This window comes from Kluyvera sichuanensis (assembly GCF_014218705.1).
Lineage (GTDB): Bacteria > Pseudomonadota > Gammaproteobacteria > Enterobacterales > Enterobacteriaceae > Kluyvera > Kluyvera sichuanensis.
Map to the genome: position 1 here is coordinate 1 of NZ_JABBJF010000035.1, position 46,379 is coordinate 46,379.

The following is a 46,379-nucleotide window of genomic DNA, read 5'->3' on the forward strand; positions in this document are numbered from 1 at the left end:
TGGTCCCACCTGACCCCATGCCGAACTCAGAAGTGAAACGCCGTAGCGCCGATGGTAGTGTGGGGTCTCCCCATGCGAGAGTAGGGAACTGCCAGACATCAATTAAAGTAAAAAAGCCCATCCGTCAGGATGGGCTTTTTTACGTCTATACGAAAGTAAAAGTACGGTGAAAATCCCCGGGGTCACTGCGTTCGCCCGGGCTACAGACGGTGCTGGTAGCCCGGACGAGGCGTGTTACGCCGACTCCGGGATGGTGCACACTGCCGGATGGCGGCGTGAGCGCCTTATCCGACCTACAATAAATAGTATTCCTGTCTCATTGAAATATCCCTTTAGAAATAAACTCGGTGCTGAAAATAAGGTAGCGCTCGCTATCTCTTTATTATGATGAGGTATTTAGATTACTGACTGGAATTAAAAGATGGGGGCTAAGTTGGTTAGAAATAAAAGCTGCGCCTATGCCATTCTGACGCTGCCAATAAGTAAGGGAAAGGGCCAGAAAGCGGGCGCCTTCTGGCCGTTGTGTTATTTGGTCAGTGCAACGATACCCAGCGTCAGGCCCGCGAGGGCAGCTGCACCACCGGCGATAGCACCCGCGGTTTCCCAGTTGTCCTGCGTCGTTCCTTTCATGCAAGTGTTGGTGTGAACCAGACGGCCCTGATCGTCATAAACGGGTACACAAGGGGAGTCATGCGCACAGCCAGCAAGCAGCGTTGCCAGCAGTGTCACCAGAATAAATTTTTTCATGATGTTGCCTCTAAATAATCCGTTTCATTACGCCAGAAATATGTCGTATTACGGAATGGCTTATTTTATCACCTGCGCTATAGCCTATAGATAGGGGGATTTATCTCAATTTATGTGGTTCGTAAATATCGTGGAGAAGAGAGGCTGAAAACGGTGGAATTATGCAGAAATGATGCAGAGGAAAATAACGAAATGACGAGTCGCGTAGCGTAACTGATGGTCTGGTGGCCTAACGCATTGAGCCCGCTGAACTAATCTTCCTGACTCACCGGCAAAAAGAAAGGCGCCTACAGGCGCCTTTTATCATGAGTACTCGTATTACTCAGAGTGTTTGGTAAAGCGTCGTTTAACCACCACAAAGAACACTGGCACGAAGAAGATTGCCAGCAGCGTCGCGGTCAGCATCCCGCCCATCACGCCGGTACCGACGGCGTTCTGCGCACCGCTGCCCGCGCCGTGGCTGATAACCAGCGGCATAACGCCGAGAATAAAGGCCAGAGACGTCATTAGAATTGGACGCAGACGCATACGTGATGCCTCGAGGGTGGCCTCGATGATGCCTTTCCCCTCTTTATCCATCAGGTCTTTGGCAAACTCGACGATCAAGATGGCGTTCTTCGCCGATAGACCGATGGTGGTCAACAGACCCACCTGGAAGTAAACATCGTTATTCAGTCCGCGTAGTGAGGCTGCCAGCAGCGCACCGACAACGCCCAGTGGCACAACCAGCATAACGGAGAATGGAATCGACCAGCTCTCATAGAGCGCGGCCAGGCACAGGAAGACGACGATCAGCGAGATGGCATACAGCGCAGGGGCCTGGTTGCCCGACAGACGTTCTTGATAGGACATTCCCGTCCAGTCGAAGCCGATGCCAGAAGGCAGCTTGCTGGCCAGCTGTTCCATTAGCGTCATCGCCTCACCGGTACTTTTACCCGGTGCCGCTTCACCGAGGATCTCCATGGATGGCAGACCGTTATAGCGTTCCAGACGCGGAGAACCATACACCCAGCGTGAAGTGACAAAGGCAGAGAATGGCACCATCTCACCGTTTGAGCTACGGACGTACATGTTGTTGACGTCGCCTGGCAGCATGCGGAATTTTGCGTCTGCCTGAACGTAAACCTTCTTCACGCGACCGTGGTCAATAAAGTCGTTTACGTAGTAGCCGCCCAACGCCGCAGAAATAGTCTCGTTGATGTCAGACAGCGAAACGCCCAGCGCCTGTGCTTTTTCCTGGTCGACATCGAGTTTGAACTGCGCGGTATCTTCGAGGCCGTTTGGACGCACGCGAACCAGCTGATCCGGATGCTGTTGTACCATGCCAAGAAGCTGGTTACGCGCCTGAGTCAGTGCCGTATGACCAAGGTTGCCCTGGTCAATCAGCTCAAAGTCGAAGCCGGTCGCCGTGCCCAGCTCGATAATCGCTGGCATGTTGAACGGGAAGACCATCGCATCTTTAATCTGGCTGAAGGCCATGGTGGCACGCTTGATAACTGATTCCGCGCTGTTTTCATCGCCGCTACGCTCATCCCACGGCTTCAGGCTTACGAACGCCATACCGGAGTTCTGTCCCTGGCCGCTGAAACTGAAACCGTTAACCGTAAAGACGCTCTCAACGTTCGACTTTTCGTTATTGAGGTAGTAGTGGGTCACCGTATCCAGTACCTTCTGAGTACGCTCCTGCGTCGCACCAGCCGGTAGCTGTACCATGGTCAGGAATACGCCCTGATCTTCATCCGGCAGGAAGGAGGTGGGCAGGCGCATAAACAGTACCGCCATCCCCACAACGATCAGCAGGTAGATAAGCAGGTAGCGCCCGGTGGCGCGCAGAATGCCGCTGACGCTATTGGTATAGTGGTTAACGCTCTGATCAAACTTATTGTTAAACCAGCCGAAGAACCCTTTCTTCTCGTAGTGATCTGCAGAAGCTGGTTTCAGCAGCGTGGCGCACAGCGCCGGAGTAAGGATCAGAGCCACCAGTACCGACAGCGCCATGGCGGAAACGATGGTTATCGAGAACTGGCGGTAGATAGCCCCGGTTGAGCCGCCGAAGAAGGCCATCGGTACGAATACCGCCGACAGCACCATCGCGATCCCAACCAGCGCACCCTGGATCTGCTCCATCGACTTCTCGGTGGCCTCGACGGGCGATAGCTTCTCCTCGACCATCACACGCTCGACGTTTTCCACCACCACGATGGCATCGTCGACGAGCAGGCCTATCGCGAGCACCATCCCGAACATGGTGAGGGTGTTTATCGAGTAGCCGAACATCGACAGCACGGCAAAGGTTCCGAGAAGCACCACCGGTACCGCAATCGTCGGGATCAGGGTCGCACGAATGTTCTGCAAGAACAGGTACATGACGAGGAAGACGAGAATAATCGCCTCAAACAACGTCTTAATCACTTCGTGAATCGAGATGGTCACGAACGGCGTGGTGTCATACGGATAGACCACCTTCATCCCCTGCGGGAAGAACGGTTGCAGCTCCGCGAGCTTAGCTTTAATCGCATTGGCGGTATCCAGCGCATTCGCACCGGTAGCCAGCTTGATCCCGAGGCCTGATGCAGGCTTACCGTTAATACGTGCGACCACGTTGTAGTTTTCGCCGCCGAGCTCAATTCGCGCGACGTCACTCAGATGAACGACCGAACCATCCGCGTTCACGCGTAGGGTCACTTTACCGAACTCAACCGGGTCTTTCAGACGCGTCTGGGCAATAATCGAGGCGTTCAACTGCTGGCCTTTCACTGCCGGCGTACCGCCCAGTTGGCCTGCTGCGATCTGGTCGTTCTGCACCTTCAACTGGTTGATAACGTCCACCGGCGTCAGGCTGTATTTGTTCAGCAGGTTGCCGTCGAGCCAGATACGCATCGCATATTGCGCACCAAAGAGCTGCACGTCGCCCACACCGTTCAGGCGACTAATAGGGTCTTTAACGTTAGAAGCAATATAGTCTGAAATATCGTCCTGTACGGTCGTTGGGTTATCAGAGATAAACCCGGCCACCATCAGGAAACTGCTGCTCGACTTCTCTACGCTGATACCCTGCTGTTGTACTTCCTGCGGCAGTAGCGGCGTTGCCAGAGAGAGCTTGTTCTGTACCTGCACCTGGGCAATATCCGGATCGGTCCCTGATTTAAAGGTCAGGGTGATGGTCACGGAACCCGCAGAGTCACTGGTGGAGGACATGTACATCAGGTTATCGATACCGTTCATGTTCTGTTCGATAACCTGGGTGACGGTATCCTGTACGGTTTGCGCATCAGCGCCCGGATAGGTCGCGGAGATAGCCACCGCAGGCGGGGCGATCGTCGGGTACTGGGCGATAGGCAACTGCAGTATCGCCAGGCCGCCGGCAATCATCATGATGATGGCCAGAACCCAGGCAAACACCGGTCGATGGATAAAAAACTTAGACATTTAATCGGTACCTTATTGCGCAGCCGGAGCCGCGGTATCCTCTTCAGCCTTCACGGTGGCGCCAGGGCGAACCTTCTGCAGGCCGCTGACGATAACTTTGTCGCCGGCTTTCAGACCGCTGGTAATCAGCCACTGGTCGCCAACGGCCTGGGCCGCCACCACGCTGCGCGTTTCCACCTGGTTCTTATCGTTTACCAGCAGAACCGTTGCATCGCCGCGCGGTGTACGGGTGACACCCTGCTGCGGAACCAGCATAGCGTTTGGATTCACACCTTCATCAATACGAGCGCGAACGAACATCCCCGGCAGCAGTACGTGCTGTGGGTTCGGGAAAATCGCGCGCAGGGTGATGGAACCCGTGCTCTCATCGACGGTGACGTCAGAGAACTGCAGAGAACCTTTCAGCGCATAAGGCTGGCCATTTTCCATGAGCAGTTGAACGCTTTTTGCGTCGCCGCCCTGCTGCAAACTTTCTTGCTTGAGGCGCATAAAGTCGCTGCTGGACTGAGTCACATCGACATAGATAGGGTCAAGCTGCTGTACCGTGGCCATGGCATCAGACTGGCCGTTGGTGACTAGCGCACCTTCGGTAACGCTGGATTTGCCGATACGGCCGGTAATTGGCGAGGTGACTTTGGTGTAGGCCAGATTAATGCGTGCGCTCTCCACGGCTGCCTTTGCCGCCATCACATCCGCATCGGCCTGACGTGCGGTAGCGACCGCCTGGTCATAATCCTGCTGACTGATGTACTGGGTGCCCAGCAGAGGGACATAGCGCTTTACCGTCAGGTGAGCGATTACCGCAGCGGCTTCTGCTTTAGTTTGATCGCCTTTAGCGCTGTCATAGGCTGCCTGGTAGGTTGCTGGATCAATTTGATAGAGAGATTGCCCGGCCTCAACATCGCTACCTTCGACAAAGTTGCGTTTGAGAATAATCCCGCTGACCTGCGGGCGAACTTCAGCAACGCGAAACGCGGAGGTCCGGCCCGGTAATTCTGTGGTGATGGACAATGGCGCGTTGTTCACGGTGTGAACGGTAACCTGAGGTGTTGGCGCATGCGCTTGTTGGCTTCCAGAATTATCGCAGCCGCTAAGTAATGCCGCAGAGATAATTAAGCTGGATAAGAGTGTAACCCTGGCGTGACTCGTCATTGCTGTTCCTTATAGATTGATAGCCAGGTTTGACTAAAAATCTGTGAAAGAAAGGGTGAATAAAAAAAGCAGTTCGTTATCCTACAAATAAACATCGGTGGATGTAAGGGATAGTTATTTTTGGACAATCATCAAAGGCACGGAAACGCAAAAATAGCAGGATTAGAGAATTTACGCAGAGAGAAAAGGAAAAGAATGCATTCATTGTGTGAATGTTAATTAATGATTCATGCATTTAGTGGATTTATTTATTTTAAGTATTTATCAAACTTTTTGGTAAATATTACGGTTAGTCTCAATGGTAAATTGAATTAATTGATTTTCCATCCACCGTGAATGTTGCGGTAAGTGACGCAGGCTATGGCCAGAAAAACGAAAGAAGAGGCGCTCAAGACGCGCCAACTGCTGCTTGATTCGGCAATCGAGCAGTTTGCACTGCGGGGCGTAAGCAACACCACGCTGACCGATATTGCTGATGCCGCTGGGGTAACGCGCGGCGCAGTGTATTGGCATTTTGCCAGCAAAAGTGAATTATTTAATGCAATGTGGGAAGAACAATTGCCGCTGCGTGATTTAATTCATCATAAATTGATACAAATAGAAAGCACTAATCCGCTATTAAACTTAAGAAATAAATTTGTCGTTGGTTTGCAATATATCGCGGAGACACCACGCCAGCGCGCCTTAATGCAGATTCTGTATCATAAATGCGAATTTAGCTGCGATATGATGCCGGAGCATGAAATCAGAGGGAGGATAGGTTTTAGCTATGATGCTATGCGAAATATATTGCAGGCCTGCGTACGTAACAGAATATTACCCATTGATACAAACGTTGAGATTGTATTGATCGTATTACATAGCGCATTTAGCGGTATTATCAAAAACTGGCTAATGAGCCCTCAGTCGTTCGATCTCTACCAGCAGGCTCCGCTACTGGTCGACAATATTATGGCAACCATCTGCGCCCAAAGTCTGTGGGCTGCCCGGCCCGCGCTGGTCGTTAACCAGTAACCGCCCGTCCTCTCAGGCAGGGAAGCCTGAAGATAATTCATCTGGCCTCGCTTGTGCTGTTCTCAGCTTTCGGCTTCTGTCATCTTATTATTCTACTCATCATCCCCGTAACGAGGTGTTTATGAACGTGATTTCCCGTCAGATTGGCGATTTTCTGGTGACGCCGCTCAGCGACGGTAATATGGCCGCGAGTCTCGAACTCTTGTCTGGCATTAGTACCACAGAGGCCGGAGAGATCCAGCGGCAGGCGGGGATTGCTGAGCCCGGAAATCTGCATATCTACGGTTATCTTATCCGCGGACGCGGACGAACGATTCTGGTGGATTCAGGAACCGGTGGCGTCAATAACGTAGGTGGGCAGTTGAAAGCCAATTTGCAGGCCGCAGGCGTCCTGCCAGAAACGGTGGATACGGTGCTGTTGACCCACGCCCATCCTGACCATCTGGGGGGCTTGCTGGACGAGGAGGGCCTGATGGTTTATCCCAACGCCGAACTCTATCTACATCCGCTTGAGAAGGCATTCTGGCTGGACGATGCGCGATTTGCGCAGGCCAATGAACGTCAGCAGCGTAATTTTATTCGCGCGCGCCAGACGCTGGCCGCCTACGGTGAGCGTGTGCGCCTGCTGAGCGATGCGCCGATTGCTGAGGGGATTCACCCCGTTCCTCTGCCAGGGCATACACCGGGGCATACCGGGTTCAGAATTGATACTCCAGAGGACAGCTTGATTATCTGGGGTGACATCGTTCACTTCCCCTATATTCAGACCGCGCATCCTGGCGTGAGCATCGCTTTTGATATCGATAGAGAACAGGCGGAAGCGTCGCGTAAACGCATTCTGGCACAGGCGGCAGCGGAACAGTGGTTGGTGGCGGGGATGCACTTCGGTGGATCGGGCTTTGCGCGGGTGATTCCTGAGGCTAAAGGTTACCGAATCGTCTACGCTGAGGCGTAACACTGGCAATAAAACAGGCAATAAAAAAGGCGCTTCCCCATGCCGAGTAGCGCCTTCAAAATCAAGCAATTAACTGATTAGTATCAGTTCATGCCATATTTTTTCAGTTTCTTACGCAGAGTACCGCGGTTGATGCCCATCATCAGGGCTGCGCGGGTCTGGTTACCACGGGTGTATTGCATCACCATGTCCAACAGGGGCTGTTCTACTTCAGCCAGTACCAGCTCATACAGGTCATTAACGTCCTGACCGTTCAGTTGAGCAAAATAGTTCTTCAGTGCCTGTTTAACCGAGTCACGCAGGGGTTTTTGGGTTACCTGATCCTGAGAGTTAACGGTAGAAACGGTCAGTACGTCAGAATTTACGCGTTGTTCGAACATAGTTCTGTCAGCTCTTTATTTCATTACGCAAGATTTTCGAAGTATGCCTCCAACGCCTCCAGCTGTACGCTGGCATCCTCTATGGCGTTGAATGTGCGCCGAAACTGGTCATTTGGAGCGTGCTCCTGGAGATACCAGGATACGTGTTTACGCGCAATTCGGTACCCTTTTGCCTGACCATAAAAGTCATGCAGTTCCCGAACATGCGAACAAAGCAAGCGCTTAACCTCTGCCAGTGGCAGCGGAGCAAGCAGCTCTCCAGTGTCCAGATAATGCTGGATTTCCCGAAAGATCCAGGGTCTTCCCTGAGCGGCACGTCCTATCATCAGGGCATCAGCCCCCGTATAGTCGAGTACAGCTCTGGCTTTAAGCGGGTCAGTAATGTCACCATTCGCGATAATCGGAATGGAAACTTTCTGCTTAACTGCCCGAATGCTGTCGTATTCAGCTTCACCATTGAACAAACAGGCGCGGGTGCGTCCATGAATGGTCAGGGCCTGAATGCCACAGTCTTCGGCCAGTTGGGCAATCTCTACACAGTTACGGTGTTCCGGCGACCAACCCGTGCGAATCTTTAACGTAACAGGAACGTCCACTGCGCTGACAACCGCCGTCAGGATTGACTTCACCTGATCGGGGTATTGCAGAAGGGCTGAACCTGCAAGCTTGCGATTCACTTTTTTGGCCGGGCAACCCATATTGATATCAATAATCTGGGCGCCACTTTCCACGTTGATACGCGCGGCATCCGCCATCTCTTCAGGCACGCTTCCGGCAATTTGCACGGTGCGAATACCTGGCTCATCAATGTGCACCATCCGAAGGCGGGACTTATCGCTTTCCCAGACCTGTGGGTTAGACGACATCATCTCGGAAACGGTTAAACCTGCTCCCATCTCGTAGCACAACGTCCTGAACGGCCGGTCGGTAATACCTGCCATAGGCGCTGCGATCAGTCGATTTCTGAGCTGGTGTTGTCCGATACGCATGAGTTAAGAAATGACCATACTGTGACTGCAAGGCGGCGTATATTACGCATTTTTTGCACGAGATGAAAGGCCAAACTTTAACCAATCCTCTGAGGTGGATCAAAGAATCGTAGTAAGCGTAAACGGTAATTAGGAATTAGTTATATAAATCATTGCATTAGAAATATATGATTATTTTATCTACGCGCATATTTTTGCGTAACTTCTCATTTTTTCTTCATCAGCAGGAGATTTGGCAAGATAATCTGCTGATTAAATCAGCAGATTATTGTGACATAGTGTGACTATGCTCCCATATTCAGAATATGATCGTGATGCTTTTCAGGCTACTCAACGACCACACGGCCGTTAAGCGGCTGGGTCGGCCGGTTGTTGTCATGATGCATCGTCTGGGCGAATTTTTTCAGCTGCGCTTCGGAAAGGGTCATCGGCTGCTTCAGGACAATCCAGGTCACGCCTTCAGAGCATGGCGGTGTGGTCAGGGAACCGCTGAATCGCCAGTAATGCTTATCGGTAGGCAGAAGCGTATTGAGGTCTAACTGCGCAGGTATACTCACTTCCTGTTCTGTTTTCTCCGGCACTGCGGCCCACAGTGCCTTCAGCGCCGCATTTTCTGCTCCTACGTCAAACATCACCGCCACGACCGCGGTGTTACCCTTTGCATCTTTGTGCACCAGATGAGCCTCCATGGCGTAGTGTTTGCCGTGAACGGTGTTTTCGCTTGGCGCATGGAAGTGGACCTGCTGGAGGGTAAACGGCGTGCCGTCAATCGTGACGGTATCGCTGGTGGTGCTCTTCAGGCCAGCCTGGACGGTATGTCCGTTATTGATGAGCGTGACCGGGCCGTCGGTATAGCGGACGTCCAGCGGCGAGAGATGTGCCGCCAGCGCGGTATCGATGTTAATCGGGGATTGGTTCATGCCGGTCTGGCAGGTTTTGAACTCCTCGCTGAGTGCGCCCCAGTGCTCGGGGGAGCCTTCTCCTTCGTAGCTCCAGTGGGAAGCAAAAACTGAGATGGGCATGATGCTGAGGGCCAGGATCGCCGCCTTGCCAAACGTTGTTTTCATACAATTCGTCCAATGAATAGTTAATGTTAGTTTATGCTTTAACTTCAATGAGTTAAGTTTTTATTTTAACGCGTGGCGGTGGGCGATGGTGTACAAAAAGAGGGAAAAATGTGGCCTGCAAAGAGGCCACGGGAGGAGATTACTTCTTACGGCCGGTAATGCGGCACCACTCTTCTTTCTCAACGACAGCGTCGAGGTCAAAGAGATCGGCGTAGGCTTCACAGACGCTTTCCGCCTGGCTTGCCAGGATGCCAGAAAGCCCCAGTAGGCCGCCTGTAACCGGCAGCACGCTGATTAACGGTGCCAGTTCGCGTAATGGGCCTGCCAGGATGTTAGCGACCACCACGTCGGCTTTCATGGCCTCAGGCTGGTCCTGCGGCAGATACAGCTCCAGACGTTCGGAAACGCCGTTGCGCTGGGCGTTGTCGCGGCTGGCCTGAATCGCCTGCGGATCGATATCGATCCCGATCGCTTTGGCGGCGCCTAACTTCAGCGCGGCGATCGCGAGGATCCCGGAACCGCAGCCAAAGTCGATCACCGTCTTGCCGGTTAAATCCAGCCCGTCCAGCCACTGCAGGCACAGAGAGGTGGTTGGATGCGTGCCGGTACCGAAGGCCAGGCCCGGATCGAGCATCACGTTAACGGCGTTAATGTCCGGCACATCGCGCCAGCTTGGACAGATCCACAGACGCTCGCCGAAACGCATCGGGTGGAAGTTATCCATCCACTCGCGCTCCCAGTCTTTATCCTCCAACTGCTCAATCTTGTGGGCGAAGCCTTCACCCAGCAGCGGATGCTGTTCCAGGATGGCAACGACTTCTTTCATGTCGGTTTCTGCGTCGAACAGGCCGATAACGTCGGTATCACCCCACAGACGCGTTTCACCCGGCAGCGGCTCAAAGACCGGCGTGTCATGCGTATCCTGGAAGGTAATGGAGACCGAACCGGCCTCCATCAGTGCATCGCTAAGATCTTCGGCATTGGCGCCGGTTGTGTTCAGTTTCAGTTGGATCCACGGCATGGCAAAACTCTTTATTTATCAGAAGAAATGACGGCAGCCTGTACGACGGGTTGACCAAAACGGTTCCCGACGACAAACGCCAGCAAACTTAGCAGCAGCGAGGGCACAATCGGATGGAAGCCCAGGTACTGAATATTAAATGTGGCCAGCACGGCATACAGCACGCCGCCGACGATCATCGCGCTCAACGCCCCAGCAGCGTTCGCACGCTCCCAGTACAGGCCGAGCACCAATGGCCACAGGAATACTGCTTCCAGCCCGCCAAAGGCGAGCAGGTTCAGCCAGATAATCATCTCTGGCGGACGCCAGGCGGCGAGCATCATCAGAATACCGAGCACCAGCGTCGTCCAGGTGGAGATGCGCTTAATGCGGTGCTCATTACGAATTTTAGTCGGGCTCGCGCTGAGCCACAGATCTTTAATGATGGTCGCCGACGCTTGCAGTAAGTGGGCGTTCACGTTCGACATAATAGCGGCCATCGGCGCGGCAAGGAACAGGCCAGCCGCCCATGGTGGTAATACCTGCACCATCAGCGTTGGGATCACCAGATCCGGCACGGTCAGGTGCGGCAACACGGCACGGCCCAGCGCGCCTGCCAGATGCATCCCCAGCATCAGCACCGCCACAACGATAGTGCCGATGATAATTCCGCGATGCACCGCCTTACTGTCTTTATACGAGATACAGCGTACGGCGGTATGTGGCAGGCCAATCACCCCGAAGCAGACCAGCACCCAGAAAGAGGTCATAAAGGTCGGTGTCAGGATGTCATCTGCGCCGTGCGGCGAGACCAGCTGCGGGTTTATCTGCTCCAGCGTATCCACCGCGTTATGCAGCCCGCCTGCGGCATGCACCACACCAACCAGCAGCACGATGGTGCCAATCAGCATCACCATGCCCTGCATGGTGTCGTTGAGCACGCTGGCACGGAAGCCGCCGAAGGCAGTGTACAGGGCAATGGTAATGCCGAAGATCAGCAGGCCGTTTTCATACTTAATGCCTGCCGCCGTCTCCAGCAGGCGTGCGCCGCCGATAAACTGCACCGCAATCGCCCCGACGAAAGCCACCAACAGACTGATACTGGCAATCCACACCACCGCACGGTTTTGGTAGCGCGCCTGCAGCATGTCATTGAGGGTAATGGCGTTATAGCGTCGCGCCAGAATAGCGAACTTCTTACCGAGTACCCCCAGCGACAGCCAGATCGTCGGCACCTGGATCAGCGCCAGCAACACCCAGCCCAGCCCGTATTTATAGGCGGCACCCGGCCCACCGATAAACGAACTGGCGCTGATGTAGGTCGTCGTCAACGTCATGGCCAGCACAAAGCCGCCCATCGAGCGGCTGCCGAGGAAATATTCGCTGAGGAAGGAACCGGTGCTGCGCTTACGCATGGCATACAGCGACAGGCCGAATACCACGAACAGGTAAAGCACGAGAACGACGATAATCTCAGTTTGCATCTTTATCCTCCAGCGGGATGTCGCGGAAGACAAAGCGGACCATCAGCCAGCACAGCAAAATAAAAACCAGCGGCATCAGCAGGCAGGCCATTTCAAACCAGTGCGGCAGGCCGGTGATACCCTGCGTGGAATTAGGTAAGTAAGCACACGCTAACCACGCAGCAAGATAGAGAAGGGTTAGCCACAGCGCCCAGCGCGCCTCTTTATGGGCCTGAACAAAACGCTTGTCCATTTTTTGTCCCTTGTGGATGAAGAAAGCGGGGATTGTACCGCAAGGCAAAGATGAGGGGAGAGAAAAAGAAAAAAGGCCGGAAAATCCGGCCTTTTGCTGCGATAACAGGATTATTTTTCCTGTAATCCGAGTTTTTTCTCCAGATAGTGGATGTTGGTACCACCATGCTGGAAGTTCTCGTCGGCCATGATACGCATCTGCAGATCAACGTTGGTTTTGATACCGTCGATGATCAGTTCCTGCAGCGCGTTCTTCATGCGAGCAATTGCCACGTCACGGGTCTCACCGTAACAGATGAGTTTGCCGATCATTGAGTCATAGTACGGTGGTACGGTGTAGCCAGCGTAGATATGAGATTCCCAACGAACGCCAAAGCCGCCCGGCGCGTGGAAGCGGGTAATTTTACCCGGGCTTGGCAGGAAGGTGTCTGGGTCTTCGGCGTTGATACGGCATTCTACCGCATGGCCACGGACATGGACTTCTTCTTGCTTGATGGACAGCGGCTGACCGGCAGCGATACGCAGCTGCTCTTTGATAAGGTCAACGCCGGTGATCATCTCGGTAACCGGGTGTTCTACCTGGATACGGGTGTTCATTTCAATGAAGTAGAACTCGCCGTTTTCGAACAGGAACTCGAAAGTACCTGCGCCGCGGTAGCCGATATCCACACACGCTTTCGCGCAGCGTTCGCCGATGTAGCGACGCAGTTCCGGGGTAATGCCCGGTGCTGGTGCTTCTTCGACAACTTTCTGGTGACGACGCTGCATGGAGCAGTCACGTTCAGCCAGATAGATAGCGTTGCCCTGACCGTCAGCCAGTACCTGAATCTCGACGTGGCGAGGATTTTCCAGGTATTTTTCCATGTAAACCATGTCGTTGCTGAAAGCCGCTTTGGCTTCCGCTTTGGTCATGGCAATGGACTGCGCCAGGTCTGCGTCGCTGCGCACGACGCGCATGCCGCGACCGCCGCCGCCGCCAGAGGCTTTGATGATAACCGGGTAGCCGATGCGTTTCGCATGAGCGCGGTTAACATCCATATCTTCGCCCAGCGGGCCGTCAGACCCCGGAACGGTTGGTACGCCTGCTTTCTTCATGGCGGTGATTGCGGACACTTTGTCGCCCATCAGGCGGATAGTGTCGGCTTTCGGGCCGATGAAGATAAAGCCGGAACGTTCAACCTGCTCGGCAAAGTTGGCGTTCTCGGAGAGGAAGCCATAGCCTGGGTGAATTGCAACAGCCCCGGTGATTTCAGCAGCGCTGATGATAGCCGGGATGTTCAGGTAGCTTTTTACGGACTGAGCCGGGCCAATACAGACCGTTTCATCCGCCAGCAGTACGTGTTTTAAATCGCGGTCCGCAGTGGAGTGCACAGCCACGGTCTTGATGCCCAGTTCTTTACAGGCACGAAGAATACGCAGTGCAATCTCGCCGCGGTTGGCGATGACAATTTTATCCAGCATCTTCGCCTCGTTACTCGATGACGACCAGAGGCTCGTCAAATTCAACTGGCTGACCGCTTTCTACCAGGATTGCTTTCACAGTCCCTGCTTTGTCAGCTTCGATCTGGTTCATCATTTTCATCGCTTCAACGATGCACAGGGTGTCGCCCACGTTAACTTTCTGACCAACTTCCACGAATGCTTTAGCATCCGGGCCTGGAGTGCGATAGAAAGTACCAACCATCGGGGAACGTACGATGTGACCACTGATTTCAGCTTTAGCCGGAGCTTCAGCTGCAGCTGGTGCAGCTGCTGCAACAGGTGCTTGCGCTTGCATTACAGGTGCTGCGTAGGCCTGCTGCATCACTGGAATACCGGTGTTTGGAGCAGAGCGGCTGATGCGCACTGACTCTTCACCTTCAGAAATTTCCAGTTCGTTGATGCCAGACTCTTCGACCAGCTCGATCAGTTTTTTAATCTTACGAATATCCATGAGTGGGTTCCGTACTCTTTGTTTAGTTTGATTGTGACAGGCGTTTTACCGCCGTCTGTAAAGCGTATGAATAGCCGTCAGCGCCGAGTCCGCAGATAACGCCAGAAGCGATATCAGACAGATACGAATGATGGCGGAATGGTTCGCGCGCATGAACGTTGCTCAGGTGGATCTCGATAAACGGGATGCTCACCGCCAGCAACGCATCGCGAAGGGCAACGCTCGTGTGCGTGAACGCGGCCGGATTAATCAGGATATAGTCAATATTGTCTTTAGCCTGATGAATACGGTCGATGAGGACGTACTCGGCGTTGGACTGCAGGCTGTCGAGCGTGACGTTCAGGGTTTCAGCTTCCGCGGTTAAGCGGCTTACGATCTGGGAAAGCGTCAGCGTGCCGTACTTCTCTGGCTCACGGGTGCCTAACATATTCAGGTTCGGACCGTTCAAAAGCAAAATGCGAAACTTGTCAGTCATTGTGCTGCTATCTCCTGCAATTCTCGGGTAAAAAACAAAATATACCTTCGATGCGCGATTGTCACCTTTTCAGGGGGGTAAAAACCCTGTCAGGAAAACCAAGGTCGCACATTATAACTATTTCGTAGCATTTGGCAGCTAAATACTGGTCTTATCAGGGAAGATTATCAACTGCTATCGTGTAAAGAACGTCTGACTATAAGAGAATTGCGGTAAACCGCACATATCACGAAACTAGCGCCACCACTGGCGAAACTTCTTATAACGGCAGGCTAAAAGCACGATCGCGATGGCCGCGTAGATAACCGGTTGTGGTGAGATAATCTTTACCGACCACAGGAAATGTATCGGCGCGAGGATCGCCACAAGATAGACGAAGTTATGCAAAAGCTGCCAGCGTCGGCCTAATTTTCGCTGCATAGCCTGGGTCGATGTTACCGCCAGAGCCAATAAAATCAGCCAGCAGGCAAATCCCAGCAGAAGATAGGGGCGAGTCACAATTTCCTGACCTAATAGCGACAGATTGCGAATACCCAGTTCCAGAACGCTGTAGCTGGTGAGGTGGATGCTCGCCCAGGCAAAGCACCACAGTCCCAGTAGTCGACGGGTGCGAATCAACAACGGTTGTTTAGCGTAGCGCGCCAGCGGGGAGACCAACAAGGTCGCCAGCAGCAATTTCAGAGCCATCCTACCGGTAAAATGTTGAATGTCCTTTACCGGGTCGGCGCTTAGCTGGCCCTGAGAGACGGCCCAGAACAGCCAGACGAACGGCAAAAATGCCGCAAGATGCAGGAAAACCTTCAGCCAGGTGACCTGTGTCGCCGTTAAACGCATTAAAAATTCTCCCGCAAATTCATCCCACGATAGAGCGAAGCCACTTCATCGGCATAGCCGTTAAACAGCAGCGTTGGTTGACGCTGTACGTCGAGAATGCCGCCAGAACCGATAAAACGCTCCGTCGCCTGAGACCAGCGCGGGTGATCGACGTGTGGATTCACGTTGGCAAAGAAGCCGTATTCATCCGGCGCGGCCAGGTTCCAGGTGGAATCCGGGCGCTCGCGGGTCAGCATAATGCTGACAATCGACTTGATTCCCTTAAACCCGTATTTCCACGGCACGGTCAGACGAATCGGCGCACCGTTTTGCGGCGGCAGCGCTTTGCCGTAAACGCCGACGGTCAGGAGCGTAAGCGGGTTCATGGCTTCGTCCAAACGCAACCCTTCTATATAAGGATAGGCAAGACCGCCACCGATAAATCGGTCCTTCTGTCCAGGCATGTTTTCTGGGGAGTAGAGCGTTTTAAAGGCCACGTACTTCGCGTTGCTGGTGGGTTCGACGGCGGCGAGCAGTTTATGCAGCGGGAAACCGATCCACGGCACCACCATTGACCAGGCTTCCACGCAGCGCATGCGGTAGATACGCTGTTCCAGCGGGAAGCGTTTGGTTAAATCGTCATGATCGAGCGTCAGCGGTTTTGCCACCTCGCCGCCGATGGTCAGTTTCCACGGATTCATGGGCAGGCTTCCGGCGTTCGCGGCAGGGTCGGCTTTATCGAGGCCGAATTCATAGAAGTTGTTGTAGCCGGTGACTTTGTTTTCTGGCGTCAGCGTCAGCTTGTTCTGCCATTCATCGGGCTTGCTGAAGGTCAATGGCTGCCCGGAAGGGGCCGGTGGGCGATCGTTTCCTTTAAACCAGTCCGTCAGGCTGGAGGCGTGCAGTGGAAGTGAGGCAGCAGCGGTGCTGATACCAAGCATCTTCAGCACCTGGCGGCGCTGGAGCATAAAAACAGACTCGGCGGTGACGTCTGCTTCAGTTAATTTACGGGCTTTCATGACTACCTCCGGCAGGCTTTTGATAAGCATGGCGGAGGAGTCAAATTAACGCGAGTGCGCCTTGAAAAATAAGTGCTTAGTCAATTTTGACCAGGGTACGGCCCTGGATCTGGTTATTGATAATTTTATCCGCAAATTCAGGTGCTTGAGAAAGGCTTATCTCAGTTGCGCTCTGTGCGAAGAAGGACTCAGGCAAATCGGTAACCAGACGTTTCCAGGCCTCGGCGCGACGTGCTGCCGGAGTCATGACCGAATCCACGCCCTGCAGGCGAACATTACGCAGAATAAATGGCATCACGGTAGTCGGCAGCGCAAAGCCGCCGGCCAGGCCGCAGGCCGCCACGCATCCGCCGTAGTTCATCTGCGCCAGCACTTTAGCCAGCACTTTATCGCCCACGGTATCGACCGCACCTGCCCAAATCTGTTTTTCCAGCGGGCGGGTTTCCGCGAACTCGTCACGGCCCAGAATACGGCTCGCGCCCAGCGCGCGCAGATAGCTATGGGTGCTTTCACGGCCTGACACCGCTGCCACCTGGTAACCGAGCTTGTGCAGCAGGGCGATAGCGGTACTGCCCACGCCGCCGCTGGCGCCGGTTACCACGATTTCACCGTCTTCAGGACGTACGCCTGCATCTTCCAGCGCCATTACACACAGCATGGCGGTGAAGCCTGCGGTGCCGATGATCATAGCTTTACGACCATCCAGGCCTGCCGGCAGCGGAACCAGCCAATCGCCGTTCACGCGTGCGCGCTCGGACAGACCGCCCCAATGGTTTTCGCCCACGCCCCAACCGGTCAGCAGTACCTGCTGGCCTGGGGTAAAGCGCGCGTCATCACTGGTATGAACCGTACCGGCGAAGTCGATGCCCGGCACCATTGGGAAGTTACGGATGATTTTCCCTTTCCCGGTGATGGCGAGCGCGTCTTTATAGTTCAGGCTGGACCACTGAATATCGACGGTGACGTTACCCTGCGGCAGCAGGCTGTCGTCGACGGCCTTCACTGCGGCGATAGTTTTGCCATCCTGCTGTTCTAAGATGAGTGCCTGCATAACCCTTCCTTACATGGACTGATAGTGAAAAAAGTTACCGGGGACTATACTCGGTTATCATTATTTGTTGGCGATTTGGCGCAATAAATTGCCAGATCCTCCAGGTTTGGTAGTATGCCGCCCTGGTTTGATATGTTAGTGCTTACTTCTAATAGTAATGTACGGACGCAGGCGCCCGACACTCATCGGGGACGATTAACCTACGGAGTTAACACAGGGATGCGATTAACGACGAAGTTCTCAGCCTTTTTTACGCTCTTAACCGGGCTTACCATCTTTGTGACGTTAATCGGCTCCTCGCTGAGTTTTTATAACGGCATACAGTACAAGATAGCCAATCGCGTGCAGGCTGTGGCGACCGTGCTGGATAACCGCCTGGTCAATACACCGTTTGACAAGCTCGACCATCAGCTTGATGAGATCATGGTGCCGCTCGATATTGTCCGCATCGATTTCACGCTCAACGGCAAAGCACTGTTCCACCATAGCCGCACCAGCAGCTATCAGCCGGTTGGCAGTCACTACCAATACCGGGAAATGGAAGTTCCTTCGCTCAAACATCCCGGCATGATGATTCATTTGGTCTATCAGGACCCAATGGCCAACTACTTTCGCTCGCTCATGACCACCGCGCCGCTGACGATCACCATTGCCTTTATGGTGCTGGTGGTATTTATCGCCGTACGCTGGCTACGGCGACAGCTGGCCGGGGAAGAGCTGCTGGAGCTGCGCTCTATTCGCATTCTTAACGGCGAGCGCGGGCCGAAAGCCAAAGGCAATATTCATGAATGGCCCGCCCGCACCAGTTCGGCGCTGGATATGCTGCTTTCGGAAATTCAGTTTGCCGGCGAGCAGCGCAGCCGCCTGGATACGCTGATCCGCTCCTATGCGGCCCAGGATTCGAAAACTGGCCTCAGTAACCGTTTGTTCTTTGATAATCAGCTGGCGACGCTGCTTGATGACCAGGAAAACGTGGGCTCCCACGGTATCGTGATGATGATCCGTCTGCCGGACTTCGACTTCCTGCGTGATAACTGGGGCCGTGCCGCAGCGGAAGAGCATGTCTTTACCCTTATCAATCTTCTCTCTACCTTTATTATGCGTTACCCCGGCGCGCTGCTGGCACGCTATCGCCGCAGCGACTTTACCGTTCTGCTGCCGCACCGCACGTTAAAAGAAGCTGACAGTATCGCCGGGCAATTACTCAAAGCCATTGATGGGCTGCCGCTGGCGAAGATCCTCGATCGTGATGACATGATGCACATCGGCATTTGCGCCTGGCGTAGCGGGCAGACGACCGAGCAGGTGATGGAACACGCGGAAGCGGCAGTGCGCAATGCCGTGCTGCAGGGCAGCAACAGCTGGGCGATTTATGATGATTCATTACCGGAGAAAGGGCGCGGTAACGTCCGCTGGCGCACCCTGATTGAGCAGATGCTCAGCCGTGGCGGCCCACGCCTGTATCAAAAACCGGCGGTCAACCTCGACGGCAGCGTTCACCACCGTGAACTGATGTGCCGTATCTTTGACGGTAAAGAAGAGGTGATTGCCGCAGAATACCTGCCGATGGTGCTGGAGTTTGGCCTTGGCGAAGAGTACGACCGCCAGCAGATCACCCGCCTGATCCCATTCCTCGGCTTCTGGCCGGAGGAAAACCTGGCCATTCAGGTAACGGTCGAGTCGCTGATCCGCCCGCGTTTCCAGCGCTGGCTGCGCGATACCTTGATGCAGTGTGAAAAATCGCAGCGCCGACGGATTATTTTTGAACTTGCAGAGGTAGATGTCTGTCAACATATGACGCGTTTACAGCCAGTCGTCCGTTTAATCCATGCATTAGGCGTTCGGGTTGCAGTCACGCAGGCAGGTTTAGCCTTAGTCAGCACCACCTGGATTAAGCAGCTCGACGTTGAGCTGATTAAGATAGACCCGGTGCTGGTGCGAAATATTGAAAAGCGCAGTCAAAACCAGCTGTTAGTACAAAGTCTGGTGGAGGCCTGTAAAGGAACATCGATACAGGTTTTCGCGGCGGGCGTACGCAGTCGGGGCGAATGGCAGGAGCTGACCAAATGCGGAGTTTTCGGCGGTCAGGGCGATTTTTTTGCTGCTTCCCAGCCACTTGACTCAAATGTGAAAAAATATTCGCAAAGATATTCGGTTTGACCTGCTGTTTAACGTGTTTATCACGTAGAATAACGCGCGCGGTTTTTTCCGGGAGTGTGCATGTCTGCTCGCCGGGAAAAAAGACGCACCATGCATGTGGCGACCTTTGACAGGTACAAATCCAGGATGGAGCGGCAGTGAGTCTTCCTGCACTGAAGGACTCAGGTTGGATTTGTAACAGAGGTAACGAACTGCACTAATTTTCACCGTTGCAGATGATTTTTGCGCCTTGTCGCTGCTGCGTGTGGTTGGTAAAGTAAGCGGATTTTATTTTTCCGCCCCAGCTTTCAGGATTATCCCTTAGTATGTTGAAAAAATTTCGTGGCATGTTTTCCAATGACCTGTCCATTGACCTGGGTACCGCGAATACCCTGATTTATGTAAAAGGACAAGGCATCGTATTGAATGAGCCTTCCGTGGTCGCCATTCGTCAGGATCGTGCCGGTTCGCCGAAAAGCGTAGCCGCCGTGGGACATGACGCAAAACAGATGCTGGGCCGTACGCCAGGTAACATCGCGGCTATTCGCCCGATGAAAGACGGCGTTATCGCTGACTTCTTCGTGACCGAAAAAATGCTCCAGCACTTCATCAAACAGGTTCACAGCAACAGCTTTATGCGCCCAAGCCCGCGCGTACTGGTCTGTGTACCGGTTGGCGCAACGCAGGTTGAACGCCGTGCGATCCGTGAATCTGCTCAGGGCGCTGGCGCCCGTGAAGTGTTCCTGATTGAAGAACCGATGGCCGCAGCAATTGGTGCAGGCCTGCCGGTTTCTGAAGCAACCGGCTCCATGGTTGTGGATATCGGTGGTGGTACCACTGAAGTCGCCGTTATCTCCCTGAACGGCGTGGTTTACTCCTCCTCCGTACGTATCGGTGGCGACCGCTTCGACGAAGCGATCATCAACTACGTTCGCCGTAACTACGGCTCTCTGATCGGTGAAGCAACCGCAGAACGTATCAAGCACGAAATCGGCTCCGCTTATCCGGGCGACGAAGTGCGTGAAATCGAAGTTCGTGGCCGTAACCTGGCAGAAGGCGTTCCGCGTGGCTTCACGCTGAACTCTAACGAAATTCTCGAAGCGCTGCAGGAGCCGCTGACCGGCATTGTGAGCGCAGTGATGGTTGCACTGGAACAGTGCCCACCAGAACTGGCTTCCGACATCTCCGAGCGCGGTATGGTTCTGACCGGTGGTGGCGCGCTGCTGCGCAACCTCGACCGTCTGTTAATGGAAGAAACCGGTATTCCAGTTGTCGTTGCTGAAGATCCGCTGACCTGCGTAGCGCGTGGCGGCGGCAAGGCGCTGGAAATGATCGACATGCACGGCGGCGACTTGTTCAGCGAAGAGTAGTCAGCATGAGGTTCAGGGTAGCCAGAAGGCTACCCTCAATTTCACTGACACGAGAATACGCATAGCCTATGAAGCCCATTTTTAGCCGTGGCCCGTCGCTGCAGATTCGCCTTATCCTGGCGGTGCTGGTGGCGCTGGGTATCATTATTGCCGACAGCCGTCTCGGTATGTTCAGTCAAATTCGAACGTACATGGATACTGCCGTCAGTCCTTTCTACTTTGTTTCCAATGGTCCTCGTGAACTGCTCGATAGCGTCTCGCAAACGCTGGCTTCACGCGATCAGCTCGAACTCGAAAACCGTGCACTGCGCCAGGAACTGCTGCTGAAAAACAGCGACCTGCTGATGCTCGGTCAGTACAAGCAAGAAAATGCCCGTTTACGTGAACTGTTAGGTTCACCGCTGCGCCAGGACGAACAGAAAATGGTGACGCAGGTGATCTCAACGGTTAACGATCCCTACAGCGACCAGGTGGTTATCGACAAAGGCAGCGTGAACGGCGTTTACGAAGGCCAGCCGGTGATCAGCGATAAAGGCGTTGTGGGTCAGGTTGTGGCCGTCGCTAAGCTCACCAGCCGCGTGCTGCTGATTTGCGATGCCACTCACGCGCTGCCGATTCAGGTTCTGCGTAACGATATTCGCGTGATCGCCGCCGGTAACGGCTGCACGGACGATCTGCAGCTGGAGCATCTGCCGGCCAACACCGACATTCGTGTGGGTGATGTGCTGGTAACATCCGGCCTGGGCGGACGTTTCCCGGAAGGCTATCCGGTTGGCGTCGTCTCGTCTGTTAAGCTGGATACGCAGCGCGCGTACACGGTGATTCAGGCTCGTCCAACGGCAGGCCTGCAGCGTTTGCGCTATCTGCTGCTGCTGTGGGGTGCGGATCGTAACGGAACTAACCCGATGACCCCGGAAGAGGTGCATCGCGTCGCCAATGAACGTCTGATGCAGATGATGCCTCAGGTGCTGCCGTCTCCTGAAACCATGGGGCCGCAGCTTCCCGCTCCGGCAACCGGGTTAACCACGCCGCCTGCGGGTACGCCGCCACCGCAACCCTCCGCAGGGGGGCAATAGTGGCAAGTTACCGTAGCCAGGGACGCTGGGTAATCTGGCTCTCGTTTCTTATCGCACTGCTGCTACAGGTTATGCCCTGGCCGGACGACCTTATCGTTTTCCGGCCAAACTGGGTGCTGCTTATCCTGCTTTACTGGTCACTGGCGCTGCCGCACCGCGTGAATGTTGGCACGGGCCTCGTGATGGGTGCCATACTGGATCTCATCAGTGGTTCAACGCTTGGCGTGCGTGCGCTGTCGTTGAGCATCGTGGCGTATCTGGTGGCGCTGAAGTATCAGCTGTTCCGCAATCTGGCGCTCTGGCAACAGGCGCTGGTAGTTATGCTGCTCTCGCTCGCGACGGATATTATTGTTTTCTGGGCAGAGTTTTTAGTGATCAACGTCTCTTTCCGACCTGAAGTGTTCTGGAGTAGTGTAGTAAACGGCGTGCTCTGGCCGTGGATATTTCTTCTGATGCGGAAAGTTCGCCAGCAATTTGCCGTTCAATAAGGTCGTTATGGTATCTCTCTATCTTGCTTCAGGTTCCCCGCGTCGTCAGGAACTTCTCACTCAGCTAGGCATGACGTTTGAGAAAGTGGTTCCCGGCATTGAAGAGCAGCGTCGTCCACAAGAGCCGGCGCAGCAGTACGTGGCGCGCCTGGCGCGAGAGAAAGCGCAGGCTGGCGTCGCGTTAACTCGCCACGACCTTCCTGTTCTCGGGGCTGATACGATTGTTGTCCTCAACGGTGAAGTGCTGGAGAAACCGCGCGATACGGCTCATGCGGCAGCGATGCTGCGTAAGCTATCAGGGAAAACCCATCAGGTGATGACCGCCGTTGCGCTGGCTGATAGTCAGCACACGCTCGACTGTCTGGTGATGACTGAAGTGACCTTCCGGACGCTTTCCGAAGAAGACATTGCAGACTATGTTGCGAGCGGCGAACCTTTAGATAAAGCAGGTGCATACGGTATTCAAGGGCTGGGTGGCTGTTTCGTCAGGAAGATAAATGGCAGCTATCACGCCGTAGTCGGCTTACCGCTGGTGGAAACGTATGAGTTGCTGAGTAACTTTAACTCGCTACGTGAAAAAAGGGATACACATGACGGCTGAACTATTAGTGAACGTGACGCCATCGGAGACGCGAGTGGCGTATATCGATGGCGGCATTTTGCAGGAAATTCATATTGAGCGTGAAGCGCGACGCGGAATAGTAGGCAATATCTACAAAGGTCGTGTTAGTCGTGTCTTACCGGGTATGCAGGCGGCTTTTGTAGATATTGGTCTCGATAAGGCGGCGTTCCTTCATGCCTCCGATATCATGCCGCATACCGAATGCGTGGCGGGTGAAGAGCAAAAGCAGTTCACCGTCCGCGATATTTCTGAACTGGTGCGTCAGGGCCAGGACCTGATGGTTCAGGTGGTGAAAGATCCGCTGGGAACCAAAGGCGCGCGTCTGACCACCGACATCACCTTACCTTCCCGCTATCTGGTCTTTATGCCCGGTGCCTCGCACGTTGGCGTATCGCAGCGTATTGAAAGTGAAGCCGAGCGTGAACGCTTAAAGAAGGTGGTCGCGGATTATTGCGATGAGCAGGGCGGCTTTATCATTCGTACCGCAGCAGAAGGGGTATGTGAAGAGGATTTGGCCTCTGACGCCGCCTATCTTAAGCGCGTCTGGACCAAGGTCATGGAGCGTAAGAAGCGCCCACAGACTCGCTACCAGATGTATGGTGAACTGGCGTTGGCGCAGCGTGTGCTCCGCGACTTTGCTGACGCCCAGCTGGATAAAATTCGCGTTGACTCCCGTCTAACCTACGAAGCGTTAATGGAATTCACGGCTGAATATATGCCTGAAATGACCAGTAAGCTTGAGCACTATAGCGGTCGTCAGCCTATCTTTGATCTCTTCGACGTTGAGAATGAAATCCAGCGTGCGCTGGAGCGTAAGGTTGAGCTCAAGTCTGGTGGCTATCTGGTTATCGACCAGACCGAAGCAATGACCACCGTTGACATCAATACCGGAGCCTTTGTTGGCCACCGCAATCTTGATGACACGATTTTCAACACCAACATCGAAGCCACTCAGGCGATTGCGCGTCAGCTGCGTCTGCGTAACCTTGGCGGCATTATCATCATCGACTTTATCGATATGAATAATGAAGACCATCGCCGCCGTGTGCTGCACTCGCTGGAACAGGCGCTAAGCAAAGATCGCGTCAAAACCAGCGTTAACGGCTTCTCGCCGCTGGGGCTGGTGGAGATGACCCGTAAGCGCACGCGTGAAAGCGTCGAGCACGTGCTGTGCACCGAATGTCCAACCTGTAGCGGTCGCGGTACGGTGAAAACCGTTGAGACGGTATGCTATGAAATTATGCGCGAAATCGTCCGCGTGCATCACGCTTATGATTCCGATCGCTTCCTGGTGTACGCTTCTCCTTCCGTGGCCGAAACGCTGAAAGGCGAAGAGTCCCACGCGCTGGCGGAAGTGGAAATTTTTGTCGGTAAGCAGGTTAAAGTCCAGATTGAACCGCTCTATAACCCGGAGCAGTTTGATGTGGTTATGATGTAATTACGCAGCCTGCTGCGACCCAAGGAGAGATGCGTGAGGCGATTGCCGGGGATTTTGCTGCTCACCGTAGCCACACTGATTGTCGTTGTCGCGCTGCTGGTGAGCGGCCTGCGTCTCGCCTTGCCGCATCTGGATAAATGGCGCCCTGAACTGCTGAGCAAAATTGAAGCGGTGACCGGGCTGCCGGTATCCGCTTCACAGCTACACGCCAGCTGGCAAAACTTTGGCCCGACGCTGGACGTGCGCGATATTCATGTCGCCATGCACGATGGCGGCACGCTGGATATCAAACGCGCTTCCATGGCGCTCGATGTCTGGCAAAGCCTGCTGCACATGCGCTGGCAGTTTCGTGAGCTGACCTTCTGGCAGCTGCAAATCCACACCAATACCCCGCTGCAAAATAACGACGGTGGCGATAGCCTTAAGAGCGATAGCCTTGGCGATCTGTTCCTGCGTCAGTTTGACCACTTCATCCTTCGCGACAGCCACTTAAGCTTCCTGACCCTCTCCGGGCAGCGCGCCGAGCTGGCCATTCCCCAGCTGACCTGGGTGAACGATGACAACCGCCACCGTGCCGAAGGGGAGCTGAGCCTCTCCAGCCTTACCGGGCAGCACGGGGTGATGAAGGTTCGTATGGATCTGCGCGATGAAAACGGCCTGCTGAACAAAGGGCGCTTATGGCTCCAGGCGGACGATATCGACGTGAAGCCGTGGCTCGGCCAGTGGATGCAGGACAACATTGCGCTGACCAGCGCCCGCTTCAGCCTTGAAGGCTGGGCGTCGCTGGATAAAGGCGAAATCGCCAGCGGCGACGTTCTGCTTAAGCAGGGCGGTGCCAGCTGGCAGGGCGATCAGCAGGAACATCATCTGGCGGTAGATAACCTCACCGCGCACCTGTCGCGTGAGAAAGAGGGCTGGGAAGTTCGCATCCCTGATACCCGTATTACCATCGACGATACGCCGTGGCCACGCGGTGCGCTGGCGCTGGCGTGGATCCCGGCGCAAGAGGTGGGCGGCCCGAATCATCAGCGTAGTGACGAATTGCGCATTCGCGCCAGCCATCTTTCACCTGCAGGGCTGAACGGCCTGCTGCCGATTGCTGAAAAACTCTCACCTGAGGTTGCCGATATCTGGCGCACCGCCCAGCCTGCGGGCATGGTCGATACGCTGGCAATTGATATTCCGCTGCAGGACACCGGTAAAACGCGCTTTAACGCGAGCTGGAATGACCTCGGCTGGAAGCAGTGGAAGCTGCTGCCCGGCGCAGAGAATGTCTCCGGGTACGTTACCGGCGGCGTAGAGAATGGTTCGCTGCATGTGGCGATGAAAGACGCGAAGATGCCGTACGAACACGTCTTCCGCGCGCCGTTGGAGATTGCCAAAGGCGCCGCGACCCTCAACTGGGTCAATGACGATAGAGGGTTCATGCTCGATGGGCGTGACATTGACGTAACGGCGACGGGCGTTCGCGCCGCCGGTGGTTTCCGCTATCTGCAACCGAAGGACGATCAGCCGTGGCTGGGCATTCTGGCCGGTATCAGCACCGACGACGGCGGGCAGGCCTGGCGCTACTTCCCGGAAAACCTGATGGGGACGAAGCTGGTTGACTACCTGAGCGGCGCCATCAAAGCCGGTAAGGCGGAGAACGCCACCCTGGTTTACGGCGGCAACCCGCATCTGTTCCCGTACGAGCATAACGAAGGTCAGTTCCAGGTCTATGTGCCGCTGCATGATGCGACCTTCGCCTTCCAGCCGGACTGGCCTGCGCTGACCAACCTGAATATCGAGCTTAACTTTATCAATGCTGGTCTGTGGATGAAGGCGGATAAAGCGGCGCTCGGCGGCGTAACCGCCAGCAATCTTGACGCGGCGATCCCGGACTACGCCAAAGAGAAGCTGCTGATTGATGCTGATATCAACGGCCCAGGCAAAGCCGTCGGCCCGTATTTCCAGCAGACGCCGCTCGACAAATCCCTCGGCGCGACCCTTGAGGAACTCCAGCTTGATGGCGATGTGAGCGCCCGCTTACATCTTGATATTCCGCTGGACGGCGAGCGGGTAAAAGCGACCGGTAACGTCGCGCTGAGCAACAACAGCCTGTTTATCAAACCGCTCGATAGCACGCTGCATAACCTTAAAGGCCGCTTTAGCTTTGATAACGGCAACCTGACGAGCGAACCGCTGACCGCCACCTGGTTCAATCAACCGCTGAACGTCGATTTCACCACCAAAGAGGGCGAGAAATCTTATCAGGTGGGCGTCAACATGCAGGCGGACTGGCAGCCAGCGAAAACGGGCGTGCTGCCAAAACAGCTTAACGATGCGCTTAAAGGCAGCGTGCCGTGGAAAGGTAACGTCGCTATTGAACTACCGTATCACGGCAGTGCGAGCTACAAGGTGGGCATCACCAGCGATCTGCAAAATCTGAGCAGTAGCTTACCGTCTCCGGCAGATAAAGCGGCGGGTAAATCGTTGCCCGTGAAGCTCAACGTCGACGGGAACCTACACAGCTTTGTTCTGACTGGGAACGTCGGGCCGGAAAACCATCTCAATAGCCGCTGGCTGCTGGGGAAAAAGCTGACGCTGGAGAGCGCTATCTGGGCTTCGGATAGCCGGACGATTCCGCCGCTGCCGCAAACGCCGGGCGTTGAATTGAATATGCCGCCAATGGACGGCGCGCAGTGGCTGGCGCTGTTCCAGCACGGCGCGGCCGATGGTGTGAGCTCCGCGGCTGCGTTCCCGGAAAACGTTACGCTGCGCACTCCGTCGCTGACCTTTGCGGGTCAGCAGTGGAATAACCTGAGCGTGGTGTCCCAGCCGACGGTAGACGGCACCCGCGTGGAAGCTCAGGGGCGTGAAATTAACGCCAGCCTGACGATGAAAAACCACGCGCCGTGGCAGGCTGCCGTGCGCTATCTCTACTACAACCCATCAGCGAACCCTTTGGCGCAGGCTACCTCAGACAAGATGCTCAGCACCGCTGCCGCCAGCAGCGCCATTGATTTCCGTGGCTGGCCCGATCTGCAGCTGCGCTGCGCCGAATGCTGGCTGTGGGGGCAGAAATATGGCCGCATCGACGGTGATTTCAATGTGAAGGGCGACACCCTAACGCTTGCCAACGGGCTGGTGGATACCGGCTTTGGCCGCTTAACCGCCGATGGCGTCTGGGTAAACTCGCCGTCCGGGCAGCGCACCTCGCTGAAAGGCAAAATTCATGGCAATAAGATTGATGATGCGACGGCTTTCTTCGGGGTTTCGACGCCGATTCGCGATTCTTCCGTTGATGTAGACTACGATTTACATTGGCGCGATAAACCGTGGCAGCCAGACGTCGCTTCGCTTAACGGCATTCTGAAATCGCACGTTGGCAAAGGGCAATTCACCGATCTGTCGACCGGACATGCCGGGCAACTGCTACGTCTGCTGAGCGTTGATGCGCTGCTGCGTAAGCTGCGTTTTGACTTTAGCGACACCTTCAGCGAAGGCTTCTACTTTGATTCCATCCGCAGCACCGCGTGGATCAAAGACGGCGTACTGAACACGGATGATACGCTGGTGGACGGCCTGGAGGCGGATATCGCCATGAAAGGGTCGGTTAACCTGGTGCGCCGCGAGCTGGATATGGAAGCCATCGTTGCGCCGGAAATTTCGGCGACGGTCAGCGTGGCGACGGCTTTCGCGGTGAACCCGATTATTGGCGCCGCGGTGTTTGCTGCGACCAAAGTGCTGGGGCCGCTGTGGAACAAAGTGTCGATACTGCGCTATCGCATCACCGGCCCGATTGATAAGCCTCAGATTAACGAAGTGCTGCGCCAGGCGCGCAGCGACAAAAAGCCATGATTTGACGCAAGCCTTGAATTGCCTCAATCTCATAAGACAAACACCCGGAATACCGGCCCGAAATGCGTGAGGCGCGCGGGCCATTAACGAGTAGCGAAATAATGAGTCTAAACCTGGTAAGTGAACAATTGCTGGCAGCGAACGGCCTGAACCATCAGGATCTGTTCGCCATTCTTGGTCAACTCACGGAGCGTCGTCTGGACTATGGCGATCTCTATTTTCAGTCCAGCTACCACGAATCCTGGGTTTTAGAAGATCGCATCATTAAAGATGGTTCTTACAATATCGACCAGGGTGTTGGGGTGCGTGCGGTGAGCGGTGAGAAAACCGGCTTCGCCTACGCCGACCAGATTAGCCTGCTGGCGCTGGAACAGAGCGCGCAGGCAGCGCGTACCATCGTGCGCGATGCGGGTAACGGTAAAGTGCAGACGCTGGGTGCGGTTGAGCACCCTGCGCTCTATACCTCGCTGGATCCGCTGCAAAGCATGACCCGCGAAGAGAAGCTGGATATTCTGCGCCGCGTTGACAGCGTCGCGCGCGCGGCGGACAGCCGCGTGCAGGAAGTGACGGCGAGCCTGACCGGCGTCTATGAACTGATTTTGGTTGCCGCGACCGACGGTACGCTGGCTGCCGATGTGCGCCCGCTGGTGCGCCTGTCAGTTAGCGTGCAGGTGGAAGATGACGGTAAACGCGAGCGCGGCGCCAGCGGTGGCGGCGGTCGCTTTGGCTATGACTACTTCCTTGCCGACCTTGACGGCGAAGTGCGCGCCGATGCCTGGGCGAAAGAAGCGGTGCGCATGGCGCTGGTGAATCTCTCTGCGGTGGCTGCGCCTGCGGGTACGCTGCCGGTGGTGCTGGGCGCGGGCTGGCCGGGCGTACTGCTGCATGAAGCGGTCGGTCACGGTCTGGAAGGCGACTTCAACCGCCGCGGCACCTCGGTCTTCAGCGGCCAGATGGGCCAACTGGTGGCTTCTGAACTCTGTACCATCGTGGATGATGGCACGATGTCTGACCGTCGCGGCTCCGTAGCGATCGACGATGAGGGGACGCCGGGCCAGTACAACGTGCTGATCGAAAACGGGATCCTCAAAGGCTATATGCAGGACAAGCTTAACGCACGTCTGATGGGCGTTGCGCCTACCGGTAACGGCCGCCGCGAATCCTACGCGCACCTGCCGATGCCGCGTATGACCAACACCTACATGCTGGCCGGGAAATCCACGCCGCAGGAGATCATTGAATCCGTCGAGTACGGCCTTTACGCGCCAAACTTTGGCGGCGGCCAGGTGGATATCACCTCCGGTAAGTTTGTCTTCTCCACCTCGGAAGCCTACCTGATTGAAAACGGTAAGGTGACCAAGCCGGTGAAAGGGGCGACGCTTATCGGTTCCGGTATCGAAACCATGCAGCAGGTCTCGATGGTTGGTAACGATCTGAAGCTGGATAACGGTGTGGGCGTCTGCGGCAAAGAAGGCCAGAGCCTGCCGGTTGGCGTTGGCCAGCCAACCCTGAAAGTGGATAATCTGACGGTGGGCGGCACTGCCTGATCTGAAAAAAATGCACCTCATTTTGAGGTGCATTGATGTCTGTTTGTAGGCCGGATGGCGCTTCGCTTGTCCGGCCTGCGTCTATTCCTTTCTTCTTCCCCGCATCCCCTGGAACAGCCTCGCCACTTCGACAAAATAGTCGGTCAGATAGTTAATACAGACCTGCACCTTGAGCGGCAGCTTGTCCTTTTCGGTATACAGCGCGTACACCGGGCGAGGATCGGACTGATAGCGCGGGAATAAGATCTCCAGCTCACCGCTGTTGATCTCATTGATCACCCACATCAGCGGCACGTAGGCAATGCCCGCACCGGCCACCAGCCAGCGGGAGATGGTCATCGGATCGTTAGTGACAAATCGGCCTTCCGGCAGCAGCCTGGTCGACAACCCTTCGGGGGCAATCAGCTCAAATTCGTTATCGGGACGCACGCTATATTCCAGCCATGAATGGTTACTCAGGTCCGCCGGCTTTTCGGGCACGCCAAACTGCGCGAGGTATTTCTTCGACGCGCAGACGACCATCGGCATGCTGCCAAGGCGCCGGGAGAAGAGGCTGGAGTCCTGCAGCGCACCCACGCGGATCACCACGTCCAGGCCGTCGGCAATCAGGTCCGGCGCCGGAATGCCCGTCACCAGATTCACCGTTAAACCTGGATACTCTTTCAGCATCTCCGCCGTCATGGCAGCGAGGACATTTTGTGCCATAGTTGAAGAACAACCAATGCGCAGCGTGCCAATTGGCGTGTTGTTAAAAGCGTAAAGCTGCTCGTGAACATCCTGAACTTCGAACAGCATGCGGCGGCAGCCCTGGTAGTAAATTTTACCGGCTTCGGTTAAGCCAATGCTGCGAGTACTGCGGTTAAGCAGTTTGACCTGCAGCTCATCTTCCAGTTTAGAGACAGTCTGGCTGATGGACGAAACGCTCATTTGTAGCTGGCGCGCCGCGGCGGTAAAGGAGCCTTGCTCGACCACTTTGGCAAACACCGACATCCGTTTTAGTCGTTCCATTGTTCACTCTGGCTTAAAAGTGATTTGCATCACACTATGTAGATAAGGCGATAACAGTTACGTTAAAATACTGTTAGCTGAATAATTAAAGTTCCAATCTCACCTGCACGCTAGTCTAGTAAGGTCAACATGAGCCTGTTTCCTGTCATCGTGATTTTCGGTCTCTCATTCCCGCCGATTTTCTTTGAGCTGCTCTTATCGCTCGCCATTTTTTGGTTGGTGCGTCGCGTGCTGACGCCGACCGGGATCTACGACTTTGTCTGGCATCCTGCGTTGTTCAACACCGCACTGTACTGCTGCCTGTTTTATCTAATATCACGTTTGTTCGTCTGAGGTAGATGTGAAAACACTAACAAGAAAAATCTCCCGCACCGCTATTACGGTGATACTGGTCATCCTGGCGTTCATCGCGATTTTCCGCGCCTGGGTCTATTACACTGAATCTCCGTGGACGCGCGATGCGCGTTTTAGCGCGGACGTTGTCGCTATTGCCCCTGACGTTTCCGGCCTGATTACCGACGTACAGGTCAAGGATAACCAACTGGTTAGCAAAAATCAGGTGCTGTTTATCATTGACCAGCCACGCTACAAGAAGGCGCTGGAAGAGGCCGACGCTGACGTGGCCTATTATAAAGCGCTGGCCGATGAAAAAAGCCGTGAAGCCGGGCGCCGTAATAAGCTGGGCGTCATCGCGATGTCGCGCGAAGAGATTGACCAATCCAATAACGTTCTGCAAACCGTGCTGCACCAGCTTGCTAAAGCGCAGGCGACCCGTGACCTGGCGCGCCTCGACCTTGATCGTACGGTGATCCGCGCCCCGGCAGATGGCTGGGTGACTAACCTTAACGTCTATGCCGGTGAGTTTATCACCCGCGGCTCGACGGCGGTGGCACTGGTCAAACAGCACTCCTTCTACGTGATGGCCTACCTTGAAGAGACCAAGCTCTCAAGCGTCCGTCCGGGCTACCGTGCCGAAATTACCCCGCTGGGCAGCAACCATGTGATTAAAGGCACCGTTGATAGCGTCGCGGCAGGCGTGACGAACGCCAGCAGCAGCGTTGACAGCAAAGGGATGGCGACCATCGACTCTAACCTCGAATGGGTTCGTCTGGCCCAGCGCGTGCCGGTGCGTATTCGTCTGGATGAAGAGACGGGCAACCTGTGGCCTGCGGGTACTACTGCCACGGTGGTCATCACCGGCGAGAAAGATCGCGATGCCAGCCGCATGAGCTTCTTCCAGAAGCTGGCGCTGCGCCTGCGTGAGTTCGGTTAATCGCCATGGGCATTTTTAGTATTGCCAACCAGCACATCCGCTTTGCCGTCAAACTGGCATGCGCGGTGGTGCTGGCGCTGTTTGTCGGCTTTCACTTTCAGCTTGAAACGCCCCGCTGGGCGGTACTGACTGCCGCTATCGTGGCGGCTGGCCCGGCCTTTGCTGCAGGTGGGGAACCCTATGCAGGGGCGATTCGCTATCGTGGGATGCTGCGTATTGTCGGCACCTTTATTGGCTGTATTGCGGCGCTAGTGATTATCATCGCCATGATTCGCGCGCCGCTGCTGATGCTGTTGGTCTGTAGTATCTGGGCCGGTTTCTGTACCTGGATCTCCTCGCTGGTGCGCGTGGAGAACTCCTATGCCTGGGGGCTCTCCGGCTACACGGCGCTGATTATCGTCATCACCATTCAGGCCGAACCGTTGCTGACGCCGCAGTTTGCCGTTGAGCGCTGCAGCGAGATCGTGCTGGGGATTATCTGTGCGATCGTCGCCGATCTCCTGTTTTCGCCGCGATCGATCAAAAAAGAGATCGATAACGAACTCGACGGTATCCTCATCGATCAATATCGCCTGATGCAGCTGTGTATCAAGCACGGCGACAGCGATGAAATGGACAAGGCCTGGCTGGCGCTGCTGCGGCGTACGGCAGCGCTGGAAGGGATGCGCGGCAACCTGAATATGGAGTCCTCACGCTGGGCGTGGGCCAACCGCCGACTGAAGGCGCTGAATACCGTTTCGTTGACCATGGTGACCCAGGCTTGTGAAACCTTCATCATGCAAAACTCGCGGCCTGAGCTGGTCACTGACGCCTATCGCGAGCTGTTCGAAGAGCCGGTTGAGACGGTGCAGGATGTTCATCGTCAGCTTAAACGGATGCGCCGCGTGCTGGCGTGGACAGGCGAGCACGATACGCCGGTCACTATCTACAGCTGGGTAGGGGCCGCGACGCGTTATCTGCTGCTCAAGCGCGGGGTGATTGGCAATGCCAAAATCAGCGCCCGCGAAGAAGAGATCCTGCAAAGTGAAGTGGTGGTGCGCCCGGAATCCGCCGAGCGTCACCACGCGATGATTAACTTCTGGCGCACCACGCTCTCCTGCGCGCTGGGCATTCTGTTCTGGCTGTGGACCGGCTGGACCTCCGGTAGCGGGGCGATGGTAATGATCGCCGTGGTCACCTCGCTGGCAATGCGTCTGCCGAACCCGCGCATGGTGGCGATAGACTTTATCTACGGCACCATCGCGGCGCTGCCGCTGGGGGCGCTCTATTTCCTGATCATCATTCCCGCGACCCAGCAAAGCATGCTGCTGCTGTGTATTAGCCTGGCGGTGATGTGCTTCTTTATCGGTATTGAAGTGCAAAAACGGCGGCTGGGCTCGATGGGGGCACTGGCCAGTACCATCAACATCCTGGTGCTGGATAACCCGATGACCTTCCACTTCAGCCAGTTCCTTGATAGCGCATTAGGGCAGATTGTTGGCTGCTTCATGGCGTTTATCGTTATTCTGCTGATCCGCGATAACTCCCGCCTGCGTACCGGGCGCGTGCTGCTGAACCAGTTTGTGTTTGCGGCGGTATCGGCGATGACCACCAATATGGCGCGTCGGAAAGAGAACCATCTGCCGGGGCTCTACCAGCAGCTGTTCTTACTGCTGAACAAGTTCCCCGGTGATATTGCCAAGTTCCGCCTGGCGCTGACGCTGATTATTGCGCACCAACGTCTGCGCGATGCGCCCATTCCGGTGAATGACGATCTGTCGGCGTTCCACCGCCAACTGCGCCGCACGGCTGACAAGGTGATCTCTGCCAGCAGCGACTCCGGGAGCCCTACCACCATTCCGCGCGATGCGCCCCTAACGGCATGGCCGGCATCGCAAACGCCATCGGTGTTTGTGCAAGTTCCAGCGCGCTGTTGAAGTAGCTTAACTCGCCGAATGGTCCCTGCTCGGTCACCATACAACGGGTAATCGCCGCTTCGCTTGGTGGCGCAATCGTCTGATAATCCGCCTGCTTGCCCAACTGTTGCAGCCACGTCGCCGTCCGGCACAATGACACATCTACCCGCCATGCACCGCCTTCATTACGCTGACGCTCCAGCGCCATCAACACGCCAAGCGTGGCGAGATAGCCGCTGAGATAATCATTCGGATAGGTTGGCCCCAGCACCGGCTGGCCTGCGCCGCCCTGGGCTACCGCCATACCGGTCACGGTCTGAGCAAGCTGCTCGAAGCCCGGCCGTGTTTTCCACGGCCCACGATGGCCGTAGCAGTTCAGGTTAACCGCAATGATTTGGGGATTGATCTGCGCCATCTCTTCATCACTCAGGCCATAGCGGGCAAGCGCGCCGGGACGGTAGCTTTGCACAAACACATCGCCTTCGCGGACCAGCTTCGCCGCCGTCTCGCGACCTTCGGCGGTGGAGAGTTCAAGATACGCGTTGCGTTTGCCGTGGTTGGTATCAACGTCGAACGGCAAAATACGTGGGCGATAAGGGGATGAAAGGTGCAGTACATCGGCACCCATTTGCGCCAGGCCGCGGGTCGCTGTTGGCCCAGCGATCACGTGGGTGGCGTCCAGCACGCGCAGCGACTTCAGCACCCGTGGCGTGTCGTAACGGCGGGCTTTCGGTGCGCTATCGGTCATCCGTGTCAGGCGAATCAGCGGCTCCTGACTCACCGCCAGCCCCTGCGGATGTGCCAGCCACTCTTCACGACTGCGGGCAATGGCAGCGCACAGCCCAGCGTCGGCAATGGTCTGCTCCAGCTTTTGCGCCTCCCACTTCGCCACGGCCTGCGCCACGCGGCTACGGTTATTGGGCACGTCGAGAATATCCAGAATGCCATCACGCAAACGCGGATAGCCGCCGTGCAGGAAAATCCAGCGGTTGTCGGCGGTGAGATAGAAATCAGTGGTGGGGTAGTCCGGGTCATTGTACTGCCAGTTATAGCCGTTCTGCTGCTGGAAGGTGACCGCGTGGGTTGAGGCGGCAGCGCTATGGCAATCAACGGTAATTTCCTGCTGCTTACCTCGCAGCACATCGAGCATCAGCCCTTGTAGCGCTAGCGCGGAGGCGGCCGCCTCTCCAATGGCAAACGGCGTCGGATAGACCGGTTCTGTACCGGTGAACGTCACGCGATCGCTCGCCAGATGTGCCAGCCCAAGCTCGTGGCACAGCTTATCAAAAACAGGATATTCACGTTTCACCGCAGGCTCCTTTCCGTTAATAAGACTATCGTTATTCTGACAACTATTACGCTAAAAGCGATAGCTATACTTAGATGGAAACACTTTTCAGGAGGGTGTAATGACCACGCAAGCATGGCAGGACAACGATCTCTTTCAAACGGGCTACCTGGTGAACGGCGAATGGCATCAGCTCGACACCACCTTTGATGTGCTCAACCCCGCGACGGGCGAGGTCGTCGCCAAAGTCGCGAAGGCCGGAAAGCAGGAAACGGAACAGGCGATTGCCGCCGCCGCCCGCGCGTTCCCACTCTGGCGGGGGAAAACGGCGAAGGCGCGATCGGAGCTGCTGTATCGCTGGTATCAGCTCATCATCGAACATAAAAGCTGGCTGGCGAAACTGATGACCATCGAACAGGGCAAACCGCTGAAAGAGGCGGAGGGCGAGGTGGACTACGCGGCGAGCTTTATCCAGTGGTTTGCCGAACAGGGAAAACGGGCTAACGGCGAGATAATTCCACCGGCGAAGCCGGGTTCACGCATTCTGGCAACCCGCGAGCCTATCGGGGTGGTGGCGGCGATTACGCCGTGGAACTTCCCGATGGCGATGCTCACCCGTAAGCTTGGCCCAGCGCTGGCGGCTGGCTGTACCGGGGTGATTAAACCCGCCAATAACACGCCACTGTGCGCGTTCGCACTGCTGGTGCTGGCGAAGAAAGCGGGGATTCCGGACGGGGTGCTGAACGCCGTGGCGGGGAATACGCTGGAGATTAGCGATGCGATTATGGCAAGCCATGACGTGCGAAAAATCTCCTTTACCGGATCAACCTCGGTGGGCAAAACGCTGGCGCGTAACGCTGCGGAAACCATGAAGAAAGTCTCTATGGAGCTCGGCGGCAACGCGCCGTACATCGTCTTTGAAGATGCGGATATTGATGCTGCCGTACAGGGTGCTATCGCCAATAAGTTCCGCAACGCCGGACAGGTGTGCGTGAGTGTAAACCGTTTTTATATTCACGACAGCGTGTATGAGCGCTTCGTCAGCCAGCTTGCCGCCGCCGTGAAGGCGCTGAAGGTGGGGAACGGGCTGGATGACGGCGTGATCGTGGGGCCATTGATTGAGGCCGCGGCGGTTAAAAAAGTGCGCGAACACGTTGAGGATGCTGTAGCGAAAGGAGCCAAAGTGCTAGCTGGTGGGCAGCCGCATGCGCTGGGCGGTAACTTCTGGCAGCCGACGGTGCTGGGTGACTGTCAGGAAAAAATGCTGCTGGCGCAGGAGGAGACGTTCGGTCCTCTGGCGGCCTGCTTCCGTTTTAGCGATGAAGACGAAGTTATTCAGCGCGCGAATAATACGCCTTACGGCCTGGCGGCCTATTTCTACACTCAGAACTTGTCCCGCGTCTTCCGTGTCTCGCAGGCGCTGGAGAGCGGTATGATCGGCATTAACGAATGTGCCGTTTCAACCGAGCTGGGGCCGTTTGGCGGCGTGAAGGAGTCGGGGCTTGGGCGTGAAGGTTCAGTACTGGGGCTGGAAGAGTACCTCGAGGTGAAAACGCTGCACATTGGGGGACTTTAGTCTGTTGAATAGGGGAGAGGGCGTAAGATGAAAATCTATACTTTTGATTTTGACGAGATAGAGGATCAGGGCGATTTTTATCGGGAGTTCGCCCGTCTTTTTGCCCTCGATCGTGAGTCGATTCGCGATCTGGACGCGCTCTGGAGCGTGGTGACCGGCAATGTAATACCGCTACCGCTGGAGATTGAATTCCTGCACATGGACGATAAGCAGCGACGACGCTACGGCGCGCTGATTCTGCTGTTTGATGAAGCGGAAGAGGAGTTGGAAGGCATGCTGCGGTTTAACGTTCAGCGCGGATAAAAAAAGCCCTCGCCGAAAGGCGAGGGCAAGTCGTCGGACAAGACGACGAGGGTTTATTTGTACAGTTCAGCCGTAGCGTGCGAGCTGTCGCCGGAACGGGCTTCGATAATGCGGTAGCTGCTAGCGCCTTCTTTCTCTGCTTTTGCGGCTAACTGGCTACGCATATCCATTGGGTCGCTACCTATCTGTGAAACGGAAACGGTGCCGATGGACTGTAGGTTCTGTGCCTGATCTGCACTCACCTGATGTACTGCGGCGCTTGCGCCGAAAGAGAGTACGGATGCCAGACCAAGGGATGCGATGATAATTGCGCTTTTCATATACTTTACTCCTCACCTTATTTTGCAGCGGTGAGAGGATGCTGATGCTTATTCCTGGGACCGCTGGGGATATTTTTTTTCAATACCGACGTACTGCGTCTTATTTATACAGTTCAGCCGTTGCATGCCAGCGATCGCCAGTACGCGCTTCAATGATGCGGTAAGACGATGCACCTTGTTCTTCCGCTTTCTTGTTCAGCATCTCATGCATATCCATCGGGGTTGAACCGACGGAACCAATGGAAACGGTGCCGATTGACTGACGGGTTTGTGCCTGGTCGCTGTTGATAGAATCAGCGGCGAAAGCGCCAAACGAGATAACGGATAGGATGCTCAGAGCGGCAACGGTAGTTTTGATTTTCATGATACTCACCTCGTCGAATTTTTTTGGAAGGCCTTTGTTTTGTGACCCTCATCACGAAATTAAGTATACACTAATCACATGAAATATTAATACCCCGCTAATTGTTTCTCGTGTAATTACTTGTCAGGAATCGTCATTTTTAGAACATATACGTATAAAAAAACGCATATTTTGGCAAAGTTGTCGGCCAATAATGCGTAAAATCAAAAAGATAGGATAATTTGATGTTTTGTGCGCTTAAGTCGGGATATATTCACTGCATCTATGTGAATGCACAAAGAATCGCACTAAATGTTAACGGAACGGCAGTGAAAACGGCGGGGCGTTGGCGGGAAAACAGACTCCTCCGGAGGAACCAGAGGAGTATCGCGAGGGATTACAGTTCCTGTTCGAACAGAACCTGAATGGCCTCGTAGAGATCTTTAACAGTGAAACCCCGAGCAGGCGTGGTGAAGATCGTGTCATCACCGGCAATGCTGCCGAGAATCCCTTCCGCTTTGCCCAGCGAATCCAGCAGACGTGCAATCAGCTGCGCCGCACCAGGGCTGGTATGAATGACGACGACAGCGTCATTGTAGTCAATATCCAGAACCAGGTTCTTCAGTGGGCTGGAGGTGGTTGGCACGCCCAGCTCAGCAGGCAGGCAGTAAACCATTTCCATTTTGGCGTTGCGGGTACGCACTGCGCCAAACTTCGTCAGCATGCGGGAGACTTTGGACTGGTTGATATTATCGAAGCCTTCTTCCTGTAAGGCCTGAACAATTTCGCCCTGAGAGCTAAATTTTTCTTCCTTCAGTAATGCTTTAAAGGCTTTAACTAATTCTTCTTGTTTAGTGGAACTTCGCATAAGTCACCTGACTATGGTGGTGAAATTAACATTATTATGCATATAGGTGAATTTTTATGCAAAACAATTTATCCCAAGGGGCTAGGCCAAATAGAGAAAGGCGGGATTTTAGCAAAAATTAGACCTAAGAAACATGCCTATATCACGGGATCCAAATAAGTTAAAAGTAAATGAATTGTTATTAAATTGCTGTTGTTTTACGCAACATGCTGAGTATATTGTAATCGATAGTTGATGAAAGTTTGGTTTCGTAGATAGACCTTTTTCTGGGAGTAGTGCGGTAACGCCAGCAATGCTGCTGGAGGCTCCGCATTCTGTAAGCAATTATATTGTAATTATTTACCTTGTGAATTAAGGTCGCCGCAACGGAGTAACAACAGGTATCTCTTGCGTCGGTTATGCGGTCCACGACAGGTTATTACCTGAATGTCATTAACCATAATAAGGAGTTTAGGATGAAAGTCGCAGTCCTTGGTGCCGCCGGCGGTATTGGCCAGGCGCTTGCCCTACTACTAAAGACCCAACTGCCTTCAGGTTCAGAACTCTCCCTCTATGATATTGCCCCCGTCACGCCTGGCGTGGCTGTCGATCTCAGCCATATTCCTACTGATGTGAACATCAAAGGTTTCTCCGGTGAAGATGCGACGCCTGCGCTGGTAGGGGCGGATGTTGTCCTGATCTCTGCCGGGGTAGCTCGTAAGCCCGGTATGGATCGCTCCGATCTGTTCAACGTTAACGCCGGGATTGTCAAAAACCTGGTGCAACAAATCGCAAAAACCGCGCCTAAAGCCTGCATTGGTATCATTACCAACCCGGTGAACACCACCGTGGCGATCGCCGCCGAGGTGCTGAAAAAGGCGGGCGTGTACGACAAAAATAAACTGTTCGGCGTGACCACGCTGGATATCATCCGCTCCAATACCTTCGTCGCTGAACTGAAAGGTAAAAAATGCGGCGACGTCGAAGTTCCGGTTATCGGCGGCCACTCCGGCGTCACGATTCTTCCTTTATTGTCGCAAATCCCAGGGGTCAGTTTCTCCGAGCAGGAGGTGAATGACCTGACCAAACGTATCCAGAATGCGGGTACCGAAGTGGTGGAAGCAAAAGCCGGCGGCGGGTCAGCCACGCTGTCCATGGGCCAGGCTGCAGCACGCTTTGGGCTGTCTCTGGTTCGCGCCTTGCAGGGCGAGAAAGGGGTGGTTGAGTGTGCCTATGTTGAAGGCGATGGCGAATACGCTCGTTTCTTCTCACAGCCGCTGCTGCTCGGCAAAAACGGGATTGAAGAACGTCAGTCTATTGGCAAACTGAGCGCTTACGAGCAGCAGGCGCTGGAAGGGATGCTGGATACGCTGAGAAAAGATATTCAGCTTGGCGAAGATTTTATTAATAAATAGTGTGTGATGCCGGAACGTTCGTTCCGGCTTCTTTCGGGCCGCGTGCCCGCAAACAGGTTGCTCGATCAAACGTTAAATCTGCTAAACTCCCCGCGTCTTATTGGTTATCAACGAGAACGTCGTGAAAAAGATCCAAAGAAAGCAAACTCGCGATCACATTACCCAAATGCTGCGCTATGAGATTCTCTCCGGCAATATTCGTGCAGGAGAAGAGCTGGCGCAGGAGAGTATTGCTGAGCAGTTGGGGCTTTCTCGCATGCCGGTTCGCGAGGCACTGCAGTCGCTTGAGCAAGAAGGATTTTTGATCCGTTTGCCCAATCGGCATATGCAGGTTGCCCATCTTGAGCCCGACCATGTCAGCCATATTTTTCGCGTTATTGCGGTGATGGCTGCAGAGTTGTTTACGCTTATTCCGTCAACGGCATCAGACGTGCTGAGCGCTCGCGCCCAGGCGCTGGCGAGCGGGCAAGACAAAACGCTTGAGCTTGAGTTTCACCTTGCGCTGATTGCTTATGTTAACAATCGCTATCTTGAGAAAGCCTATCAGCAGTTCCTGGATGGCTATATCTCCTATGTGATTCTACATCTGAAGGAAGAGTGCCAGGAGTCAGCGTTGCTGCTGATGGAACTCAGCGCGGCGATAGGCCGGGGCCAACACGACGAGATTGTGCAGGCTACGCAGCGTTATTTCCTCTCTTTAGCGGAAATAATGCGTCAACATATGAAGGATTGGGAAAGTGCAGAAGCCTAAATTAGGGAAAATTAAGCTTCTTTCAGCGAAAGAACAGGTAGCTGCGGTGCTGCGTAAGGCTATTCTGTCGCGGGAATTAGTAGAGGGTCAGGAGATTACCCTGGAAGGGATCGCTGGAATGGTTGGCGTATCCAGCATGCCAGTACGCGAAGCGTTTCAGATTCTGGCCGCCGATGGGTTAATTAAGGTTCGCCCTAATAAAGGCGCGGTGGTTTTAGGGATCAACGAGCAGACGATTCGCGAGCATTATGAGATCCGTGCTCTGCTTGAAAGCGAGGCCGTTGCTAAAGCCTCTCGCCCCGGAACCGATATTTCGCGTATTGCACAGGTGCATTACGCGGCAGAAAAGGCGCTGGCCGCCAATAACTCCGCTGAATACTCAGACCTGAACCAGGCATTTCACATGGAAATCTGGAATGCGGCAGGCAATGAAAAGATGAAAGTACTGCTTTGTAACATGTGGAATGGACTCTCAATGGGCCACAAGGTTACCGAAGAAGAGTATGCCGAAATTTCCATCCAGGAACATAAAAGTATTCTGCAAGCCCTTGAAATTCATGATGAGACGTTGGCCCGGCAGCGTATGCGCGCACACATTATCCGTTCTATGGAGAATATGCTGACGCGCTACGTTGAAGAGCCCACATCCTGATCTTCCCGCCTGCGTATCACCGCAGGCGATAGCCTTCTGACCCTAATTTCATCGTTGACCGTCAGGATCGTATGACGATCTTGACGCAGATCTCAATCCTGAAGCTTTCCTGAAAAACGAATTGACTTAGTTTTTGTATGGGAATAATTTTGCCTCGTCAATATTGGATACAATATCATATATCATTGATAGGATAATTATAAACATGGAACCTATTACCATCACCCTATGCTTACTGGTGTTTGCCATTGCAATGTTCGTTTGGGAAAAAGTGCCGCTTGCGGTCACCTCGATGATCGTCTGCGTGGCGCTTGTTCTCACCGGTGTCCTCGATCTGAAGCAGGCGTTTTCCGGCTTCATCGATACCAACGTCATCCTCTTTGTGGCGATGTTTATTGTCGGCGGCGCGCTGTTTGAAACCGGCATGGCAAACAAAGTCGGCGGCGTGATTACCTATTTTGCAAAAACGGAGAAGCAGCTGATCTTCACCATCATGGTGGTGGTTGGCGTGATGTCCGGTTTTCTCTCCAACACCGGCACTGCGGCGGTGCTGATTCCGGTTGTCATTGGCGTGGCGGCTAAATCGGGATTTACCCGCTCCCGCCTGCTGATGCCGCTGGTTTTTGCCGCCGCGCTGGGCGGTAACCTGTCGCTGATTGGCGCGCCGGGCAACCTGATTGCGCAGTCGGCGCTGCAGAATATTGGCAGCGGTTTTGGCTTCTTTGAGTACGCTAAAGTCGGTCTGCCGATGCTGGTTTGCGGCATGATTTACTTCCTGACTATTGGCTATAAATTCCTGCCAAATCATCCCAACAACGGCGAAGTTGGCAGCATTGGCGAGCAGCGTGATTACAGTCACGTGCCGCGCTGGAAGCAGATCCTGTCACTGGTGGTGCTGATCGCCACGATCCTCGGCATGATTTTCGAAAAACAGACCGGGATTAGCCTTGCGGTTGCCGGTTGTATCGGTGCACTGGTGCTGGTTGTTAGCGGTGTACTGACGGAAAAACAGGCCTATAAGGCGATTGATTCACAAACTATTTTCATCTTCGGTGGCACGCTGGCGCTGGCAAAAGCGCTGGAAATGACCGGGGCTGGCAAGCTGGTAGCGGACTACGTAATTGGCCTGCTCGGGGACAGTTCCTCACCGTTTATGCTGCTGGTCGTGGTGTTTGCTCTGTCGGTTATCATGACCAACTTTATGTCCAATACCGCAACTGTTGCGCTGTTGGTGCCGGTGAGCCTCTCCATCGCCGCAGGCATGGGTGCCGACCCGCGCGCCGTGCTGATGGCAACGGTCATCGGTAGTTCCTGCGCCTATGCCACACCTATCGGGATGCCCGCCAATATGATGGTGCTCTCCGCTGGCGGCTATAAGTTCGTCGATTACGCCAAAGCCGGTATCCCTCTAATCATCGTTTCCACCATTGTCAGCCTGATTCTGCTGCCAATCCTTTTCCCTTTTCACCCGTAATTTACGGACGCTGTTCTGACTAAGGAGTATTTATGAGCAAACGTGAGCAGATATCCCATATGACCGATGTTATGGCCAAATTTGTGGGATATACCGGTAAAGTCTTACCTGATGACGTCACGGTCAAACTGGAAGAATTACAGAAAAAAGAGACCAGTCAGCTGGCGAACGTCATCTTCACCACCATGTTCGATAACCAACGTCTGGCTAAGGAGTTAGATCGTCCTTCCTGCCAGGATACCGGCGTTATCCAGTTCCTCGTGGAGTGCGGTGCGAACTTTCCGCTGATCGGCGAGCTGGAGGCCTTGCTGCGTGAAGCGGTAATCCAGGCGACGGTTGACTCTCCGCTGCGCCATAACAGCGTTGAGACCTTTGACGAATACAACACCGGCAAAAACGTCGGTAAAGGCACGCCAACGGTGTTCTGGGAAATTGTTCCTGATTCTGACCAGTGCAGTATTCACACTTACATGGCGGGCGGCGGCTGCTCGCTGCCGGGGAAAGCGATGGTGCTGATGCCGGGAGCAGGCTACGAAGGGGTGACCCGTTTCGTGCTGGACGTGATGACCAGCTATGGCCTGAACGCCTGTCCGCCGCTGCTGGTGGGCGTTGGGGTGGCCACCTCTGTTGAGACGGCAGCGCTGCTGTCGAAAAAAGCGCTGATGCGTCCGGTTGGGTCGCGCAACGACAATGAACGAGCGGCTTCGCTGGAGAAAATGCTGGAAGACGGCATCAATAAGATTGGCCTTGGTCCGCAGGGCATGTCCGGTAATACCTCAGTCATGGGCGTCAATATTGAAAATACCGCTCGCCATCCTTCTACCATCGGCGTGGCGGTTAACGTCGGCTGCTGGTCGCACCGTAAAGGTCATATCGTTTTCGATAAAGATCTGAATTACACCATCACCTCTCACACAGGAGTGACTTTCTGATGACTAAAAAAATTCTCACCACGCCGATTAAAGATGAAGATTTAGCGGATATTAAGGCGGGCGATATTATTTACCTCAACGGTCATATTGTTACCTGTCGTGACGTGGCGCATCGCCGCTTAATTGAAGGCGGTCGCGAACTGCCGGTGAATATTGACGGCGGCGCAATTTTGCATGCTGGTCCGATTGTTCGGCCAATAAAAGGTTCTGACGATAAATTCGAAATGGTCTCCGTTGGCCCAACTACCAGTATGCGCATGGAGAAGTTTGAAAAAGAGTTTATTGCTAAAACCGGCGTGAAGTTAATTGTTGGCAAAGGCGGTATGGGCAAAGGCACTGAAGAGGGTTGCTCGGAGCATAAGGCGCTGCACTGCGTGTTCCCTGCGGGCTGTGCGGTGGTGGCGGCGGTCTGCGTTGAAGAGATTGAGGATGCGCAGTGGCGCGATCTCGGTATGCCGGAAACGCTGTGGGTTTGCCGGGTTAAAGAGTTCGGCCCGTTAATTGTTTCGATTGATACGCATGGTAATAACCTGTTCGAGCAGAACAAAGTTATTTTCAACCAGCGTAAAGAGATCGTCGCGGATGAAATTTGTCAGCACGTGAGTTTTATTAAATAAGCTAATTGCACGGTAATGGTTGCTGCTTCACATTTGAATAAATGAGGTTTCCGATCGGGGGCGATCCGGAAAATTCACTCTTATTATTCATCGCGTGGGCAGCGCCATTATTGTGCCTTCTTTTTGAAGGCCATTTTATGACTGCTGCCGTACTGCTGGGTGAAGGCTTCACCCTGATGTTCCTCGGGATGGGATTCGTGCTGGCGTTTCTGTTCCTGCTTATTTTCGCTATTCGCATGATGTCCACCGCCATCGCCCGTTTCTTCCCCGAGCCCGTCGCCACTCCCGCGCCGCGCGCCGTGCCCGCCGTGGATGACTTCACCCGCTTAAAGCCGGTGATTGCCGCGGCCATTCACCATCACCGTCTTAACGCTTAAGTTCCGGAGGGAACCATGACTCTCGCTATTACCGATGTCGTCCTGCGCGACGCCCATCAGTCCCTGTTTGCCACCCGTCTGCGCCTTGATGACATGCTGCCCATTGCCGCTCAGCTTGATGACGTCGGCTACGGCTCGCTCGAATGCTGGGGCGGTGCCACCTTTGACGCCTGCATCCGTTTCCTCGGCGAAGACCCGTGGCTGCGCCTGCGCGAGCTGAAAAAAGCCATGCCGAAGACCCCGCTGCAGATGCTGCTGCGCGGGCAGAACCTGCTCGGCTACCGTCACTATGCCGACGATGTGGTCGAGCGCTTTGTCGAGCGGGCGGTGAAAAACGGCATGGACGTGTTCCGCGTTTTCGATGCCATGAACGACCCGCGCAATATGAAAGCCGCCCTGCAGGCGGTGCGCAGCCACGGCGCCCATGCCCAGGGCACGCTCTCCTACACCACCAGCCCGGTGCACACCCTGCAGACCTGGCTGGACCTGACCGAACAGCTGCTGGAAACCGGCGTTGACTCTATCGCCATCAAAGATATGTCCGGCATCCTGACCCCGATGGCGGCCTATGAGCTGGTCAGCGAAATCAAAAAACGCTACGACGTACGGCTGCATCTGCACTGCCACGCCACCACCGGGATGGCGGAGATGGCGCTGCTGAAAGCCATTGAAGCCGGCGTTGACGGTGTGGATACCGCCATCTCTTCGATGAGCGCCACCTACGGCCACCCGGCTACCGAAGCGCTGGTCGCCACGCTGGCCAGCACTGAGCATGACACCGGGCTCGACATTAACAAACTGGAAAATATCGCCGCCTATTTCCGCGAGGTGCGCAAAAAATATCACGCCTTTGAAGGCCAGCTGAAAGGCTATGACAGCCGCATTCTGGTGGCGCAGGTGCCGGGCGGCATGCTGACCAACCTGGAAAGCCAGCTGAAGCAGCAGAACGCGGCAGACAAGCTTGACCTGGTGCTGGCGGAAATCCCCCGCGTGCGCGCAGACCTCGGCTTTATTCCACTGGTGACCCCGACCTCGCAGATTGTCGGCAC

At 54.9% G+C, this 46,379-nt stretch carries 42 protein-coding genes, 1 rRNA gene and 1 pseudogene; 24 read left to right on the forward strand and 20 right to left on the reverse strand.

The window, feature by feature from the left end; genetic code table 11:
- Positions 1-97: ribosomal RNA gene (gene rrf / locus HII27_RS23380) — 5S ribosomal RNA — on the forward strand; the annotation flags it as partial.
- Positions 98-525: 428 nt separating this feature from the next.
- Here the strand turns inward: rrf and HII27_RS23385 are convergent.
- The 3 genes from HII27_RS23385 to HII27_RS23395 all read right to left on the reverse strand — a co-directional run bounded on the left by HII27_RS23385 (position 526) and on the right by HII27_RS23395 (position 5,328).
- Positions 526-747 carry a lipoprotein gene (locus HII27_RS23385; RefSeq protein WP_035891258.1) on the reverse strand — a complete coding sequence of 74 codons (222 nt, stop codon included), beginning with the start codon at positions 745-747 and terminating at the stop codon, positions 526-528.
- 318 nt (positions 748-1,065) lie between these two features.
- Entirely contained in the window at positions 1,066-4,176 is a 3,111-nt protein-coding gene (locus HII27_RS23390; protein WP_185669778.1) for an efflux RND transporter permease subunit, read from the reverse strand.
- A gap of 12 nt (positions 4,177-4,188) precedes the next feature.
- Positions 4,189-5,328 carry an efflux RND transporter periplasmic adaptor subunit gene (locus HII27_RS23395; protein ID WP_185669779.1) on the reverse strand — a complete coding sequence of 380 codons (1,140 nt, stop codon included), beginning with the start codon at positions 5,326-5,328 and terminating at the stop codon, positions 4,189-4,191.
- 360 nt (positions 5,329-5,688) lie between these two features.
- Between HII27_RS23395 and envR the strand changes: the two genes are divergently transcribed.
- Positions 5,689-6,342, forward strand: a complete 654-nt coding sequence (gene envR, locus HII27_RS23400; RefSeq protein ID WP_185669780.1) for an acrEF/envCD operon transcriptional regulator — start codon at positions 5,689-5,691, stop codon at positions 6,340-6,342.
- A gap of 121 nt (positions 6,343-6,463) precedes the next feature.
- On the forward strand, positions 6,464-7,297 hold the full coding sequence (locus tag HII27_RS23405) for an MBL fold metallo-hydrolase (RefSeq protein ID WP_185669781.1): 834 nt from the start codon (positions 6,464-6,466) through the stop codon (positions 7,295-7,297).
- Between the two features lie 83 nt (positions 7,298-7,380).
- Here HII27_RS23405 and fis read toward each other — a convergent pair whose 3' ends face one another.
- The 12 genes from fis to acuI form a co-directional block, all read right to left on the reverse strand.
- Entirely contained in the window at positions 7,381-7,677 is a 297-nt protein-coding gene (fis, locus tag HII27_RS23410) for a DNA-binding transcriptional regulator Fis (RefSeq protein ID WP_000462905.1), read from the reverse strand.
- 23 nt (positions 7,678-7,700) lie between these two features.
- Positions 7,701-8,666 carry a tRNA dihydrouridine synthase DusB gene (dusB, locus tag HII27_RS23415; RefSeq protein WP_185669782.1) on the reverse strand — a complete coding sequence of 322 codons (966 nt, stop codon included), beginning with the start codon at positions 8,664-8,666 and terminating at the stop codon, positions 7,701-7,703.
- Positions 8,667-8,992: 326 nt separating this feature from the next.
- A complete protein-coding gene (locus HII27_RS23420) occupies positions 8,993-9,733 on the reverse strand; it encodes a carbonic anhydrase (RefSeq protein ID WP_185669783.1) in 741 nt (246 codons plus the stop codon).
- A gap of 139 nt (positions 9,734-9,872) precedes the next feature.
- Positions 9,873-10,754 (reverse strand): 50S ribosomal protein L11 methyltransferase, encoded by an 882-nt coding sequence (prmA, locus tag HII27_RS23425; RefSeq protein WP_185669784.1) that lies wholly within the window; start codon positions 10,752-10,754, stop codon positions 9,873-9,875.
- 11 nt (positions 10,755-10,765) lie between these two features.
- Complete coding sequence (gene panF, locus HII27_RS23430; protein ID WP_185669785.1) at positions 10,766-12,217, reverse strand: sodium/pantothenate symporter; 1,452 nt, start codon at positions 12,215-12,217, stop codon at positions 10,766-10,768.
- Positions 12,207-12,449 (reverse strand): YhdT family protein, encoded by a 243-nt coding sequence (locus tag HII27_RS23435; protein ID WP_185669786.1) that lies wholly within the window; start codon positions 12,447-12,449, stop codon positions 12,207-12,209. The genes panF and HII27_RS23435 overlap by 11 nt, the downstream gene beginning before the upstream one ends.
- 110 nt (positions 12,450-12,559) lie before the next feature.
- The gene (gene accC / locus HII27_RS23440; RefSeq protein WP_185669787.1) at positions 12,560-13,909 is read right to left on the reverse strand and encodes an acetyl-CoA carboxylase biotin carboxylase subunit; all 1,350 of its coding nucleotides are present in this window, start codon (positions 13,907-13,909) and stop codon (positions 12,560-12,562) included.
- 10 nt (positions 13,910-13,919) lie between these two features.
- Positions 13,920-14,381: an acetyl-CoA carboxylase biotin carboxyl carrier protein gene (gene accB / locus HII27_RS23445; protein WP_185669788.1), complete on the reverse strand. Its 462-nt coding sequence runs from the start codon at positions 14,379-14,381 to the stop codon at positions 13,920-13,922.
- 22 nt (positions 14,382-14,403) lie between these two features.
- Positions 14,404-14,856, reverse strand: coding sequence for a type II 3-dehydroquinate dehydratase (aroQ, locus tag HII27_RS23450; protein WP_035891225.1), 453 nt, complete (start codon positions 14,854-14,856; stop codon positions 14,404-14,406).
- Between the two features lie 234 nt (positions 14,857-15,090).
- Entirely contained in the window at positions 15,091-15,690 is a 600-nt protein-coding gene (gene msrQ / locus HII27_RS23455) for a protein-methionine-sulfoxide reductase heme-binding subunit MsrQ (RefSeq protein WP_185669789.1), read from the reverse strand.
- The gene (gene msrP, locus HII27_RS23460) at positions 15,690-16,688 is read right to left on the reverse strand and encodes a protein-methionine-sulfoxide reductase catalytic subunit MsrP (RefSeq protein ID WP_185669790.1); all 999 of its coding nucleotides are present in this window, start codon (positions 16,686-16,688) and stop codon (positions 15,690-15,692) included. The genes msrQ and msrP overlap by 1 nt, the downstream gene beginning before the upstream one ends.
- Positions 16,689-16,764: 76 nt before the next feature.
- On the reverse strand, positions 16,765-17,739 hold the full coding sequence (gene acuI, locus HII27_RS23465) for an acrylyl-CoA reductase (NADPH) (protein WP_185669791.1): 975 nt from the start codon (positions 17,737-17,739) through the stop codon (positions 16,765-16,767).
- 219 nt (positions 17,740-17,958) lie between these two features.
- On the opposite strand from acuI, the gene csrD reads away from it, so the two are divergent.
- The 8 genes from csrD (at position 17,959) to tldD (ending at position 30,259) form a co-directional block, all read left to right on the forward strand.
- Positions 17,959-19,899 carry an RNase E specificity factor CsrD gene (gene csrD, locus HII27_RS23470; RefSeq protein ID WP_185669792.1) on the forward strand — a complete coding sequence of 647 codons (1,941 nt, stop codon included), beginning with the start codon at positions 17,959-17,961 and terminating at the stop codon, positions 19,897-19,899.
- 305 nt (positions 19,900-20,204) lie between these two features.
- The gene (gene mreB / locus HII27_RS23475; RefSeq protein ID WP_000913396.1) at positions 20,205-21,248 is read left to right on the forward strand and encodes a rod shape-determining protein MreB; all 1,044 of its coding nucleotides are present in this window, start codon (positions 20,205-20,207) and stop codon (positions 21,246-21,248) included.
- A gap of 68 nt (positions 21,249-21,316) precedes the next feature.
- Entirely contained in the window at positions 21,317-22,324 is a 1,008-nt protein-coding gene (gene mreC / locus HII27_RS23480) for a rod shape-determining protein MreC (RefSeq protein WP_185669793.1), read from the forward strand.
- Positions 22,324-22,812 (forward strand): rod shape-determining protein MreD, encoded by a 489-nt coding sequence (mreD, locus tag HII27_RS23485; protein ID WP_185669794.1) that lies wholly within the window; start codon positions 22,324-22,326, stop codon positions 22,810-22,812. Before mreC ends, mreD begins: the two co-directional genes overlap by 1 nt.
- Positions 22,813-22,819: 7 nt before the next feature.
- Positions 22,820-23,413: a Maf family protein gene (locus HII27_RS23490; RefSeq protein ID WP_185669795.1), complete on the forward strand. Its 594-nt coding sequence runs from the start codon at positions 22,820-22,822 to the stop codon at positions 23,411-23,413.
- Positions 23,403-24,872: a ribonuclease G gene (gene rng / locus HII27_RS23495; protein ID WP_185669796.1), complete on the forward strand. Its 1,470-nt coding sequence runs from the start codon at positions 23,403-23,405 to the stop codon at positions 24,870-24,872. Before HII27_RS23490 ends, rng begins: the two co-directional genes overlap by 11 nt.
- 33 nt (positions 24,873-24,905) lie before the next feature.
- Positions 24,906-28,712 (forward strand): AsmA2 domain-containing protein YhdP, encoded by a 3,807-nt coding sequence (gene yhdP, locus HII27_RS23500; protein ID WP_185669797.1) that lies wholly within the window; start codon positions 24,906-24,908, stop codon positions 28,710-28,712.
- Between the two features lie 101 nt (positions 28,713-28,813).
- Positions 28,814-30,259: a metalloprotease TldD gene (gene tldD / locus HII27_RS23505; protein WP_185669798.1), complete on the forward strand. Its 1,446-nt coding sequence runs from the start codon at positions 28,814-28,816 to the stop codon at positions 30,257-30,259.
- 81 nt (positions 30,260-30,340) lie between these two features.
- Here tldD and aaeR read toward each other — a convergent pair whose 3' ends face one another.
- Positions 30,341-31,267 carry an HTH-type transcriptional activator AaeR gene (aaeR, locus tag HII27_RS23510; RefSeq protein ID WP_185669799.1) on the reverse strand — a complete coding sequence of 309 codons (927 nt, stop codon included), beginning with the start codon at positions 31,265-31,267 and terminating at the stop codon, positions 30,341-30,343.
- A gap of 129 nt (positions 31,268-31,396) precedes the next feature.
- Between aaeR and aaeX the strand changes: the two genes are divergently transcribed.
- The 3 genes and pseudogenes from aaeX to aaeB form a co-directional block, all read left to right on the forward strand.
- Positions 31,397-31,600: a p-hydroxybenzoic acid efflux pump operon protein AaeX gene (aaeX, locus tag HII27_RS23515; protein WP_035891204.1), complete on the forward strand. Its 204-nt coding sequence runs from the start codon at positions 31,397-31,399 to the stop codon at positions 31,598-31,600.
- Positions 31,601-31,607: 7 nt separating this feature from the next.
- Positions 31,608-32,540 (forward strand): p-hydroxybenzoic acid efflux pump subunit AaeA, encoded by a 933-nt coding sequence (aaeA, locus tag HII27_RS23520; RefSeq protein WP_185669800.1) that lies wholly within the window; start codon positions 31,608-31,610, stop codon positions 32,538-32,540.
- Between the two features lie 5 nt (positions 32,541-32,545).
- A pseudogene (aaeB, locus tag HII27_RS23525) lies at positions 32,546-34,357 on the forward strand (p-hydroxybenzoic acid efflux pump subunit AaeB); the annotation flags it as partial.
- A gap of 10 nt (positions 34,358-34,367) precedes the next feature.
- Here aaeB and HII27_RS27455 read toward each other — a convergent pair.
- Positions 34,368-35,744 (reverse strand): CoA transferase, encoded by a 1,377-nt coding sequence (locus HII27_RS27455; RefSeq protein WP_185669802.1) that lies wholly within the window; start codon positions 35,742-35,744, stop codon positions 34,368-34,370.
- 100 nt (positions 35,745-35,844) lie between these two features.
- Between HII27_RS27455 and HII27_RS23535 the strand changes: the two genes are divergently transcribed.
- Together HII27_RS23535 and HII27_RS23540 are read left to right on the forward strand one after the other, a co-directional pair.
- Positions 35,845-37,299 carry an NAD-dependent succinate-semialdehyde dehydrogenase gene (locus tag HII27_RS23535; protein ID WP_185669803.1) on the forward strand — a complete coding sequence of 485 codons (1,455 nt, stop codon included), beginning with the start codon at positions 35,845-35,847 and terminating at the stop codon, positions 37,297-37,299.
- A gap of 27 nt (positions 37,300-37,326) precedes the next feature.
- Entirely contained in the window at positions 37,327-37,602 is a 276-nt protein-coding gene (locus HII27_RS23540; protein WP_185669804.1) for a barstar family protein, read from the forward strand.
- Between the two features lie 53 nt (positions 37,603-37,655).
- On the opposite strand, the gene yhcN (HII27_RS23545) is transcribed toward HII27_RS23540, so the two are convergent.
- From yhcN (HII27_RS23545) to argR, 3 genes are all read right to left on the reverse strand, one after another.
- On the reverse strand, positions 37,656-37,922 hold the full coding sequence (gene yhcN / locus HII27_RS23545) for a peroxide/acid stress response protein YhcN (protein ID WP_185669805.1): 267 nt from the start codon (positions 37,920-37,922) through the stop codon (positions 37,656-37,658).
- Positions 37,923-38,022: 100 nt separating this feature from the next.
- Positions 38,023-38,286 (reverse strand): peroxide/acid stress response protein YhcN, encoded by a 264-nt coding sequence (gene yhcN / locus HII27_RS23550; protein ID WP_185669806.1) that lies wholly within the window; start codon positions 38,284-38,286, stop codon positions 38,023-38,025.
- Positions 38,287-38,662: 376 nt separating this feature from the next.
- Positions 38,663-39,133: a transcriptional regulator ArgR gene (argR, locus tag HII27_RS23555; protein ID WP_185669807.1), complete on the reverse strand. Its 471-nt coding sequence runs from the start codon at positions 39,131-39,133 to the stop codon at positions 38,663-38,665.
- Positions 39,134-39,588: 455 nt separating this feature from the next.
- On the opposite strand from argR, the gene mdh reads away from it, so the two are divergent.
- The 8 genes from mdh to HII27_RS23595 all read left to right on the forward strand — a co-directional run.
- Positions 39,589-40,527 (forward strand): malate dehydrogenase, encoded by a 939-nt coding sequence (mdh, locus tag HII27_RS23560; RefSeq protein WP_185669808.1) that lies wholly within the window; start codon positions 39,589-39,591, stop codon positions 40,525-40,527.
- A 121-nt stretch (positions 40,528-40,648) separates the two neighbouring features.
- The gene (locus tag HII27_RS23565; protein WP_185669809.1) at positions 40,649-41,278 is read left to right on the forward strand and encodes a GntR family transcriptional regulator; all 630 of its coding nucleotides are present in this window, start codon (positions 40,649-40,651) and stop codon (positions 41,276-41,278) included.
- Positions 41,265-41,930 carry a GntR family transcriptional regulator gene (locus HII27_RS23570; RefSeq protein WP_185669810.1) on the forward strand — a complete coding sequence of 222 codons (666 nt, stop codon included), beginning with the start codon at positions 41,265-41,267 and terminating at the stop codon, positions 41,928-41,930. The genes HII27_RS23565 and HII27_RS23570 overlap by 14 nt, the downstream gene beginning before the upstream one ends.
- Positions 41,931-42,135: 205 nt before the next feature.
- Positions 42,136-43,404 carry an SLC13 family permease gene (locus tag HII27_RS23575; protein WP_185669811.1) on the forward strand — a complete coding sequence of 423 codons (1,269 nt, stop codon included), beginning with the start codon at positions 42,136-42,138 and terminating at the stop codon, positions 43,402-43,404.
- Positions 43,405-43,436: 32 nt separating this feature from the next.
- Entirely contained in the window at positions 43,437-44,336 is a 900-nt protein-coding gene (gene ttdA / locus HII27_RS23580) for a L(+)-tartrate dehydratase subunit alpha (protein WP_185669812.1), read from the forward strand.
- On the forward strand, positions 44,336-44,953 hold the full coding sequence (gene ttdB, locus HII27_RS23585) for a L(+)-tartrate dehydratase subunit beta (RefSeq protein WP_185669813.1): 618 nt from the start codon (positions 44,336-44,338) through the stop codon (positions 44,951-44,953). The genes ttdA and ttdB overlap by 1 nt, the downstream gene beginning before the upstream one ends.
- A gap of 137 nt (positions 44,954-45,090) precedes the next feature.
- Positions 45,091-45,330: an oxaloacetate decarboxylase subunit gamma gene (locus tag HII27_RS23590; protein WP_185669814.1), complete on the forward strand. Its 240-nt coding sequence runs from the start codon at positions 45,091-45,093 to the stop codon at positions 45,328-45,330.
- Positions 45,331-45,345: 15 nt separating this feature from the next.
- The coding region (locus HII27_RS23595; protein WP_185669815.1) for a pyruvate carboxylase subunit B at positions 45,346-46,379 on the forward strand (1,034 nt) is incomplete at its 3' end.

Coding starts and splice junctions, on each gene's coding strand:
- HII27_RS23385 (WP_035891258.1), bottom strand. CDS start 747: ATGAAAAAATTTATTCTGGTGACACTGCTGGCAACGCTGCTTGCTGGC.
- HII27_RS23390 (WP_185669778.1), bottom strand. CDS start 4,176: ATGTCTAAGTTTTTTATCCATCGACCGGTGTTTGCCTGGGTTCTGGCC.
- HII27_RS23395 (WP_185669779.1), bottom strand. CDS start 5,328: ATGACGAGTCACGCCAGGGTTACACTCTTATCCAGCTTAATTATCTCT.
- envR (WP_185669780.1), top strand. CDS start 5,689: ATGGCCAGAAAAACGAAAGAAGAGGCGCTCAAGACGCGCCAACTGCTG.
- HII27_RS23405 (WP_185669781.1), top strand. CDS start 6,464: ATGAACGTGATTTCCCGTCAGATTGGCGATTTTCTGGTGACGCCGCTC.
- fis (WP_000462905.1), bottom strand. CDS start 7,677: ATGTTCGAACAACGCGTAAATTCTGACGTACTGACCGTTTCTACCGTT.
- dusB (WP_185669782.1), bottom strand. CDS start 8,666: ATGCGTATCGGACAACACCAGCTCAGAAATCGACTGATCGCAGCGCCT.
- HII27_RS23420 (WP_185669783.1), bottom strand. CDS start 9,733: ATGAAAACAACGTTTGGCAAGGCGGCGATCCTGGCCCTCAGCATCATG.
- prmA (WP_185669784.1), bottom strand. CDS start 10,754: ATGCCGTGGATCCAACTGAAACTGAACACAACCGGCGCCAATGCCGAA.
- panF (WP_185669785.1), bottom strand. CDS start 12,217: ATGCAAACTGAGATTATCGTCGTTCTCGTGCTTTACCTGTTCGTGGTA.
- HII27_RS23435 (WP_185669786.1), bottom strand. CDS start 12,449: ATGGACAAGCGTTTTGTTCAGGCCCATAAAGAGGCGCGCTGGGCGCTG.
- accC (WP_185669787.1), bottom strand. CDS start 13,909: ATGCTGGATAAAATTGTCATCGCCAACCGCGGCGAGATTGCACTGCGT.
- accB (WP_185669788.1), bottom strand. CDS start 14,381: ATGGATATTCGTAAGATTAAAAAACTGATCGAGCTGGTCGAAGAGTCT.
- aroQ (WP_035891225.1), bottom strand. CDS start 14,856: ATGACTGACAAGTTTCGCATTTTGCTTTTGAACGGTCCGAACCTGAAT.
- msrQ (WP_185669789.1), bottom strand. CDS start 15,690: ATGCGTTTAACGGCGACACAGGTCACCTGGCTGAAGGTTTTCCTGCAT.
- msrP (WP_185669790.1), bottom strand. CDS start 16,688: ATGAAAGCCCGTAAATTAACTGAAGCAGACGTCACCGCCGAGTCTGTT.
- acuI (WP_185669791.1), bottom strand. CDS start 17,739: ATGCAGGCACTCATCTTAGAACAGCAGGATGGCAAAACTATCGCCGCA.
- csrD (WP_185669792.1), top strand. CDS start 17,959: ATGCGATTAACGACGAAGTTCTCAGCCTTTTTTACGCTCTTAACCGGG.
- mreB (WP_000913396.1), top strand. CDS start 20,205: ATGTTGAAAAAATTTCGTGGCATGTTTTCCAATGACCTGTCCATTGAC.
- mreC (WP_185669793.1), top strand. CDS start 21,317: ATGAAGCCCATTTTTAGCCGTGGCCCGTCGCTGCAGATTCGCCTTATC.
- HII27_RS23490 (WP_185669795.1), top strand. CDS start 22,820: ATGGTATCTCTCTATCTTGCTTCAGGTTCCCCGCGTCGTCAGGAACTT.
- rng (WP_185669796.1), top strand. CDS start 23,403: ATGACGGCTGAACTATTAGTGAACGTGACGCCATCGGAGACGCGAGTG.
- tldD (WP_185669798.1), top strand. CDS start 28,814: ATGAGTCTAAACCTGGTAAGTGAACAATTGCTGGCAGCGAACGGCCTG.
- aaeR (WP_185669799.1), bottom strand. CDS start 31,267: ATGGAACGACTAAAACGGATGTCGGTGTTTGCCAAAGTGGTCGAGCAA.
- aaeX (WP_035891204.1), top strand. CDS start 31,397: ATGAGCCTGTTTCCTGTCATCGTGATTTTCGGTCTCTCATTCCCGCCG.
- HII27_RS23535 (WP_185669803.1), top strand. CDS start 35,845: ATGACCACGCAAGCATGGCAGGACAACGATCTCTTTCAAACGGGCTAC.
- HII27_RS23540 (WP_185669804.1), top strand. CDS start 37,327: ATGAAAATCTATACTTTTGATTTTGACGAGATAGAGGATCAGGGCGAT.
- yhcN (WP_185669805.1), bottom strand. CDS start 37,922: ATGAAAAGCGCAATTATCATCGCATCCCTTGGTCTGGCATCCGTACTC.
- yhcN (WP_185669806.1), bottom strand. CDS start 38,286: ATGAAAATCAAAACTACCGTTGCCGCTCTGAGCATCCTATCCGTTATC.
- argR (WP_185669807.1), bottom strand. CDS start 39,133: ATGCGAAGTTCCACTAAACAAGAAGAATTAGTTAAAGCCTTTAAAGCA.
- mdh (WP_185669808.1), top strand. CDS start 39,589: ATGAAAGTCGCAGTCCTTGGTGCCGCCGGCGGTATTGGCCAGGCGCTT.
- HII27_RS23575 (WP_185669811.1), top strand. CDS start 42,136: ATGGAACCTATTACCATCACCCTATGCTTACTGGTGTTTGCCATTGCA.
- ttdA (WP_185669812.1), top strand. CDS start 43,437: ATGAGCAAACGTGAGCAGATATCCCATATGACCGATGTTATGGCCAAA.
- ttdB (WP_185669813.1), top strand. CDS start 44,336: ATGACTAAAAAAATTCTCACCACGCCGATTAAAGATGAAGATTTAGCG.
- HII27_RS23590 (WP_185669814.1), top strand. CDS start 45,091: ATGACTGCTGCCGTACTGCTGGGTGAAGGCTTCACCCTGATGTTCCTC.